This window comes from Streptomyces sp. WMMC500 (assembly GCF_027497195.1).
In the GTDB taxonomy this organism is placed as follows: Bacteria; Actinomycetota; Actinomycetes; order Streptomycetales; family Streptomycetaceae; genus Streptomyces.
Genome location: NZ_CP114905.1, coordinates 7998053 through 8055723 on the forward strand (window position 1 = coordinate 7998053; position 57671 = coordinate 8055723).

Sequence of the window (57671 nt, forward strand, 5' to 3'; positions counted from 1 at the left end):
GGGCGCATCTGCTCCAGCGCCGCCGCCGTGACCATCAGCGGCGGCTTGCGGCCGGGCACCCGCGCGGTGGTGATCACCACGTCGAAGCGGGGGATCGCCGCCTCCAGCGCGGCCAACTGCGCCCGCTGCTCCTCCTCGGTGAGCACGCGGGCGTAGCCGCCCTCGCCCGCGGCCGAGGCCACGCCCGGGAGCTGAAGGAACTTCGCGCCCAGCGACTCGATCTCGCCCTGCGCCGCGGGCCGTACGTCGTAGGCGGTGACGACCGCGCCGAGCCGGCGGGCGGTGGCGATGGCCTGCAGCCCGGCGACGCCCGCGCCGAGGACGAGAACGGCGGCGGGCTTCGAGGTGCCCGCCGCCGTCGTCAGCATCGGAAAGTACCGGTCGTAGTTGTCGGCGGCGAGGAGCACCGCCTTGTATCCCGCGACGTTGGCCTGGGAGGTCAGCGCGTCCATCGTCTGGGCCCGGCTGAGCGTACGGGGCAGCAGGTCGAGGCTGACGACGGTCACCCCCCGGGCGGCCAGCTCGCCGATCAGGGTGGCCTGGCGGAGCGGGTCGAGCATGCCGATGAGCGTCTGGCCGGAGCGCAGCGCGGCGGCGGTCTCGCGGTCGGGCGGGGCGACGCAGAGCACGACGTCGGCGCGGCGGATCAGTTCGTCCACGCCGACGACCTCGGCCTCGGTGGCCGCGTAGTCGGCGTCGGTGAACCAGGCGCTCGCGCCCGCGCCGGTCTCGACGAGGACGTCGACACCCGACCGGCGCACACGGGTGACGACTTCGGGGGTGAGGGCGACGCGGCGTTCGTCGGGCGCGCGCTCCCTCAGGACCCCCGCTGTGACGGCTTGGGCTCCCATGCTTCTCGCTCCCTCTCGGGCGAATGCGGGCGACCTCAGGGTGCTGCCCGCGGTGCGCGGTGGGGACACCTCGGGCGGGCGGCGATGCGGTGCGGTGGTGCCGGGACGGGCACGCTATCGGATAACCGTCCCGCGCGGACCGCCCCGGACGTGCGGACCGCCCCCGACGTGCGGGGCGACCACGCGGCCGCGGGGGGAGCGAGGGCCGTGCGGGAACGCCGTGCGCGAACGCCGTGCGCGGGGCCTACGGGCCGTGCGGGCCCCGGCCGGCGGCCGGGCCGGTGCCGACGGGGAGGTCGTCCAGGCGCTCCCCGTCCGCGAGCCGGCGCACGAGGGTCTGGAAGTTGGGGCAGCGGGTGAAGTCGTGCGCCTCGCACTCCAGCGCGTGGTCGATCATCGCCGCCGACCGCTCGATCTCCCGCATCCGCTCCCGGAGCTCCGCCCGGTGCCGCTCCAGCAGCGTGTGCCGGTCGCCGGGGCCCTGCGCGGCGAACAGCTCGCGCAGTTGCTCCAGGCTGAGCCCGCCGCGCTTGCCGCCGATGATCATGGCGACCCGCGAGACGTGCTCGGAGGTGTAGCGCCGGCGGCCGTTCACGCGCGCGGCCGGGGTGAGCAGCCCCCTGGCCTCCCAGTGCCGCAGCACGTGGGCGGCGAGGCCGAAGCGCCCGGCCAGCTCGCCGATCGTCATGGACTCGCTTGACTTCATGTTGACATTAACTTGCAGAGTGGGCGCGGAGTCAAGGAGAGGACGACCCATGTACGACGTGATCATCGTGGGCGGCGGGCCCGCCGGCCTGGCCGCCGCCCTCACCCTCGGCCGCTCGCGGCGCCGCACGCTCGTGCTCGACGCCGGCGAGGGGCGCAACGCGCCCGCCGCCGCCGTGCACAACTTCCTCACCCGCGACGGCACGCCCCCCGCCGAGCTGCGCCGCGTCGCCCGCGCGCAGCTCGGCGCGTACCCCGACGTGGAGCTGCGGCACGCCGCCGTGGCGGACGCGGTGCGGACTCCCGACGGGGCGTACCGGGTGGCCGAGGCCGGCGGCGGCGCCGTCGACGGGCGCCGGCTGCTGCTGGCCACCGGGGTGGTCGACGAGTTGCCCGACGTCCCCGGAGTCGCCCCGCTGTGGGGCAGGTCGGTGCTGCACTGCCCGTACTGCCACGGCTTCGAGGTCTCCGGCCGCCGCGTCGCCGTCCTCGGCGCCGGGCCCGGGCACGTGCGCCTCGCGCTGCACCTGCTGCACTTCACCGCCGACGTCGTCCTCCTCGCCGGCGCCGCGCCGCTGCCCGACGGGCAGCGCGACCTGCTCGACGCGCACGGCGTCGCGGTGCGCCGCGAGCCCGTCGCGCGGCTGGAGGGCGCCGGGGGGCGGCTGGAGCAGGTCCGCTTCGAGGGCGGCGAGCCGCTGGCGCGGGACGCGGTGTTCGCCGGCGGCGCGCTGCGCGAGCGCTCCGGGCTGCCGGAGAAGCTGGGCTGCCCGCTACTGCCCGACAGGCTCGTCGAGGTCGACGAGTTCGGGCGTACGGGCGTGGCCGGCGTGTACGCGGCCGGGGACATGGCGCACCGCGCGACCGTCCCCGTGCCGGTGGCCGCAGTCGTCGCCGCGGCCGCCGCGGGTACGGTCGCGGGCGCCGCGCTCGACCAGGACCTGCTGAGCGAGGAGTACGGGCTGCCCGACCCGTTCCCGAAGGCCCCCGCGGCTGCGCCGGCCGGGTGAGGGCGTCCGATTCGTTCAAGACCCGCCGCCCGCCCCGTTCCTAGGCTCGGGGGCATGACCGCACGATTCGACGCCATCGGAATGGTGACCGCCGACATGGCCGCCACCCTCGCCTTCTACCGCCTGCTCGGCCTGGACATCCCCGCCGACGCCGACGGGCAGCCGCACGTCGAGGCGGCCCTGCCCGGCGGGGTGCGGCTGATGTGGGATTCGGAGGAGGCCGTCAGGTCCTTCGCGCCCGGGTTCGAACTGCCGACCGGGGAGGGCCGCATCGGGCTCGCCTTCCGCTGCGACGGCCCGGCGGACGTGGACGCGACGTACGCGATGCTCACGAAGGCGGGGTACGAGGGCGCGATGGTGCCCTGGGACGCGACCTGGGGCCAGCGGTACGCGCAGGTCCACGACCCGGACGGCAACGGCGTCGACCTCTTCGCCCCGCTGGGCTGAGCGCCGGGCCCCTCCCGCCGCGGGAGCGCGCCGCCGGGGTGCCGCCGCACCGCCCGCGTGCCGCTAGAGCAGCGCCGTCAGCGGCACCCCGGCCAGCGCCCGCATCTCGCGCGCCAGGTGCGCCTGGTCCGCGTACCCCGCCAGTGCCGCCGCCCCGGCCGGCGGCGTGCCCGCGCGGGCCAGCGCCAGCGCGCGGTTCATCCGCAGCACCCGGGCCAGCGTCTTCGGCCCGTACCCGAACACCGCGAGGCTGCGCCGGTGCAATTGCCGCTCGCCCAGCCCCACCGCCCCCGCCACCTCGGCCACCGGCCGGCCCGCGGCCAGCGCCGCGACGACCGCGGGCACGTACGGCTCCGGCGGCTCCGCGTCCGCCAGCCGCGTCCGCGCCAGCGCCTCCAGCGCCGCCCCCGGATCCGCCGCCACCGCCACCCGCTCCGCCGCCAGCCGGGCCCGCCGCTCGCCCCACAGGTCCGCCAGCGGCACCCGCAGGTTCCGCAGCTCGTGCGCGGGCGCGCCCAGCACCGCCGGGCCCTGCCCGGGGGCGAAGCGCAGCCCGGTGTACGTGTCGCCCACGGCGCCGGCGCCGACGTGCGCCCGGGTGTCGGGGCCGGCGACGAGCAGCCCCGCCGGCGTGAGGATCAGGTCGGTGCCGCCGTCCGGCAGCACCCGGTACGGGCCCGGGCGGACGTCCCTGCGGTGCCAGACGACCGCGCCCGGGAGCAGCGCGGGCCTCTCCTCGTACATCGCTCCAGGATGCCGCAGACTGGAGGACATGCCCGAGCTTCCTGAAGTCGAAGCGCTCAGCGGATTCCTGACCGAGCACCTGGTGGGCCGGCACATCGCCCGGGTGCAGCCGGTCGCCATCAGCGTGCTCAAGACGTACGACCCGCCGCTCACCGCGCTGGAGGGCGCCGAGGTCACCGCCGTCGGACGGCACGGCAAGTTCCTGGACCTCACCGTCGCCGACGAGCTGCACCTGGTGATTCATCTGGCCCGAGCCGGCTGGCTGCAGTGGAAGGACCGGCTGCCGGCCGCGCCGCCGCGGCCGGGCAAGGGGCCGCTGGCGCTGCGGGTGCGGCTGGCCGAGCCGGAGGGCGCGGGCTTCGACCTCACCGAGGCGGGCACGCAGAAGCGCCTCGCGGTGTACTGCGTACGGGATCCGCGGGACGTGCCCGGAGTCGCCCGGCTGGGGCCCGACCCGCTGGACGCAGCGTTCACGGCGGAGGCGTTCGGCGCGCTGCTGGCCGGGGAGCGGCGGCAGATCAAGGGCGTGCTGCGCGACCAGTCGACGATCGCGGGCATCGGCAACGCCTACTCGGACGAGATCCTGCACGTCGCCCGGCTCTCCCCGTACAAGCTCGCCGCGAACCTCACCGGCGAGGAGACCGCCGTGCTCTACGCGGCGATCGGCGAGACGCTGCGCTCCGCCGTCGAGCGCTCCCGCGGCGTGGCCGCCGGGCGGCTGAAGGCGGAGAAGAAGAGCGGGCTGCGCGTGCACGGGCGGGCCGGGGAGAAGTGCCCGGTCTGCGGCGACACGATCCGCGAGGTGTCGTATCGGGACTCGGCGCTGCAGTACTGCCCCACCTGCCAGACCGGCGGCAAGCCGCTGGCCGACCGGCGGATGTCGCGGCTGCTGAAGTGACGGTGCCCGGGGCCGGGCTCCCTCCGTCAGGACCCGCCGGCGTCCTCCAGCCGGAAGCCCAGCTTCAGGCATACCTGCCAGTGCGCGACGGCGCCGTCCTCCAGTTGTCCGCGTACCTGCGTGACCTCGAACCAGTCGAGGTTGCGCAGCGTCTGCGAGGCGCGGGCGACGGCGTTGCGCACGGCGTCGTCGACGCCGTGGGGGGAGGAGCCGGCGATCTCGGTGATGCGGTACGTGTGATCGGTCATGAACCCACCGTGCCGCAGACCCGCCGCCCGCGCGACACGGGCGGACCGGCAACCGCCGGCCGGGCTACGGGACCACCGTCACCGGCCAGCGGCCCGCCTTGACCAGCCGTACCGCCACCGAGCCGACGAACCGGTGCCCCGCCTGCTCCGACGCGCCGACGATCACCGCGTCCGCCTTCAGGTCCTGCGCCGCCTGCACCAGCCCCGCGTACGCGTCGCCGTGCAGGGTGTGGAACTCCCAGCGCACCTCGAACATCCCGCGCAACTGCTCCACCGCCCGCCGGATCTCCGCCACCAGTTCCTGCGCCACCTCCGCCGTGGTCTCCGCGACCGGCGCGCCGAGGGCCGCCGCGCCGCCCAGCGTCGGCTGCACGTACACCAGCGCGAGCAGCGAGCCCTGCCGCCGGGCCAGCCCGGCGGCGTAGGCGGCGGCGCGCCAGGAGGTGTCGGAGCCGTCGACGCCCGCGAGGATCACCTTGGGGCCGTCCGTGCCCCGCTCGAACCCGGACGTGCCCGCGGGGCGGGCGTCCGGGCGCTCCCCGGCCGCGTCCTGCGAACCGCCTTCCGACCCGCCTTCTGACCCGTCTTCGAGGTTGTCCCCGGCACTGGCTTCGCTCACCACCCGGACGCTACCCGACCGCGCGGGCCGGCGGGCGGGCTCAGGGGTGGAGTGCGCGCCGCCCTGCGGTGCGATTGACTGCGGGCATGACGCAATCCAACCCGGCCGCCGGGGCACCCGCGGGCCTGCGGCTCGCGGAGCCGGCGGGGCGATGGCTGCTGACCGCGGTAGTGATCGGCTCCGGCATCACCTTCCTCGACGCCACGGTCGTCAACGTCGCGCTGCCCGCCATCGGCGACGACCTGGACGCCTCCCTCGGCGGGCTGCAGTGGACCGTCAACGGCTACACCCTCACCCTCGCCGCGCTCATCCTCCTCGGCGGCGCCCTCGGCGACCGCTACGGCCGCCGCCGGCTGTTCGTCTTCGGCACCGTGTGGTTCGCGGTCGCGTCCCTGCTCTGTGCGCTGGCGCCGAACGTCGGCATCCTCATCGCCGCCCGCACGCTCCAGGGCATCGGCGGCGCCCTGCTGACCCCCGGCTCCCTCGCTCTCATCCAGGCCTCCTTCGCCACCGAGGACCGGGCCCGCGCGATCGGCGTCTGGTCGGGGCTGGCCGGCATCGCCAGCGCCCTCGGCCCGCTGCTCGGCGGCTGGCTGGTGGAGGCGGCGAGCTGGCGGTGGGTGTTCGCCATCAACGTCCCGCTGGCCGCCGTCGTCGTGGCCGTCGCCGCCCGGCACGTGCCCGAGAGCCGCGACGAGACCGCCACCGGCCGCTTCGACTGGACCGGCGCCGTGCTCGGCGCGCTGGGCCTGGCGGGCGTGACGTACGCCCTGATCGCCGCGCCGGAGAAGGACGTCTCGGCGCTCATGCTGGCCGCGAGCAGTGCCGCGGGGGTCGCGGCGCTGGCGGCGTTCGTGGTCGTCCAGCGGCGCGGCTCACACCCGATGCTGCCCACGGGGATCTTCGGCTCCCGCCAGTTCACCGCCGCGAACGTGGTGACGTTCGTCGTCTACGCGGCCCTCGGCGGGGTGACCTTCTTCCTCGTGCTCGACCTGCAGATCTCCGCCGGCTACTCGCCGCTGGCGGCGGGCTCCGCGCTGCTGCCGGTGACGCTCATCATGCTGGTGCTCTCGGAGCGGTCGGGAAAGCTGGCGGAGCGCATCGGGCCGCGCATCCCGATGACGGTCGGCCCGGCGATCTGCGCTGTCGGGCTGCTGCTGATGCTGCGCATCGGCGGCCCGGGCGACGACGTGTCGTACGTACGGGAGGTGCTGCCCGGCGTCGTGCTCTTCGGCTTCGGCCTGGCGACGACGGTCGCCCCGCTCACCGCCACCGTCCTCGGCGCGGTGGCCGACCGGCACTCCGGCGTCGCCTCCGGCGTCAACAACGCGGTGGCCCGCGCCGCGGGCCTGCTGGCCGTCGCGGCCCTGCCCCTGGCCGCGGGGCTCTCCGGCGACGACTACCGCGACCCCGGGGCGTTCGGCGACGGCTTCCGCGTGGCCCTGTACATCTGCACCGTGCTGCTCGCCGCCGGGGCGCTGCTGTCCTGGCTGACGATCCGCAAGGCCGAGGAGCCCGCGGCGAGGCCGCCGGAGCCGCCGTGCCAGGTGCACTGCACGGTGGCGGGCCCGCCGCTGCAGTCGCTGGTCGAAGAGCCCGCCGCCGAAGAACCCGAGGAGCCGGAACGGCCCTAGCCCTCGTCCGCGGTCAGTCCGCCGGCCCGTAGACCAGGTGCAGCACGCCGGAGCCGAACGCCGTGGAGGCCAGCAGCTTCAGCGGGATCCGGGTGTCGCCCTCGTCGAAGAGCCGCTCGCCCTTGCGCACCGCGACGGGGTGGACCAGCAGGTGCAGCTCGTCCAGCAGCCCGTGCCGCAGCAGTTCGCGGATCACGGAGATGGAGCCGCCGATGGAGACGTCGCCGCCGGACTCCTCCTTGAGCGCGGTCACGCCGGTGACCAGGTCGCCCTGGAGCTTCTCGGAGTTCCGCCAGGACAGGTCGACCTCGCCGCGGGTGACGACGATCTTGCGGGCGTCACCGAGGATCTTCGCGAAGCCGGCGTCCTCGTCGTCGGTGCCCTCCCGCTGCGGCCACGCCTCCGCGAAGCCCTCGTAGGTCTTGCGGCCGTAGAGCATGGTGTCGGACATCAGCCCGCCGACCGCCTCGCCCATCTCGTCGTCGAAGTAGGAGATGTGCCACTCGTCCGGCGCCTCCACGACGCCGTCGAGGGAGATGAACAGGCTGGCGACGATCTTTCTCACGGTGTGCTCCAGAAGGCGAGGCGTGGGCGGACGTGCAGTCCGTCGGGACGTTAGCGGGCGCCGGGCGTCAGGTCTTGTACAGAAGCGACAGCGGCTGCGCGGGTCGCGGGTCGTCCCGCAACTGCCCGGCGGTGCGGCCGACGAAGCGGCCGAGCGCGCGGGCCAGATGCGGCTCGTCGTAGTAGCCGAGGCGGTGCACGACGTCGCCGGCCGCCGCGCCCCCGCGGAGCAGGACCGCGGCGTGCCGCGCCCGTTCGATCTGCCGGGCGGCGCCGTGGGTGAACCCGGTCGCGGCCCGGAAGCGCCGCTGCGCGGTGCGCGGGGAGGCATCCGGGGTGCCGCCGCGCATCACCTCGGTGACGAGCGGGTCGCGGACGAGCACGCCCGCGCGCACCAGCCGCTGCGCGAACGCCTCGGCGTCGTCGGGGCCGGGCACCGGCCAGTGGGCGTCCTTCAGCCAGAACGACCTGCGCGTCGCGTCGGGTATGTCCAGCCCGCCGTCGACCAGCCGGGGCGCGGGCAGGTGCGTCAGCGTGGTGCCCAGCGCGAAGGTGATGCCGAAGAACGCGGCCTCCTCGGGCACCGGCGCCGTGCTCACCCGGGACTCGGGGCCCGCGACCGCGGCGTGGAACCCGCCGCGGGACTGCCAGAACACCAGGTCCCAGCGGGCCGACGCGACCGCCGTCATCCGGTCCACGCCCTCGCTGCGGCTGCGCCAGACGTACGACACGTACGGCGAGTCCGACGGCCGTCCCTCGATCTCCAGACCCATCGCGCCCCCTCGCGCAACGGACGCCCCGCGGGCGCCGCTCACGGGGTGCAGTCTGGCACGGGCCGCCGACAACGGGCCCGCGCCGGCGGCCCGGTGGCGACGGCCCGGTGGTGGATCGCCGGCGCCGGCCCGGGACCCGGGACGGCGCAGCGGCCGTTTATCCCCGCTTTCGGGGCCCGGTGGTTCGATGCAGGCCGCGAACGACCCACCGAGATCCCTGAGGGGGACCCTTGAGACGTCTCGCCACGACCCTGGCCGCCGTCGTCGCCTGCGCGGCGGCGCTGCCGCCGCTCGCCCAGGCCGCCCCGGCCGCGGCCCTGCCCGATCCCGCGCCCGGCGGGCCGCAGCGCCCGTACGAACCGGATGTGGAGGGCACCGACAACGTCGACACCCTGGACGTCACCGCGACCCGCGGGCCCGGCCGGAGCGTGACCGTCGCCTTCGACCGGCGCAGCCGCGCCGCCGAGGGGACGACGCCCGCCGGCGCCCGCCGCTTCGTCTTCCTCTTCGACCGCTCCGTCTCCTTCCGCCCCGAGTCCTTCCCGACCTGCGCCCGCGCCGTCGTCGAGGCGGACGGCGTGGCCGCCTGCCCGCCCGGCTCGCTCGTCGGCGAGGGCCTCGGCAACTGGCCGGACGGCTCGGAGCACGACGTGGCCGTCGTCAACACGCGCGTCGACGGCGGGCCCGGGGTGCTGGTGGTCATCCCCGGCATCGACGCGATCCTGGAGCAGACCTTCGAGCGCGTGCGGGACCCGTACCGCGGCGACTACCGGTGGGCGGCCGACGAGATCGTGCCGCCCAGCCCGGTGCCGCCCGGTGAGCGCGCGGGCACCACGCGCTTCCAGTTGTCGTTCGGCGCGACCCGCGAACACCGCGGCCGCACCGTCGGCTTCGTCGAGACCACCGCGCGGCCCGGCGACGAACTCCGGTTCGGGCTGTGGAGCGAGTTCGTCACCGGCCAGGTCGTGCTGCCCACCGCGACCGCGCGCCTGGGGCCCTGACCCGGTCCCGTAGGAGCAGGGCGAGGGCCCCGGCGGGCGGCGGCGTCAGAAGCCCCGCAGCGTCACCGCCTCGCCGGGCGCCAGGCTCACCCGCCGCGCCCGCCCGCCCGCGCTCACCGTCGTCGTACGGCCGCCGGTGCTGCGGATCGTGGCCTCCGCCACCCGGCCGCGCCGCCAGCGCACGTCGACGGTGAAGCCGCCGCGCGCCCCCGCCCCGGTGAGCGAGCCGGAGGCGGCCCAGGCGTCCGGGAGGGCGGGCAGCAGCTCGATGCGGCCCGGCCGGGAGTACACCAGCATCTCCAGCATCGCCGCCGGGGTGCCGAAGTTGGCGTCGATCTGGAAGATGGCGCGGTTGTCGGAGACCCGGTACATGTCGAAGAAGTTCATCGCCGTGCCGGTCTGGCCGCCGCTCCACGGGCGGAGGTTGGTGAGCACCAGTCGGTACGCCCGGTCCGCGTCCTTCAGCCGGGCCCAGCACAGCGCCCGCCACGCGCAGGCCCACCCGTAGCTCTCCATGCCGCGCGACTCCAGCAGCGCGGTCGCGCCCCGAAGCGTCACCGGGTCGCCGGCGTCGGGGCGGATGCGGTCGCCGGGGAAGAGGCCCATGAGCGGGGAGAGGTGGCGGTGCGTGGTCTCGCCGAGGTCGTCCGGGCTCATCCACTCCTGCAGCCGGCCGGAGACGGGGCTGACCTCGGGGAGGTAGAGCCGCTCGCGCAGCCCGGCCACGGCGGCGGCGTGCTCCGCGTCGCGGCCGAGGAGGCGGCACGCCTCGGCGTAGTGGCCGAAGAGCGCCCAGAGGAGTTCCTGCGTGTACGTGATGCCGCGGGCGTCCTGCGGGCCGTGTTCCGGCGACCAGTCGTGGTCGTCGACGAGTACCTCGCGCTCGGCGCCGCTGTCCGGGTCGGTGACGGTGGTGGTGATCAGGCGCGCCTCCCAGAACTCGCAGGCGCCCTTCAGCAGCGGGTGGATGCGGGCGAGGTAGCCGGTGTCCTGGGTGAACTCGTAGTGCTCGTAGAGCGACTCGCACAGCCAGGCGTTGCCCGCCGGGTGCCACCACCAGCCCAGCGCGCCGTGGATGCTGGTGGAGAACGCGACCGTCCAGCCGGCGACGCGGCCCGAGGTGTTGCGGAAGCGGTTGCGGGGGTCGTTGAACTGCTGCTGCGTCACCTCCTCCCAGGAGGGGAGCTGCGCCAGGCAGTAGTCGGCCAGCGCGGTGAAGCTGTCGGGGAGTCCCGCGCGGTCGGGCAGCCAGTAGTTCATCTGGACGTTGACGTCGCTGTGGTAGTCGCCCATCCAGTCCGGGGTGTTGCCCTCCAGCCACAGGCCCTGCAGTCCGGTCGGGAGGCCGGTCCGGGAGCCGCAGATGGTGAGGTAGCGGCCGAACTGCAGATAGGAGGCTTCCAGCTCCGGGTCCGGCGCGGCGCCTTCCGCGGCCCGCGCCTGCAGCCGCGTCCAGGTGTCCATGCGCCGCTGGCGCGGGGTGGAGCGGCCGAGGTCGAGGGTGAGCCGGTCGTAGCGCTCGCGGTAGTCGGCGACGTGCGTGTCGCGCAGCCGCAGGGCGGGGACCGCGGCGGCGGCCAGCGCCTTGTCGACGGCGAGCCGGTGCGGGTCCGCGCCGGGATCGCGGTACCCGGTGGCGGCGTCGGGGGCGTAGTCGGTGCCGCCGCTGATCACGACGGTCAGCTCCGCGCAGTCCTCGAAGGCGATACGGGGCCACGCGACGCTCACCGTGCCGCCGCCGGCGCCCGCGGCGGCGGTGACGCCGGCGGCGTAGCGCAGCCCGTTGCCGAACTCCGCGGAGAAGGAGGCGACGTTGCGTGTCCGGTCGGCGGAGGTGGTCTCGCCGTGGGTGCCGGAGAGGATGACGCTGCCGGTGAACGTCCCGCCGCCGCTCTGGCTGAGCCGGATCACGACGACGTCGTCGGGGGCGCTGGCGAACGTCTCGCGTGCGTAGCGCACACCGTCCTTCTCGTACGAGGTGGTCGTCAGGCCGTTGGTCAGGTCCACCGTGCGGCGGTAGCCGCGGACGGCGGCGCGGTCGTGGCCCGGCAGGTCGAGGGTGACCCTGGCCAGGAGGGTGAAGCTGCCGAAGTCGGTGCGTCCGTACGGGAACTGCCCATCGCCGTCGAGCACCGTGTTGGCGTGCCCGGTCCACATCGAGGCGTCCGTGACGTGCAGGACCTCGCGGGCCGGATCTCCGCCGGCGAGGGCGCCGAGGCGGCCGTTGCCGACGGGCAGGCCCTCCTCGATCAGCTTGTCCTCGTCCGCGGGCTCCGGGTACCACAGGGTGGTGGTCCCGGAGGCGGGCACGAGCGGCGAGGCGGCGGGGCGCCCCGGGGCGGCGTGGGCGGTGAAGACGGGCAGCGAGCTCAGCGCGGCGGAGGCGCCGAGGCCCAGGAAGAGGCGGCGGGTAGGTCTTTTGCTCATGTGCGCGTCCTTGGCTCGGCGGGTCAGGAGAGTTTGATCAGGCGGGAGCCGTGCGGCGGTACGTCCGCGGCCGTCCAGCCCTTCTTGAAGGTGCCGAGGTCGTCCCTCGCCACGACGTCGCGCAGCGACTGCCGGCCCTTCAGGCCGAGTTCGTCGAAGGTCACGGAGATGTCGGCGGCGGTGGAGCCGAGGTTGTACACGGCGAGGTAGGCGTCGTCGCCGATCTCCTTCTTCCACACCTGCCGCTCGCCCGCCCGGAGCTGCTCCGGCAGCACGGCCGCCTGGTCGACGGCGATGACCTCGGGATTGGTGAGGATGGCCTTGGCCTTGTCGTCCAGGAACCAGATGTCGCCGCCGACGTAGAGCGGCGAGGACGCCATGGACCAGAACGTCATCACGCTCTGCCGCTCCACGTCGTTGATCCCGTCCTGCAGCCCGCTGCCGGTGTTGTTGTTGATCGGCATCGCGTCGAGGTCGGCCAGGTAGCCGGGGGCGTCGAGCTTGTCGAGCCACTTCGGCAGGTCGGCCCAGCGGTCGTCGATGGAACTGGTCCAGGTCGAGGTGGTCTCGCAGTAGCACTCGATGTCGGTGTCGATGCGCACGCCGTTCGCCGCGGGCCGCAGACCCTCGGCGGCGGCGATGTCGACGGGCCAGCCGCTGGCGCTGAGCCACATGCGGCGGCCGCTGCGGTCGATGGCGGTGGACCAGGCCCGGATGTCCTCGACGTTGTCCTTCGTGACCCCGTCGATCTTGATGAAGTCGATGTTCCAGGAGGCGAACCGGGCGGCGATCGAGTCGATGTACGCCTGGGCGCACGGGTTCGAGTAGTCGATCTTCCAGTTGCCGCCCCACATGTTGGTCGGGGTCAGCGGCTGGACCGCTATGTCCTGGGCATGACAGTCCGTACCGAGGATGGGGGCGTTCTTGTCGTAGACCTCCTTCTCCAGCCCGGCCGCCGCGTAGAGCCCCATCTTCAGGCTCTTGCCGTGGACGTAGTCGGAGAGGGCGGACATCCCGCTGGGGAAGCGGCCCCGGTCGGCGTCCGGGATGCCGTTGGCGTCGGTGTGGAACTTCCAGTCGAAGTCCGCGTTCCAGCCGGCGTCGATGTTGAGGTGGTTGTAGCCCGCCGTGGCCAGCTTGCCGGCCAGGGAGTCGGCCGCGTTCCTGACGTTGCCCTCGTTGAGCCAGTCCGTGCCGTAGCCCTCCCGGGTGGCCGACTCCACGCTCCAACTGCTCCAGCCCATGAAGGGCTTGACGTACGGGGTCTTGGCCTCGGCCGCGCCGGGCGGCAGGGCGAGGACCAGCGGCACCGCGGCGGCCGCGGCGAGGGTGAGGCGCTTCGACTTGCTGATCACGGGTGAGACCTCCTGTGACTCAGGACTTGAGGCCGGACATCGTGATGCCCTGGACGATGTGGCGCTGGGCGACCAGGAACATGACGACGAGGGGGAGGACCGCCACGACGGTGCCCGCGAAGAGCTGCGGCAGGTCGACCGTCTGGGAGGTCAGGAAGCTGGACAGGGCGATCTGCACGGTCCAACTGCCCGGGTCCTGGCCGATCATCAGCGGCCAGAGGAAGGAGTTCCACGCCTCGATGAAGGACAGCGCGCCCAGCGCGGCGATCATCGAGACAGAGTTCGGCAGGATGATGCGGCCGTAGACGCCGAGGTAGCTCAGGCCGTCGAGGCGGCCGGCCTCCTCGATCTCGGCGGGGAAGGACAGGTAGAAGCTGCGGAAGAGGACCACGGCGAAGGCGTTGAACAGGCCCGGGGCGATCAGCCCCCACATGGTGTTCACCCCGCCCATGGAGCCGACCACGACGAACGTGGGCAGGAAGGTGACCGCCTGCGGGATCATCAGGGTGCCGACGATCAGGGAGAGCACGACCGTCCGGCCGGGCACGTCGATGCGGGCCAGCGCGTAGCCGGCCATGGACGCCAGCAGCGTCGCCACCGGCGCCGTGATCACCGCGATCAGCAGCGAGTTGAGTATCGAGCGGCCGAAGGGACGCTCCGGGTTGTCGAACAGGGAGGTGAAGTTCTCCAGGCCGAGCGAGCCCGGCAGCCAGTGCCAGTCGGGGCTGGTGACCTCGGGGGTGGTCATGAAGGCGTTGCGCAGCAGCACGTAGAACGGGATCAGGAAGACCACGGCCAGCAGGCACAGCACCAGGTACGTGACGGCAGGACCGAGCCAGGTCCCTCGCAGGCGGTTCATGGATCAGTCCTTGTCGCGGGCGAAGCCGAGGAGCCGGCCCTGCAGCAGGGTGACGACGACGATCAGCAGGGTCAGCAGGAACGCACCGGCGGAGCCGACGCCGTAGTTCTGGTCCTGCAGGGCGACGCCGTAGAGGTGGACCAGGGGCGTGCGCACCGGCTCGCTGCCCAGCGAGGCGCCGGTGGCGAAGATCGCGTAGAACTCGTCGAACGCCTGCAGGGCGGCGATGAGCATCAGCAGCAGAACGGCGACCGAGGTGTTGCGCAGCATGGGCAGGGTGATGCTGCGGAACGTGCGCCAGGCGCCCGCGCCGTCGAGCGCGGCGGCCTCGTACAGGTGCCGCGGGATGGCCTGGAGGCCCGCGATGAAGAGGATCATGTACAGGCCGACCTGGAGCCACAGCCGCAGGGTGACGAGCACGATCCAGTACAGCGGCGGGCTCTGGGTCTGGATCCACGGCGTCGGATCCGCGCCGAAGAGCGCGCCGACGGTGTTGGCGAGCCCCGCCGGCACGCCGCTGAACAGCGCCATCTTCCACACCAGCGCGGCGGCGACGTAGGAGACGGCGGCGGGCAGCAGGAAGGCGGTGCGGAAGAACGCCCGGCCCCGGCGGACGCGGTTGACCAGCACGGCCAGGCCCAGGGAGGCGGCGAAGGTCAGCGGCACGATGAACGCCGTGAACACCACGATCATCGTCAGCGACTCGCGGAAGCGCTCGTCCTCCAGCAGCAGGCGGTAGTTGTCCAGGCCCACCCAGTTGCCCAGCGCGATGCTCCGGCGGGCCTCGCTGAAGCTCAGCAGGAAGCTCCAGCCGATCGCGATGTAGCGGAAGAGGCCGAGGCCCAGGAGCATCGGCGCGGTGAGCACGACGAAGGCCACGGCCTTCGACTGCCGCTCGGTGAGCCGCCGGCGGCGGCGCGCCCGGGCCGTACGCGACCGGGGCGCGGCCGGCGCACCGCGATCGCGTACGGAGGCGGTGTCGGTGGCGGTCACGACCGTCAGCCCAACTGCTTGTCGAGGTCGTTCTGGGCGTCGTTCTGGGCGTCCCGCAGGGCCTTGGCGGGATCGGCGCCCTTGGCTATGTCGGCCGCGGCGCCGATGAACCCGGCCTGCATGGCCTGCGTCCAGACGGTGGGGAAGGACTTGCCGTACTCGGTGGAGATCTCCGCGGCCTCCTTGGCGGCACCCTTCGACAGCTCGGGGGTCCGGGCGGCGACCTTCGTCTGCGGGGGCACGTGGAAGCCGTACTTCACCGCCCAGTCGATCTGGATGTCGGTCTGCTTGATCCACAGCCAGCGCAGGTACGTCTTGGCCTCCTCGACGTGCTTGCTCTTGGCGTTGACCGCCTGCGTCCAGCCGCCGAGCCGGGCCACGGGCGTGCCCGAGCCGTCGTACGCGGGCCACGGGACGACGCCGAAGTCGTCGCCCAGCGCCTCCTGCACGGCCGGCATCGCCCACAGGCCGCACCACTGCATGGCGGCGGCGCCCTGGTTGAAGGCGCCCGGGTCGTACCAGTCGGTGGTGAAGCCGAGGAGCAGCGAGCCGTCGGCGTGCAGGTCGCGCAGGCCGCCGACCGCGCGGGCGGCGTCCGCGTAGACGACCCGGTCGCCCGTGATCAGCTCGCCGCCGCCGGACCAGGCGAGCAGGTACGGGGCGTCGCCGATGCCGTCGTTGCCGACGAACAGGCCCTTGACGTCGTCGGAGGTGAGATCGCGGGCGGCGTCGACCAGCTCGGCGAACGTGGTGGGCGGGCGGACGCCGGCGTCGTCGAGCATCGACCGGCGGTAGTAGAGGACCATGACGTCGTCGATGGTCTTGATCCCGTAGAGCTTGCCGTCGACGGTCAGGTAGTCGATGTCGGCGGGGTTGAAGTCCGCCTTGGCGTCGCCGTAGACGTCGTCGAGCGGTGCGAGCTGGCCGCCCCGCGCCATCTCCGCGCGGAAGTCGCCGAGTTCGAAGACGTCGGGGGCGTCGTCGCCGAGGAGCGCGGCGTTGAGCTTGGTCTCGTACTGGGAGGTGTCGGGACCCCAGACGACGTTGACGGCGATGTCCGGGTGCGCCGCGGTGAACTCCTCCGCGTACCGCTCGACCGCGGCCTGGGTGCCCTCCTCGCCGTACTGGTGGTACCACTGCGTGAGCGTGACCTTCGCGCCGTTCGCGGCGGCGCCGCCCTGGGGGTCGCTGGAGCAGGCGACGGCCGTGCCCGCGACGAACAGCGTCGACATGCCGAGGAATCCCCGGCGGGTGTGGGTGATGGCGTTCATCGAGGTGGTCCTTCCCGAGGTGTTCAGGCGGCGAAGAGTGTCTGGATGCCGACCGCGGCGGCGCCGCGGGCCCACTCCTCCCAGGGCAGCGGGCGCACGACGAGGGGGCAGCGGGCGGCGGCGCCGAAGGCGTGGTCGGCGAAGGCGGCGCGGATCTGTTCCTCGAACAGGTCGTAGGCGGCGAGGCCCTCGCCGGAGACCACGACCCGCTCCGGGCCGACGACGTTGACCACGGCGGCGAGGCCCAGGCCGATGGCCCGGCCGGCCTCGGCGAAGACGGCGCGCACCGCCTCGTCCCCGGCGTGGGCGCGGTCGACGACGGCCGCCATGTCCGCCTCGTCACCGGGCTCGCCCGACCCGTCCGCGGCGGCCGCCATGGCGGTACGGGCCCGGGCGACGATGGCCCGCTCGGAGGCGATGGCCTCCACGCAGCCGCGGCTGCCGCAGTGGCACTCGGGTCCGTCGGCGGCGGCCACCGGCACGTGGCCGATCTCGCCGGCGACCCCGAAGCCGCCCGCGACCAGGGTGCCGTGGACCACGAGGCCGCAGCCGATGCCGGCGCCGACGGTCACCAGCGCGAAGGAGTCGGCGCCCACGCCCTCGCCGAACCACTGCTCGGCGACGGTGAGCGCCTTGACGTCGTTCTCGACCGTCGTCTCCAGCCCGGTGGCCGTGCGCAGCAGCCCGGCGAGTGCGATGTCGTGCCAGCCGAGGAAGGGGGAGTAGCGCACCACGCCGCCGGCCCGGTCGACGTCGCCGGAGACCGACACCCCGAGGGAGCGGGTGCGCTCGCGGTAGTCCGGCACCAACTCCGCCACCAGCGCGGCGATGTCCGCGACCACCGCATCGGCGTCCTGGCCCGAGACGGGCATCCGGCGGGCGGCCCTGACCTGGGCGCGCAGGTCGGTGACCACGCCGATCAGCTCGTCCGCGGTCACCTTGACGCCGACGAAGAACTCCCGGTCGGCGCGGACGGCCACGGGGTGGGCCGGCCGGCCCGCGCCCTCGCCGGTGCGCTCCTCCTGCGGCAGCTCCTCCAGGTACCCGGCCGCCAGCATCGGCTTGACCGCCTTGGTCACGGCCGCGGACGACAGCCCGGTGATCCGGGCGATCTCGGGCCGCGGTACCGGGCCCCGCGTCAGCACGGTGGTGAACACCGCGTTGGCGGCGGGGGAGGTGAGCACCTGCGCTCGGCTCAGCAACATGAGGGCAACGTAGAGGTAATAATTTCCTTCGTCAATATTTGAATTCGAGGAGTTCTCTGCCTACGCTCCCGCCATGTCTCAGGTGTCCACCGACGCGGCAGGCCGCACCTTCCTGCTCACCACGCCCGCAACCTCGTACGCCCTCCACATCGACGCGGACGACACGCCGCGCCACCTGCACTGGGGTCCAAGACTGACGCTCCGTCAGGCCGCCGGACTCACCGCGCACGACGGCAGGACGAGCAGCTTCGCCTCCACCGCCGGCGACGAGCTCGCGGTCGAGGGCGGCGCGCGCTTCGGCGTCCCCTCGCTCCTCGTGCGGTACGCCGACGGCACGCGGGGCGTGGAGTGGGCGTACGAGGGCCACCGCATCGACGGCGGCCGGCTCGACCTGCGGCTGCGCGACCGCCACTACCCCCTGGAGATCACCCTCGGCTACGCCGTCCACGACGACGCCGACGTCATCGAACGCACCGTCACCCTGCGGCACTCGGGCGCCGCGGGCGACGCGCCGGTGGAGGTGCTGCGCTGCGACGCGGCCTGCTGGTCGGTGCCCGCCCCGGCGGCCCGGCGGCTCAGCCACACCGTGGGCGAGTGGTCCGGCGAGACCCAACTGCGGCGCACCCCGGCCCCGTACGCCGAGACCGTGTTCACCAGCCGCCGCGGCGTGTCCAGCCACCACGCCAACCCGTGGCTGATGGTCGACGCGGGCGACGCGGACGAGACGCACGGCGAGGTCTGGAGCACCGTGCTCGCCTGGTCCGGAAGCTGGCGGATCACCGCCGCCCGCGACCACGCCGGCGGCCCCTGCACCGTCACCGGCGGCCCCGGCCACGAGGGCCTGTCCTGGCGGCTCCAGCCCGGCGAGACCTGGCGGACGCCGGTCTTCGCGGGGCTGTTCAGCGCCGCGGGCTTCGGCGGCACGAGCCGCGCGTGGCACGCGTACACGGCCGCGCACGTCCTCCCGCATCCCGGGGAGGAGCGGCCCGTCGTCTACAACGGCTGGGAGGTCGCCGGCTGGAACGTCACCGAGGCCGGCCAGCGGGCGCTGGCCGCCCGCGCGGCCGACCTGGGCGCGGAGTTGTTCGTCATGGACGACGGCTGGTTCGGCCGCCGCACCAGCGACGCCGCCGGCCTGGGCGACTGGCACCCCAACCCCGAGCGTTTCCCGGCCGGGCTCGGCCCGCTGGCCGACGAGGTCCGGCGGCTCGGCATGCGCTTCGGGCTCTGGGTGGAGCCCGAGATGACCAACCCGGACAGCGACCTGTACCGCGCCCACCCCGACTGGGTGCTGCACATGCCGCACCGCAGGCGCACCGAGCTGCGCAACCAGCTCGTGCTGAACTTCGCCCGGCCGGACGTCGCGGAGTGGGCGTACGAGTGGCTCGACCGGCTGGTCGCCGGGCACCGCGTCGACTTCCTCAAGTGGGACATGAACCGCGCCTTCACCGAGGCCGGCTGGCCGGGCCACCCGGACGCGGAGCGGCTGTGGGACGGCCACACCCGCGGCGTCTACGCGGTCGTCGACCGGCTGCGCCGGGCCCACCCCGGGCTGCGCATCGAGGGCTGCGCGGGCGGCGGCGGGCGCGCCGACCTCGGCATGCTGGCGCGTACGGACCAGACGTGGATATCCGACAACACCGACGCCGTCGACCGGCTGGCCATCCAGCACGGCTACAGCCAGGTCTACCCGGCCCGCACCATGTCCGCCTGGGTCACCGACAGCCCCAACCCGCAGACCGGGCGTACCGTCCCGCTGCGCTTCCGCTTCCACGTCGCGATGGCCGGCGCACTGGGCATCGGCGGCGATCTCACCCGCTGGAGCGCCGCCGAACTCGCCGAGGCCCGGGAACTGGTGGCGCTCTACAAGACGGTCCGCCCCGTGGTCCAGTTCGGCGCGCAGCACCGGCTCCCGGACGCGGTGCAGTACACGGCCGGCGACCGGGTGGTGGTCATCGCCTGGGGTGCCGAGCGCGAACTCCGGCTGGCGGGGCTGGATCCCGCGGCGCGCTACGCGGACGAGGACACGGGCAGCGTCCACGACGGCGCCCGCCTCACGTCCCACGGGCTGCCCCTCGGGCTGCCGAAGGGCGACCTGCCGAGCACGCTGGTACGGCTGGTGCGCCGCTGACCCGGCGCGGGGTACGGCCGCAGGCGCGCAACGCAAGAAGTAGCCAAGAGATGCAAGCAGTTTGCGTTCCTCGGCCCGCCCCGCGCCCGTCGGGCAGGGCGGAGCGGATGTGGCCAGCTCCGCACGCTGCCGAATCGTGCGTACGCTGCCTCAGGCGAGCGTTGTCATGGGCACGCAAGTGGGTGCGGCGTGGCCGTTCGCGGGAAAAGGGCCGATGTCCTGACCGTGGACTTACCATGATCGGTCTGTAATTCTTCGATATCTCAGCGCAATTAGCTAACTCACAGGTTGGACGACCCCATGAGAAAGCACCGCTCGAGACATCGGCCCACCGTCGCCGCCGTCGCCACCGGACTGCTGCTGTTCGGCCTGCCGGCGCTCCCCGCCGTCGCGGCGGCCGGCTCCGACGCCGCCGCCGGACGGCCCGCGGCGGCGAGCAGCGCCGCGCCGCGGCACGCCGCGGGGGAGGTCACGGACGGCGATCAGGACACGTACTGGCAGAGCCGCGGCACCGGCCCGCAGTGGGTGCAGACCGACCTCGGCAGGCAGGCGCGCGTCGACGAGGTCGTGCTCAAGCTGCCCGCGGACGCCGCCGCACGCAAGCAGACCCTCGCCGTGCAGGGCAGCGCCGACGGCACCACCTTCCACACCCTGTCCGCCGCGGACACCCGCGCGTTCCGCCCCGCCGCGGACAACACCGTCACCGTCGGCTTCCCCGCCTCCCTGACCCGCTACGTGCGCGTCCAGTTCGCCGGCGCCGAGCGCCCCGCCCGGCTCGCCGAACTGGTCGTGCACACCGCCGCGGACGCCGGCCGCAACCTCGCCGAGGGCCGCCCCCTCAAGGCCAGCAGCCACGCCGGGGAGGACACCGCCGCCCGGGCCGGCGACGGCGACCGCGAGAGCTTCTGGCAGAGCGGGAAGAGCAAGCGCGAGCACTGGATACGGGCCGACCTCGGCGCCTCCGTCGGCATCGACCGCGCGGTGCTCAAGCTGCCCGAGGGCGGTGCCGCGCGCGTGCAGAACCTGAAGCTCCAGGGCAGCACGGACGGCCGGGAGTTCACCGACCTGACCGCCGCCCGCGACGTCGCCTTCGGCGCCGCCGGCGACCACGGCGCGACCCTGTCCTTCGACACCGCCGTCACCCGCCACGTACGCGTCCTGTTCACCGCCGGCACCGGCACCGCCCGCCTGGCCGAACTGGAGGTGTACGGCCCCGCCGAGGGCGACACCCGGCCGCCCGGCACGCCCCGCGACCTGACCCGCACCGCGCTGCCCGACGGCCGCGTCCAGCTCGACTGGCGGCCTCCGGCCGACGGCGCGGGCTCCGGCTCCGGCGATATAGCCGGCTACGACGTCTACGCCGACGGCCGGCTGCGCACCGGCCTCGCCGCCGACGTGACGACGTACGTCGACACCCCGGCGCCCGGCGAGTCGGTCACGTACCGCGTACGCGCCCGGGACGGCGCGGACAACCAGTCGCCGGACAGCAACGAGGTGACCGCCAGGGCGCGCCCGGCCGCCGCCACCACCGGCAACGCGGGCACCTCCGCCGCGCCCGGCCCCGGCACCGCCGCCGCGTCCGCGGCCGCCGCCGACCCCGACCTGGCCGGGGGCAAGCCGATCACCGCCTCCTCCCACGTGCACAACTTCGTCGCCGCCAACGCCAACGACGGCGACCGCGCCACCTACTGGGAAGGCGCCGGAGGCGCCTACCCCCACACCCTCACCGTCGCGCTCGGCGCCAACGCGGACGTCAGCGCCGTCGTCGTCCAGCTCAACCCCGACCCGATCTGGGGCCCGCGCACCCAGAGCTTCTCGGTCCTCGGCCGTGAGCAGGACGCCGACACCTTCACCACCCTCAAGGCAGGCGCGCAGTACGCCTTCGACCCGGCCACCGGCAACAGCGTCACCGTCCCGGTGACCGGCCGCGTCGCCGACCTGCGGCTGTCGTTCACCGCCAACACCGGCGCCCCGGCCGGCCAGGTGGGCGAACTCCAGGTACTCGGCACCGCCGCGCCCAACCCCGACCTGGAGGTCACCGGCCTTACCCACACCCCCGCCGATCCCGACGAGACCGAGTCCGTCACCCTCTCCGCGACCGTGCACAACGCCGGCGAGGAGCCCGCTGCGGCCACCGACGTCGACTTCCGCCTCGGCGGCGAGCCGGCCGGCACCGCCGACGTCGGCACGCTCGCCCCGGGCGCCACGCAGACCGTGACCGCGGACACCGGCCCGCACGACGCCGGCGAGTACGAGGTCTCCGCCGCCGTCGACCCCGACGACACCGTCGTCGAACAGGACGAGGACAACAACGAGTACACCAGCCCCACCCCGCTCACCGTCGCGCCCGTGCAGAGCAGCGACCTCGTCGCCGCCGCGGTGAACCGCTCGCCCAGCTCCCCGACCGGCGGGGAGACCGTCGACTTCTCCGTGACGCTGAAGAACCAGGGCACCCGGGCCTCGGCCGCCGGCAGCCACCCCGTCACGCTCACCCTCCGCAACTCCTCCGGCGGCACCGTCACCACGCTGAACGGCGCGCACAACGGCGCCATCGCCGCCGGCGCCACCACCGCGCCCGTGGACCTCGGCAGTTGGACGGCCGCCAACGGCTCGTACACCGTCGAGGTCGAGATCGCCGCCGACGCCAACGAGGTTCCGGTCAAGCGCGAGAACAACACCAGCACCGAGTCGCTGTTCGTCGGCCGCGGCGCCGACATGCCGTACGACATGTACGAGGCCGAGGACGGCGTCGTCGGCGGCGGCGCGCAGGTCGTCGGCCCGAACCGCACCATCGGCGACGTCGCGGGCGAGGCGTCCGGGCGGCGCGCGGTGACCCTCGACCAGACCGGCGAGTCCGTCGAGTTCACCACCAGGGCCAGCACGAACACCCTGGTCACCCGGTTCTCCATCCCCGACGCGCCGGGAGGCGGCGGCACCAGCGCCACCCTGAACGTCTACGTCGACGGCACCTTCCACAAGGCCATCGGGCTCACCTCCAGGTACGCCTGGCTGTACGGGGCCGAGGCCAGCCCCGGCAACGACCCCGGCGCGGGCCCGGCGCGGCACATCTACGACGAGGCGAACCTGATGCTGGACGGGACCGTGCCGGCCGGCAGCAGGATCCGGCTCCAGAAGGACGCGGCCAACACCTCCAGCTACGCGATCGACTTCGTCAGCCTGGAGCAGGTCGCGCCGAAGGCCAACCCGGACCCGGCCTCGTACACCGTGCCCGCCGGTGTCACGCACCAGGACGTGCAGAACGCCCTGGACCGCGTACGGATGGACACCACCGGGCAGCTCAAGGGCGTCTACCTGCCGCCCGGCGAGTACCAGACGTCGAGCAAGTTCCAGGTGTACGGCAAGCCCGTGCAGGTCGTCGGCGCCGGACCCTGGTACACCCGCTTCCACGCGCCCGCGGGCCAGCAGAACACCGACGTCGGCTTCCGGGCGGAACAGGCGGCGGCGGGATCCGCCTTCCGCGGCTTCGCGTACTTCGGCAACTACACCAGCCGCATCGACGGCCCCGGCAAGGTCTTCGACTTCCAGAACGTCGCGAACATCACGATCGACGACATCTGGAACGAGCACATGGTGTGCCTCTACTGGGGCGCGAACACCGACGACATCACGATCGAGAACTCCCGTATCCGCAACTCCTTCGCGGACGCCGTCAACATGACCAACGGCAGCACCGGCGCCCACGTCGTCAACAACGAGTCGCGCGCCACCGGCGACGACAGCTTCGCGCTCTTCTCCGCGATCGACGCGGGCGGCGCCGACATGCACAGCAACCTCTACGAGAACCTGACCTCGCTGCTCACCTGGCGGGCCGCGGGCATCGCCGTCTACGGCGGCTACAACAACACCTTCCGCAACATCCGCATCGCCGACACCCTCGTCTACTCCGGAGTCACCGTCAGCTCGCTGGACTTCGGCTATCCGATGAACGGCTTCGGCACCGAGCCGACGACCCTGGAGAACATCACCATCGAACGCTGCGGCGGACACTTCTGGGGCGCGCAGACCTTCCCCGGCATCTGGCTCTTCTCCGCCTCGAAGGTCTTCCAGGGCATCCGGATCAACAACGTCGACATCATCGACCCGACGTACTCCGGGATCATGTTCCAGACCAACTACGTGGGAGGCCAGCCGCAGTTCCCGATCAAGGACACGATCCTCACCGACATCTCCATCTCCGGCGCCCGCAAGAGCGGTGACGCCTTCGACGCCAAGTCCGGCTTCGGCCTGTGGGCCAACGAGATGCCCGAGGCCGGCCAGGGCCCGGCCGTCGGCCAGGTCACGTTCCACAACCTGACCCTGAGGAACAACGCGCAGGACATCAAGAACACCACGTCCACCTTCACCATCGACATCCAGCCCTGACCCGGGGCCCTGGTGGCAGGCGCCCCGGCCGGCGTACGACGCCGGCCGGGGCGCGGCCGTACGGACGGCCGGGCGCGCCTCCCGCCCTTACGGCGGGAGCGCGCCTAGCCGTCCGCGGGGGCGATGGTGACCACGACGTGCTTCATGATCGGCTGGCCGCTCTGGGTGCTGTGGTCGCCGATCGCGCACAGCACGTTCATCTCCGGCATGTAGCCGGCGGCGCAGCCTCGGGGGATGTCGTACGGCACCGCCAGGTAGCGGCGCAGGTGCCGCTTGCTGCCGTCGCGCGCGGTGCTGGTGATGTCCACGGGGCCGAGGTCCCCGATGCCGCGCTCGCGCATGTCGGCACGGTTCATGAAGACGAGGGTGCGCAGGTTCTCGATGCCGCGGTAGCGGTCGTCGGCCGAGTAGACGGTGGTGTTCCACTGGTCGTGCGAGCGCAGCGTGGCCAGCGACAGCGTCCCGGCCGCCGGCACCACGTCCGGCAGCGGCGTCACGCTGTCCGGCAGCGCCGCGCGCGCCATGCCCGCGATCATGCACGGTCAGCTCGCAGGCGCGCAGCGCGTCGAACGTGTACGCCGTGTCCGGCGCCGCGCGGGCGAAGTTGCCGCCCATCCCGACGAACACCCGTACGTCCCCGCGGTGCATCGCCTCGACGGTGCCGACGGTGTCCAGGCCCGGGGCGCGCGGTGGGTCGATGCCGCAGACCTCGGCGAGCCGGTCCAGGAACGCGGCGCCCGGGCGGTGGTCGACGCCGCAGGTGCGGTTGCCCTGGACGTTGCTGTGCCCGCGGACGGGTGACGGGCCGGCGCCCTCCCGGCCCAGGTTGCCGCGCAGGAGCAGCAGGTTGACGATCTCGCGTACGGTGTCGACGCCGTGCTCGTGCTGCGTGAGGCCCAGACACCAGCAGACGATGCTGCGGTCCGCCTCGCTGTAGATCCGGGCCGCCCCCCGGATGTCCGCGCGGCCGACGCTCGACTGGCGCTCGATCTCCTCCCAGGGCGTGGCCTCGCACACCGCGCGGTACGCCTCGAAGCCCGCGGTGTACCGCTCGATGAACTCCCCGTCCAGCGCCCGCGGATCGTCCGCCGAGCGCTCCAGGACCGCCTTGGCCATGCCGCGCAGCAGCGCCATGTCGCCGCCGATGCGCACCCGCAGGTTCAGGTCGCCGGTGCGGGTGGTCTGGTACCGGGCCATGTTCCGGAACTCGTGCGGCACGATGGTGCGGGTGGCGGCGGCCTCGACGAGCGGGTTGACGTGGACGATCCGCGCCCCGCGGCGGTGCGCCGCGGCGAGCGAGGTGAGCATCCGGGGCGCGTTGGAGGCGGCGTTCACGCCGATGACGAAGAGCGCGTCGGTGGCGTCCCAGTCCTTGAGGTCGACGGTCCCCTTGGCGGTGCCCAGCGACGCCGTCAGCGCGCGTCCGCTCGCCTCGTGGCACATGTGGGAGCAGTCGGGCAGGTTGTTGGTGCCCAGTTCGCGGGCCATGAGCTGGTAGAGGAACGTGGCCTCGTTGCCGAGCCGTCCCGAGGTGTGGAAGGCGGCCCGGTCCGGGTCGTCCAGTTCCCGCAGGGCGCGGCCGACCGTCTCGAACGCGTCGTTCCAGCCGACCGGCACGTAGTGGTCGCTGTCCGGGTCGTACGCCATGGGTTCCGTGAGCCGCCCCCGGTCCTCCAGGGCGTGGTCGGTCCACTCGGCCAGCTCCGCCACCGCGTGCGCGGCGAAGAAGTCCCGGTCCACCCGCTTGGGGGTCATCTCCCAGGTGACGTGCTTGATGCCGCTCTCGCAGATGTCGAGGTGCAGGCCCTTGAGGTCGTCGGGCCAGGCGCACCCGGGGCAGTCGAAGCCGCCGTCCTCGTGGTTCATCCGCTTGACGGCCCGCACGCCCTCCACCACGGACCGCTGCCGCAGCAGCACCTCGGCCGCGCTGCGCGCGGCGCCCCAGCCCGCGGACGGATGGCGGTACGGCCGGGAGCGCGGCTCGCCGTCGGGCACGGGGCCGACGGGTGCCTGCGCGGTCTTCTCCGCGTCGTCGTGGGCGCTCACGGGCGGTCGGTCCTCCGCGGTGCGGGCAGAATGCTCCTGTATGGGTGTCTTGTGCAGATTAGACGCCTTGGTTGCTGTTCGCCATGTGCTCCGCTGCCCGTGTCGGGGCACGCGGCGGCCTCCGACTGCCTGATCGGGCATTGCCGCAGGTGGCCGGATTGTGACCCGGGGGTGGCCGGCTTGCTTCGCAAGAGCGCTACTGACGCGTAGTCTTGTGTTCGGGCCCCGTTGTTCCCCCGGCAGCGGGGCCCCCGGCATGACACGGCCCGCCGCCGGCGCCGGAGGCGCGGCGGCGGGTGAACGGCCCGGATCTCAGCGCGGCTTGAGCGGCGTCGGCGGCAGCGGCGGCGCCTCCAGACGAGGCCCGGCGTAGCCGTGGACCTCGCCGAAGCCGGTGCCGTCCGCCCACTCCCGGCGGGCCCGCTCGATCTCGTCGTGGTGGCGGCCCACGAAGTTCCACCACATCACGATCCGCTCCGCGAACGGCTCCCCGCCCAGCAGCATCAGCGAGCTGTCCACGTCGGCGCGCAGCGGCAGCTCGGTGCGGCCGCAGCCCAGGTACACCATGGACTCCGGCGCCAGCCGGAGCCCGTCGACCTCCGCCTCGCCGGACATCGTCAGCACCGCGTACTCGAAGTCCGGCTCCACCGGCAGCCGCGCCTCGGCCCCCGCCGCCAGGGTGACGTCGGCGCCGACGATCGGCGTGTACGTCGTCCCCGGGGACGCCGCTCCGGCCAGCTCGCCGAGCACCACCGTCGCCGACAGGCCCCCGCCGCCGGCCACGTGGGGCAGCTCGGCGTGGTGCTCGAAGGCGGGCGCGGTGGCGCGGTGGGCGTCGGGGAGCGCGACCCACAACTGCGCGCCGTGCAGCAGCCGCGGGTGGTCGCGCGGCGACTCCTCCGAGTGGGCGATGGCCCGCCCCGCCGTCATCAGCCCCAGCTCCCGCGGCCGCACCGTCTGCAGGCTGCCCAGGCTGTCGCGGTGCAGGACCTCCCCGTCGTGCAGCCAGCTCACGGTCTGCAGTCCGATGTGCGGGTGCGGCGGCACCTGCATCCCCGGCTCGCCGGCGATGTCGTCGGGGCCGTAGTGGTCCACGAAGCACCAGGCGCCGACCATCCGCCGGCCCAGGTTCGGCAGCAGCCGCCGTACGACCGTGCTCTCGCCCAGCGGCATGCGGCGGGCCTCCAGCACCTCGCGCACCGGCTCCGCCGTCACATCCGCCCGCCCGCCGCACACGGCGACCGGGGGCCTCACGTCGAGATTGCTCATGCGCGTAACGCTACGCGGCCGGCCGGCTCCGGTCGTGTGCCCGGCCGGCCGGCCGGCCGCGCCGCGGGCCCGCGCCCGTCAGCCCGGCGCCGCGACGAGCCGCCACAGGTGGTCGGCCGTGCCGTTGTCGTCGTACTGCACCACCTGCGCGCCGTTCGCCGTCGACATGCCGTCCACGCCGAGCACCTTGCCGCTGTGCTCGTTGCGGATACGGAACCAGCCGTCCGCGTCCGGGACGATCCGCCACAGGTGGTCCCGGGTGCCGTTGTCCTCGTACTGCACGACGGGCGCGCTGTTCGCCGTCGACATGCCGTCGACGCCCAGCACCTTCCCGCTGTGCCCGTTGCGGATCACCAGCAGCCCGTCGCCCCGCTCCAGCAACTGCCACGCGTGGTCGGAGGTGCCCGAGTTGTCGAACTGGTGGACCCGGGCACTGTTCTCCAGCGACATCCGGTCCACCGCCAGCACCTTGCCGCTGTGCCTGTTCTGCACCCGGTGGTAGGGCGGCTCCGGCGCCCACGGCGTGCCGTCCGGGGCCGCGGTCGGGAAGGCCGTGATCCGCAGCCGGGCCGCGCCCATCGGGATCAGCGTCACCGCCTCCGGCGCCGCCGTACTGCGGGCGGGGCTCTGCTGCAGCGGCGCGACGACGTGCTGCCGGTCGGCGACCCACTCCGGCAGCCGGCGCGCCGGGGCGGTGAGGCGCACCGGGGTGTGCTCCGGGGTGAACGGATCCCCGGTCAGCGGGCCGTCGTCGCGGTGGAACTCCAGGCCCGCCGGGGCGTCGGGGGACAGCGCGTAGTTCCACGGGGTGGTGGCGTGCACGGCGAGGTGCGGGAAGTCGTCGGTGCCGCCGACGCGTTCGTACGACTCGCCGATGCGCAGCGAGTACGTCAGCGGCCCCCGGTCGACGCTCACCGCGCCCCCGTTGGCGTCCCACACCCGCACCGACGTGCGCTGCGGCAGCCGCAGCACGACGGTGTCGCCGTCGGCCCAGCTCCGCTCCACCCGGGCGAAGCCCGGGCCCGGAGCCGCCGTCACCGGCTGCCCGTTGACCGTCACCTCCGGCGCGTCGCACCAGCCCGGCACACGCAGCCGGAGCGTGAAGGGCACCCGGCGGGCGGCGCCGATCCGCAGGGTCACGGTCTCGGTGAACGGGTAGTCCGTCTCCTCGGTGATCGTCACCTCGGTGCCGCGCACCCGCGTCCGTACCTCGCACGGCGCGTACATCGCCGCCGCGAGCCCGCCGTCCGGCGTGCTCAGCCACAGCTCCTCGGTGAAGTACGGCCAGCCCATGCCGTAGTTGTGCGGGCAGCAGCGGTACTGGTCGACGCCCGGCTGGAACGACTGCATCGCGAAGCCGTTCTGGAACTGGCCGTCGTTCTTCCGCACGTCGTCCAGGTCGACCGAGTTGGCGCTCGTCACGTAGTGCACCCCGCGGCCCGCCGGGTCGGTGGCCGCGGGCAGCAGGTTGAACGCCAGCTCCTCGCACCGGTCGGCCCACAGCGCGTCCCCGGTGATCCGGGTCAGCAGCTCGTGGCTCGCCATGAACTCGACGATGCCGCAGGTCTCGAAGCCCTGGCGGGGGTCGCCGAAGCCGGGCCTGGCGTTCTCGTCGCCGGCGAAGCCGCCGCCGGGGAACTGCCCGTACTCCGCGAGGATCCGCTCGTAGCCGCGGTACGTCGCCCCGGTCAGCGCGGCGTCGCCGGCGCGCAGCGCGTACTGGGCGGGCTCCCGGAAGCCCTGCGCGACGTTCACGTTGTGCAGGTCCGGGAAGTCGTCGACCCAGTTCCCGCCCCACTCGTGCATCTTGTCCGTCAGCTCCAGCAGGAAGTCCTCGCCGGTGCGGGCGTGCATCCAGTACGCGATGTCCATGCCGTCGCCCCACCGCTTGGACACCCAACTGGAGTCGAAGGCGCCCTTGCCCTGCGCGTTCATGAAGCGCAGGAACGGCAGCACGAACGGCACGATCCGCTCGTCGCCGGTGAACTCCTCGTGGCTGCGCAGCGCCTGGAGCAGCGGCAGGTACGGCCAGAAGTCGGGGCCGCCGTTCAGCGCCGTGCGCAGCCGGGCGGGGCCGAAGAAGCCGTCGGGCTGCGCGGTGGCCAGGATGGCGTCGATCCAGCGGCGGGCGGTCGCCTGTGCGCCGGCGTCGCCGGTGAGCGCGGCGAGCGAGACGTAGCCGCGCAGCCAGTACGTGACCTCCTCCCAGCCGGCGCGGTCGGGGTGCACCCAGCCGGAGGCGTCGTAGTCGAGGAAGTGGGAGATCCGGTCGTAGCGGCCGAAGAGCCCGCCGAGGAGCGTGCCGAGCTGCCCCGCGAGCCAGCCGCGCGGGGTGACGCTGCCGAGCGGCAGCTTGCCGAACGCGGCGGCGGCGTACGGGGTGCGCGGCGGCCGGCCGGCGGCCGGCCCGCGGGCGTGGGCCGGGAGGGCCGTGGCGCCGAGGGCGAGCGCGGCGGTCCCGGCCGCGGAGGCGTTGAGGAAGTGGCGGCGGTTCAGCGGAGGAGGCATGTCGGGTCCCTGGGTGCCTGGAAGGGGAGGGTGCCTGGTGCCTGGTGCTCGGAGATGCCCCGGCGGGGCCGCCGGGCGGGGCCCGCCCCCGGTCCCGGCCGCGGCGGTGCTGCGGCCGGGGGTGCGGGGGCGGGCGGTGCGTCAGGAGGCGTCGCAGGTGAGGGTGTCGTCCGCGACCCCCTCGATCAGCGCCTCGTGGGCGGCCCGGATGCGTTCCACATCGGGCTTGACGACCTCGCGGTCGTAGGTGAGCAGTCCGTTCAGCTCGCCCTCCACATCCGTGATCTGGGTGTAGACGGCGCCGCTGCTGCCGTTGCAGGCGGCGAACCGCTCGATCTCGGCCAACTTGATCAGGTACTCCTCGGTGTACGCCTCGCGGTCCACGCCCACGTAGGTGTGCCGCACCGGCCACGCGTTGCCCGGGATGGCCAGCCCGAGGCCGCCGTACTCGCCGCTGACCAGCGCGCGCGTGCCGTCGGGCGCGGGCAGTTGGGCGCTCGGATAGCCGTGCGCGTCGGAGATGTCGCCGTTGCCGCCGTCGACCGCGCCGCAGCAGTTGTGGCCGCTCATGTTGTTGACCAGCCGGGTCGGGTCCAGCTCCTTGGCGTAGTCGGCGATACGGGCCTGGTCGTACTGGCCCCAGCCCTCGTTGAACGTCACCCACATGATCACCGACGGGTGGCTGTCGTGCTGCTCGATCATCTCCTTCAGCTCGCGCTCGAACTGCGCGCGGGAGCTGTCCGAGGGCGTCTTGGTGTACATCGACGGCATGTCCTGCCACACCAGCAGGCCCAGCTTGTCGGCGTGGTAGAACCACCGGTCGGGCTCGACCTTGATGTGCTTGCGCACCGAGTTGAAGCCCATCTCCTTGTGCGCTTCGAGGTCGAACTTCAGCGCCTCGTCGGTGGGCGCGGTGTGGATGCCCTCGGGCCAGAAGCCCTGGTCGAGGGTGGCCATCGAGAACACCGGCTCGCCGTTGAGCGTCATGCGCCGCTGCCCGTCGACCGTCTCGACGGCCACGGTGCGCATGCCGAAGTAGCCGCGCACCCGGTCGGCGGAGCCGCCGCGCCCGACCGTCACCTTCAGGTCGTACAGGTGCGGGTCGTCCGGGGACCACAGCCGCGGGTCCGGCACCGGCACGGTCAGCGGCTCGCCGGTCCTGCCGGTGGCGGTGCCGACCGGGCGGCGGCCGTCGTACGCGGTGGCGGTGACCGGCACCCCGTCACGTACGCCCTCGACCTCGACCGCGGTCTGCTCGCCGGCGACGTCGGGGGTGATCTTCAGGTCCTCGGCGCGGTCGGTGGGCACCGGCTCCATCCACACGGACTGCCAGATGCCGGAGGAGGAGGTGTACCAGATGCCGCTGGGCGACAGCCGCTGCTTGCCCATCGGCGGGTTCTCGCCGTCGGCCGAGTCGGTCGGGTCGTACACCCCGACGATCAGCTCCTGCCTGCCGTGGCGCTTGAGCGCGGAGGTGACGTCGGCGCTGAACCGGTCGTAGCCGCCCTTGTGGGACGCGACCTGCTTGCCGTTGAGCCAGACGTCGGCCTTCCAGTCGACCGCGTCGAAGTTGAGCTGCAGCCGCTCGCCGCGCTGGCCGACGCGCCAGTCCCGCGGCACGGTGAAGGTGCGCTTATACCACATGCGCTCCTCGTGCCGCTGGACGCGGGACAGCTCGGACTCGACCGGGTACGGCACGACGATCTTCTCGTCCAGCGTGCGGCCGAACGGCGGGCGCTCGCCCTCCGTGGCGCCGGCGAACTGCCAGGTGCCGTTGAGGCTCTGCCAGTCCTCGCGGGTGAGCTGCGGGCGCGGGTACTCGGGGAGCGGGGCGTCGGGGTCGACGTCGTCGGCCCACTTCGAGTGCAACTGGTACTCGGAGTCGTTGGCCCCCGAGGTCCAGAACTCGCCGACGTCCGCGCCGTCGGCGCCGGTCAGGCCGCCCTCGCCGTCGTAGCGTACGTCGGCGGAGCCGCCCTGGCCGACGACCGGCTCGTCGAGCGGGACGATCAGCCGGGAGGGGTCGCCGGGGTCCAGCTCCGCCGCGCCGCGCGGCCAGTCGGCGCCGCCGATGACGGCCTCCAGGTGCTCGTCGAACGTGGCCGGGGGAGCGGCGAGCGGCTGGGCGAAGTCCATGGTCAGCGTGCGGCCGTCGGGCTGCACCGCGACATCGGTGGGGCCGGTGTAGTCGAAGTCCGCGGGGAGCGAGAACGCGGACTGCGGCACGGCCTCCTTTTCGGCGTCCGGCGGGCTCCAGCGCAGGTGGAAGTTCGAGCCGCCGTGGTGCTCGAAGTACTCCACCTTGATGTCGTACGTGCGGCCCGCCTCCAGGGTCACGGGCTGCGAGGTCTGTTCGTTGTCCCAGTCGTCGACCCAGTGGTCGATGACGACCTCGCCGTCCACCCACAGGCGGAAGCCGTTGTCCGCGCTGACGTGGAAGGTGTGCGCGCCGGAGACCTCGGGGGTGATCCCGCCGGTCCAGCGGACGCTGGCGTGGTCGGCCTGGCCGGCGCGGGCGGCGAGCCGCGGCTCCAGGTTGTCGAAGTCGAGCGACGGGTCGAAGGCGGTGGCCTTCAACTGGTCGAAGTCGAACGCGCCGGGGGCGCTGTGCGTGTAGTACTCGCCCTTGAGGCCATGGACCTCCGCGGCCGCGCGGGAGTCGGCGGCCTCGGCGTCCGGGCGGTCGGCGCCCGCGGCCGGGAAGCCCGGACCGGCGGGGACCAGGGTCAGGGCGAGGGCCGCGAGAATGGGCGTCGGCCAGCGGAGAAGCCGCCGGCGTACGCGTCTGAGGGAGGGGTGCACGGGTACCTCCGGAAGTCGGAGAATGCGGGTGCTGGGTCTGCCCTTTGCCCCCGGGCGTCTTGTATAACGTTGGAAACAAGGGCAGTTGGCATGACAGCACGCCTCCTGCGTTGTGTCCAGTGCATGACCAAACGGCGTAGGAGGAACGCGGTGAGAGTCAGCCTGAAGGATGTGGCCGAGCGGGCGGGCGTGTCGGTGAAGACCGTCTCGAACGTGGTCAACAACTATCCGCACGTCACGCCGGCGATGCGGGCGCGGGTGCAGCAGGCCATCGACGAGCTCGGCTACCGCCCCAACCTCACCGCCCGCCACCTGCGCAAAGGCCGTACGGGCATCATCGCGCTCGCCGTGCCCGAGCTGGGCAACCCGTACTTCGCCGAGCTCGCGGGACACGTCATCGACGAGGCCGCCCGGCACGACTTCACCGTCCTGCTCGACCACACCCAGGGCCGCCGCGAGCTGGAGCTGCTGGTCTGCCAGGGCTTCCGCGCCCGCGTGATGGACGGGCTGATCCTGAGCCCCCTGGAGCTGGAGACCGAGGACCTGCGCGGCCGGGCCGAGGAGACCCCGCTCGTGCTGCTCGGCGAGCGGCGCTACGACCTGCCGTACGACCACATCGCCATCGACAACATCGCCGCCTCCCGGCAGGCGGTCGGCCATCTGCTCGACCTCGGCCGGCGCCGCATCGCGTTCCTCGGCGCCCGCGAGGACCGCGCCCACCAACCCGCCCACCTGCGGCTTCTCGGCTGGCGGGCGGAGCTGGCGGACCGCGGCGTGCCGGTCCACGAGGCGCTCGTGGCGTACACCGAGGGCTGGGAGCGGGCGGACGGCGCGGTGGCCATGGCGGGTCTGCTGGACTCCGGGCAGCGGCCCGACGCGGTCTTCGCGTACAACGACCTCATCGCCATCGGCGCGATGCGGGTGATGTCCGAGCGGGGGCTGCGGGTGCCCGAGGACGTGGCGGTCGTCGGCTTCGACGACATCACCGAGAGCCGCTACGGGGCCGTCACGCTGACCACCATCGCGCCGGACAAGCAGGCCATCGCCAGGCTCGCGGTGGAGTCGGTCGTCAAGCGCCTGGAGGCCGCCCACGGCGACGGCAGCGCGCCGGAGTCGCAGGAGATGCACCCCGCGTTCGCGCTGGTGGAGCGGGAGAGCACGCGCGGCCGCACGAGCGGCTGACCCCCTCGGAGCACCCCGCCCGGCACCGCCCCCGGGCGGGGGTCCGGCGTGCCCGCCGCCGCCGTGACGCGCCGTCAACTCCCGTACGGCGCAAGGCCCGTGGCGATCTTCGCCGGAACGAATCCGTCCTGCGGGGGGTGTTTACAGCGCCCTTCCAACGATGTAAAACATCCCCTGAATTCGTCCGGTCCCGCGCACGACCCGGCCCTCGTACTCCACCGCCCGAATCGGGGTATCACCATGAAGCCGCACGCACGTACCGCCAGAGCACTCCTCGCCGTCGCGCTCAGCGCGAGCCTCGCGCTCGCGGCCGGCTGCGCCAAGTCCGAGGACGACGAAGAGGGGAGCACCGGCGCCGCCGGCTCCGAGGAGGCCAAGGGCAGCGAGCAGAAGGTCTCCGGGGACTCGGGCCCGACCTGCGCGATCGGCGACTACGGCGCCGAGAAGATCGACCTGGCCGGCGCCACCGTCGGCTTCTCGCAGTCCGAGAAGGAAGCCAACCCGTTCCGCATCGCCGAGACCGCCTCCATCAAGGCAGAGGCCGAGGAGCGCGGTGTCGAACTGCTCGCGGCCAACGCCCAGTCGCAGTTCTCCAAGCAGATCAGCGATGTCCAGGACCTCATCGCCAAGGGCGCCGACCTGCTGGTCATCGCCCCGCTGAACTCCGACGGCTGGGACCCCGTGCTCAAGTCGGCGGCGGACAAGAAGATCCCGATCGTCACCATCGACCGGAAGATCAACGCCGAGCCCTGCAAGGACTACGTGAGCTTCATCGGCTCCGACTTCACCGAGCAGGGCAAGCGCGCCGCCGACAAGATGATCGAGGCCACCGGCGGCAAGGGTGAGATCGCCATCCTGCTGGGCACGCCCGGCAACAACGTCACCACCGAGCGCACCAAGGGCTTCAAGGACCGTATCGCCGAGAAGGCCCCGGACCTGAAGGTCGTCTTCGAGCAGACCGGCGAGTTCGCCCGCGAGAAGGGCCAGCAGGTCACCGAGCAGCTCATCCAGTCCAACCCGGAGATCACCGGGATCTACGCCGAGAACGACGAGATGGGCCTCGGCGCCGTCAACGCGCTCAAGGGCGCGGGCAAGGAGCCCGGCGCGATCAAGATCGTCACCATCGACGGCACGCGCAACGCCGTCCAGGGGATCGTCGACGGCTGGATCGACGCCGTCATCGAGTCCAACCCGCGCTTCGGCCCGCTGGCCTTCGAGACCCTCGACGCCTTCACCAAGGGCGAGGAGGTCGGCCAGGACATCGTGATCGAGGACAGCGAGTACACCGCCGACAACGCCGAGGCCGACCTCGGCAAGGCGTTCTGACGCCGATGGCCGCAGCGAACGAGCCGCCCGAGCGGCACGGGCCGGACGGGTCCGGCGGGCCCGCCCGGCCCGCGGGACCGGGCCCGGCCGACGGCCGGGCCGGCGGGGCGGAGCGCCCCGCCGGCCCCGTCGGCCCCGGAGGCCCCGCAGTTCTGGCAGTACGCGACCTGACCAAGCGCTTCCCCGGCGTCCTCGCCCTCGACGGCGTCGACTTCGCCGCCCGGGCCGGCGAGGTGCACGCGCTCGTCGGCGAGAACGGCGCCGGGAAGTCCACCCTCATCAAGGTCCTCACCGGCGTCTACCGGCCAGACGAGGGCGAGCTGACCTACCGCGGCGCGCCGGCGTCCTTCGCCACCCCGCTCGCCGCCCAGCAGGCCGGCATCTCGACCATCTACCAGGAGGTCAACCTCATCCCGCTGATGAGCGTGGCCCGCAACCTCCTCCTCGGCCGGGAGCCGCGCCGCCGCGGCGGCCTCATCGACTTCGGCCGGATGCACCGCGAGTCCGAGCGCATGCTGCTCGACTACGGCGTACGCGTCGACGTCCGCCGTCCGCTCGCCGAACTCGGCGTCGGCGCCCAGCAGATGGTCGCCCTCGCCCGCGCCGTCTCCGCGGCCGGCCGCACCGACGTCGTCGTCATGGACGAGCCCACCTCCTCCCTCGAACCGCGCGAGGTCGACACCCTCTTCGGCGTCATCGAGCGGCTGCGCGCCGACGGCGTCGCCGTCGTCTACGTCAGCCACCGCCTCGACGAGCTGTACGCCGTCTGCGACACCGTCACCGTGCTCCGCGACGGCCGCGTGGTGCACACCGGCCCGCTCGCCGGCCTCGACCGGCTCCGGCTGGTCTCCCTCATGCTCGGCCGGGAGATGGGCGAGGTGCGCGCCGAGGGCCTGACCAAGTTCTCCGGCGACCACCACGAAGGCGCCGCCGAGCCGGTGCTGCGCGCCGAGGGCCTGACGCGCCGGCACGAACTGCACGACGTCTCCCTCGACGTACGCCCCGGGGAGGTCGTCGGCCTCGGCGGGCTCCTGGGCTCCGGCCGTACCGAGACCGCCAAGGCCATCGCCGGCGCCCTCCCGCTCGGCGCCGGCCGCGTCACCGTCGCGGGCGCGCCCGTACGCACCGGCTCCACGCCCGCCGCCATCCGCGCCGGCATCAGCCTGCTGCCGGAGGACCGCAAGTCGGAGGGCATCGTGCCGGGGCTCTCGGTCCGCGAGAACATCGCGCTGGCCGCGCTGCCGCGCATGTCCCGCTACGGACTGGTCTCCGAGGCCCGGATCGACGCCGTCGTCAAGACGTTCGTCGACCGGCTGCGCATCAAGGCCGCCAGCCCGCACCAGAAGGTCGCCGAGCTCTCCGGCGGCAACCAGCAGAAGGTGCTGCTGGCCCGCTGGCTCGCCATGCAGCCCAAGGTGCTGCTGCTGGACGAGCCGACGCGCGGCATCGACGTCGGCGCCAAGGCCGAGGTGCAGAAGCTCGTGGACGAACTCGCCGAGGACGGCCTCGGCGTGCTGCTGATCTCCTCCGACGTGGAGGAGCTGATCGAGGGGTCCGACCGCGTGGTGGTGCTCAGGGACGGCGCCGTCGTCGGCGAGCTGACCGGCGACGACGTCACCGAGGACAGACTCATGGAGGCCATCGCGGCCGCCGCGGAGCCGGGCACCGCCCCGGACCCGGCGCCGCGCGGGGCCCGCGGGGAGGCGGCAGGCCATGGCTGACCTCACGCTGCGCCGCGCGCTGCCCGCCGACCGCGAGCGGTTGCTGCGCTGGCTGCAGGAGTACGGCGTCTACGTCGGCGTCGCCCTCCTGCTGCTCGTCAACATCGCCTTCACCCCCCACTTCCTGTCCGCCGAGAACTTCCGCACCCAGGCCGTCCAGGTCGCCCCCGTCGTCATAGTCGCCCTCGGCATGGCACTGGCCATCGGCAGCGAGGGCGTCGACCTGTCCGTCGGCTCCGTCATGGCCCTGTCCACCTCGCTGGTCGCGCTCTACATGGGGTACGGGCCGTGGATCGCGCTGATCGTCGCCGTCGTCGGCGGCGCCGCGGTCGGCCTGGTGAACGGCTCGCTCATCGCGTTCATCGGGGTCCAGCCCATCGTCGCCACGCTCGCGCTGATGGTCGGCGCCCGGGGCCTGGCGCTGGTGCTGCTGCCGCAGTTGGAGGACATCCGCGACCCCGGCATGGCCTCCCTCGGCTCCGGCGAGTTCGCCGGCGTGCCGTACGTGGTGCTGATCGCGACGGCGCTGGCGCTCGTCGTCGGCTTCGTCGTCCGCCGCACCACCTTCGGCCGCCAGTTGCTCGCCATCGGCGACAGCCGCCCCGCCGCCCAGCTCGCCGGGCTGCCGGTGCGCCGGGTGCTGATCGTGGTGTACGTCGTCTGCGGCGTGCTCGCCGCCGTCGCCGGCTTCCTGGCCACCGCCCGGCTGTCGGCCAGCGACCCCACCTCGCTGGGCAACCTGATGGAGCTGTCCGCCATCACCGCCGTCGTCGTCGGCGGCACCCCGCTGACCGGCGGCCGGGTCCGCATCGGCGGCACGGTCGCGGGCGCGGTGCTCATCCAGTTGCTGACGGCCACCCTGATCAAACACGACCTGGAGCCGTCGTGGACGCAGATCGCCCAGGCCGTGGTGATCATCCTCGCCGTCTACGCGGCGCGGGAGAGGGGGAAGCGGTGACCGTCGTGAAAGACGAGACCGCCGCCGACCGGGTGGCCACGTACGACTCCGGCGAGCCGGCCGGATCCGGCCGCGGCGAGCGGCTGAGCGCCCTCGCGCAGCAGCACGGCGCGCTGGTCGCGCTGATCGCCCTCGCCGCCGTCGCCTCGCTGTCCTTCGACTCCTTCGCCACCACCGGCAACATCGAGAACATGGCGGTCTCCTCCGCCTTCCTCGCCATCGTCGCCCTCGGCATGACCTTCGTCATCGTCACCGGCGGCATCGACCTGTCCGTCGGCTCCGTGTTCGTGCTCGGCGGCGTGCTCGCCGCCTGGGGCTCGCGCCACGGCACGCTGGTGGCGCTGCTCCTGCCACTGGCCGTCTGCGGACTCTTCGGCCTGGTCAACGGGCTGCTCATCGCCCGGCTCAGGCTCGCGCCGTTCATCGTCACGCTCGCCGCCATGCTCGGCGCCCGCGGCGTGATGCTGGCGATCACCGACGAGGGCGCCGACACCTACCTCGTCGCCGAGGGCTCGTTCTTCGCCGACCTCGGCCAGGGCAAGCTGCTCGGGATCGGCGTCCCGGTGTGGATCACCGCCGCCCTCTTCGTCGCGGGCGGCATCGTGCTGCGCCGCACCCGCTTCGGCCAGCACGTCTACGCCGTCGGCGGCAACGAGGACGCCGCCGCGCTGATGGGCGCGCCCGTGGCCCGTACCAAGACACTGGTCTACACCCTCAGCGGGCTGCTCGCCGGCTTCGCCGGCGCGCTGAACGCCGCGTGGCTCGACTCCGGTGTGACCATCCTCGGCTACGGGATGGAGCTGGAGGCCATCGCCGCCGTCGTCATCGGCGGCACGCTGCTCTCCGGCGGCATGGGCTTCGTCGGCGGCTCGCTGGTCGGCGTGCTGCTGCTGAAGGTGATCCAGAACGTCATCAACCAGATCGGCTCGCTCGACTCCGCCTACCAGCAGGTCGTCAGCGGCGGCTTCCTGGTGGTCGTCGTCATCGCGCAGACCTGGCTCGCCCGGCGCCGCCGGGTGCCCTGACCGGTCGCCGGGCAACCGGGCGGGTCGGCCCGGCGGCCGTACCGCGGCCGGTCGCGGCGACATGCCGCGGCCGGCCGTCGGCACCGGTCTGGACCAGTGCCGCCGCGCAGTTGGGTGGCAGCCGGGCTGACGTGCAACTTTCGTGCCCCGGGGAGGTATTGACGGGTACGTGACGGAGTCGGTACCCCTGATACGCACCGCACGCGCACGTCCTCGTCCCGAACCCCCTGAGGAGTCCCGTTGCCTCCCACTGCGACCACCCGCCCGCGGACGGACCCGCGAAGACGACCCTGGGCGACGGCCGCCGTCGGCGCCGGCCTGCTGCTGGCGCTGACCTCGGCGTCCCTCCCGGCCGTAGCCGGCGACACCCGCGCGGGCGACGGCGCCGTGGCGCCCGCTACCCGGCAGGCGGCGTACGCCGCGGCGGCCGACGAGTACGGCGTGCCGGAGAGCGTGCTGCTCGGCGTGTCGTACCTGGAGTCCCGCTGGGACACCCACGCGGGCGAGCCGAGCACCGACGCCGGCTTCGGCCCCATGCACCTGACCGACGGGCCCACCGTGCTCGCCGAGGACCACCACAGCGGCACCGCGGAGGACCCCCGCGGTGACACCGAACGGCCCGTCGGCGAGGAGACGTTCGGCCCCGCGCTCACCACGGTGTACGCCGCCGCCGAGCTGACCGGCACCGACGTGGCGACGCTGCGCGCGCGGCCCGCCGAGAACATCGCCGGCGGCGCCGCGCTGCTGGCCGCCTACCAGGAGGACCTGGGCGCGCCGGCCTCCGCCGACCCCGCCGACTGGTACGGCGCGGTCGCGAAGTACGCGGGCGCCGCGTACGAGCAGGACGCGGCGACGTTCGCCGACGAGGTGTACGCGACCATCCGCGACGGAGCCGCCCGCACCACCGACGACGGCCACGCCGTCCGGCTCGCCGCCCACCCGTCCGTGGCGCCGGAGCAGCGCTGGCTCGGCGAACTCGGCCTCCCGCAACTGGAGAACGAGGACGTGGAGTGCCCGGACCGGCTCGGCTGCGAGTGGATCCCGGCGACGTACCGCCAGACGAACCCGGACGACATCGAGGCGTACGTCAACCACGACAAGGCGAACCGGCCGCGCGACCAGAAGATCGAGTACATCGTCGTCCACGACACCGAGGGCCGCTACGACGGCGTCATCAACATGGTCCAGGACCCGACCCGCGCGGCGAGCTGGCAGTACACGCTGCGCTCGTCCGACGGCCACATCGCGCAGCACATCAAGCACAAGGACGTCGCCTGGCAGGCCGGCAACTGGAACATCAACGCCAAGTCCATCGGCCTGGAGCACGAGGGGTTCGCCAAGTCCCAGGGCACCTGGTACACCGAGGCGATGATGCGCAGCTCGGCCACCCTGGTGCGCTACCTGGCGGCCAGGTACGACATCCCGCTGGACCGCACGCACATCATCGGCCACGACAACGTGCCCGGCACGACCACGCCGAACATCCCCGGCATGCACTGGGACCCGGGCCCGTACTGGGACTGGGAGCGCTACTTCGAGCTGCTGAAGGCCCCGCTGCGCGCCCCGGGCGGGTTCTCGAAGTCCATGGTGCTCATCAAGCCGGACTTCGAGGAGAACCAGCCGCAGTTCACCGGGTGCAGCTACGAGACCGGCTCCGACCCGAAGGAGCCGTGCCCGCTCGCGCCCTCGTCGTCCGTGATCCTGCACACGCAGCCGGACGCGGACTCCCCGCTGCTGGTGGACATCGGTCTGCACCCCGACGGCCGGGCGTCCGACATGCACGTCTCGGACATCGGCAGCCGGGCCTCGGCCGGACAGCGGTACGCGGTCGCCGAGCGCAGGGGCGACTGGACGGCGATCTGGTACCACGGCCTGAAGGGCTGGTTCCACAACCCCGCGGACGCGCCGGTCGCCGAGTTCACCGCCGGGAAGATCGTCACGCCGAAGCGGGGCAAGGAGTCGGTGCCGGTCTACGGGCGGGCGTACCCGGAACAGGCGGCGTACCCGCCGGAGATCCCGTACCAGCCGATCTCGGCGCACCCGTACGAGTTCAAGGCCGGGCAGGCGTACTCCTACGGCGGCACCGTCCCCGGCGAGTACTACCGTGCCGTGTCCTTCGACGGCTCCGCGCCGGGCGACCGCACGGTGGTCCGCGGCAAGACCAAGTACCACATCATCCAGATCGGCCACCGCATCGGCTTCGTCAACGCCGACGACGTGGACGTGCGCCGGGTCCTCTGACCCGCCGCGCGCCGCGGCGCCGCCGGTCGAGCACCGGCGGCGCCGCTCACGCGTGCGCGGCGTGTTCCGCCCGGGGCCACGGCCGCCGCACGGCGCGGACGTCGCGTCCGGCCGGAACCGCCCGCCGGCCTGGGCGGACGCGTGCGCCCGCCGAGTGGGCCCCTCATTGCGCGGCGCCCCGATCATGGGTTCTAATTGCGAACGGTTCGCAAGAGAGATCAGCCTTCAACAGGGGAGTGGGCATGTCAGTCCGCGGCACACGCGCAGCGGTCTCGGTCACGGCGGCAGCGGCGGTGCTCGCGGGAGCCGCCGCCTGCTCGAACCCGGACGCCGACGACGACTCCGGCGCCTCCGGGGGTAACGGCACCACGCTGGTCGTCGGCGTCGGCAGCGAGCCCGACACCCTCAGCCCGCTCCTCGGTTACGGCAAGGACGGCAACTCCAAGGTCTTCGACGGCCTCCTCGCCCGCAACGCCGACCTGGAGCTGCAGCCCGCCCTCGCCCGCGCGCTGCCCGAGATCACCGACGGCGGCACCACGTACACGTACAAGCTGCGCGACGACGTGACGTTCAGCGACGGCGAGCCCCTCACCGCCGCCGACGTCGTCTTCACCTACGAGACCATCCTCGACCCCGGCACCAACAACCCCTCCAAGGGCGACCTGGAAGCCGTGGAAAGCGTCGAGGCCAAGGGCGACGACACCGTCGTCTTCCGCCTGAAGTACCCCTACGCGCCCTTCGCCGAGCGCACCGTGCTGCCCATCGCGCCCGAGCACGTCGCCGGCAAGGGCGACGTCAACACCGGAGCGTTCAACACCGAGCCGGTCGGCACCGGCCCGTACGTCCTGGACAACTGGCGCAAGGGCGAGAAGCTCACCTTCTCCGCCAACCCGGACTACTGGGGCGGCGAGCCGAAGGTGAAGAAGCTGACGATGGCCATCATCGCCGACGACGACGTCCGCGCCACCCGGCTGCGCTCCGGCGACCTCGACGGCGCCATCCTGCCGCCGAACCTCGCCAGGACCTTCGCCGAGGACGACGACAAGCAGACGCTCGCCGCCACCAGCGCCGACCACCGCGCCGTCACCCTGCCCACCGACAATCCCGTCACCGGGGACGTCGCCATCCGCCGCGCCCTCGACGTGGCCGTCGACCGCGACACCCTCGTCGACAAGCTCCTGGAAGGCCGGGGCAAGGCCGCCCACGGGCCCGTGCCCACCGACAGCGAGTGGTTCGCCAAGGGCACCGAGCGCCCGTACGACCCGGAGCAGGCCGAGGAGATCCTCGACGACGCCGGCTGGCGCCCCGGCGACGGCGGCATCCGCGAGAAGGACGGGCAGCGCGCCTCGTTCACCCTCTACTACCCCTCCGGCGACAAGCTCCGCCAGGAGCACGCCCTCGCCTTCGCCGGCGACGCCAAGAAGGTCGGCATCGAGGCCAGGGTGGAGAGCGCCACGTGGGAGGTCATCGAGCCGCGCATGGGCGAGGACGCCGTGCTCGCCGGCGGCGGCAGCCCCGCCGACCCCGACTTCGACCTCTATCCGATGCTCTACTCCGAGCTGGCCGGCCAGGGCTTCAACAACATGGCCTCGTACGAGAACCCGGACGTCGACACCGCCCTCGTCGAGGGCCGGAAGGCCGGCGACGAGGCCGACCGCAAGCGGGCGTACGACACGGTGCAGCAGGAACTCAGGGAGAATCCCGGCTACGTCTTCCTCACCCACATCGACCACATCTACGTCATCGCCGACACCTGGCGCGGCCTGACCACCCAGATCGAGCCGCACGAGCACGGCTTCGGCAGCGGTCCCTGGTGGAACGTCGAGAGCTGGCAGCCCGCGCCGTGAGCGCGCTCCCGCTGGCCCCGATGGCGCGGATGGCCGGGCGGCGGCTGCTGTACGCCGTCCCCGTCCTGCTGGCCGTCACCTTCGGGGTGTTCGCCATCGCCGCCGCCTCGCCGTTCGACCCGGTGAAGGCGTACGCGGGCACCGCCGGGTTCAGCGCCTCGCAGGAGGCGCTGGACCAGTTGCGGGAGAACCTCGGCGCCGACGATCCGTTCGTCACCCGCTGGTGGGACTGGCTCTCCGCCGTCGTCACCGGCGACCTCGGCGAGTCGACCAGCATGCGCCAGCCCGTCGCCGACGTCATCGGCGAGCGCATCGGCTGGACCGTGCTGCTGTGCGCGGTCGCCTTCGCGGTCGCCATCGTCGCCGGCACGCTCCTCGGCGTGCTGGCCGCCCGCCGCCGCGGCGGGATGCTCGACCGGGCCGTCACCTCCGTCGCGTACGCACTGGAGGCGGCGCCGCCGTTCTGGCTCGGGCTGCTCGCCGTCTGGCTGTTCGCGCTCCAGCTCGACGCGCTGCCGGCCGGCGGGCTCACCGACACCGGCACGGACGTCGTCACCTTCGGGCAGGTCGCCGAGCACGTGGTGCTCCCGGCGTCGGTGCTCGCCGTCTCGCAGATGCCGTGGTTCGTGCTCTACGTCCGCCAGGGCGTCGGCGACGCGCTGGACGAGGACCCCGTGCGCGGCGCCCGCTCCCGCGGACTCGCCGAGCGCACCGTCCTGCTGGGGCACGCGCTGCGCTCCGGGCTGCTGCCCGTGCTCACACTGATCGGCACCCGCGTGCCGGAGCTGATCACCGGCGCGCTGCTCATCGAGACCGTGTTCAGTTGGCCCGGCATCGCCGCGGCCACCGTCGAGGCCGCCACGTCCGTCGACTTCCCGCTGCTGGCCGCGCTCACCGTGCTGGCGACGGCGGCGGTGCTGCTCGGCAACCTGCTGTCCGACCTGTTGTACGGGCTCGCCGACCCGAGAGTGGGCTTCGATGGCTGAGACAGCACGGGCGGCACGGCAGCCGGCCGCACCCGGCGGGCCGCCGGACGCGGCCCGCTGGCGCACCCGCGGCGCCGGCCGCAAGTCGGTGCGCACGCTGCGCGTCCGCACCTCGGCCGCGGTCGTCGCGCTCGCCGTTCTCACGGTGCTCGTCGTCCCGCCGCTGGTCCAACTCGACCAGCAGGCCGTCGACATCGCCAACAAGCTCGCCGCGCCGTCCCTCTCCCACCTCTTCGGCACCGACGACCTCGGCCGGGACGTACTGCTGCGCTGCGTCTACGGGCTGCGCGTCTCGCTGCTCGTCGGCGTGGTCGCCGCGCTCGTCGCCACCGTCGTCGGCACCGCCGTCGGGGCGCTGGCCGGGGCGCTCGGCGGGCACGTCGACCGGGCCGTGATGCGGCTCGTGGACGTCTTCGCTTCCGTACCGCATCTGCTGCTCGGCATCTTCATCGTCGCCCTCTTCCAGCCCGGGGTGTGGCCGGTCGTCGCCTCCGTCGGCCTGACCCACTGGGTGTCGACCTGCCGCATCGTGCGCGCCGAGGTGCTGTCGCTGCGCGGCCGGCCGTTCGTGGACGCGGCCGTCTCCGGCGGCGCCTCGCGGACCCGGGTCGCGATCCGCCACCTCGTGCCCGGGGTGCTGCCGCAGGCGGGTCTCGCGGCGGTGCTGATGGTGCCGCACGCGATCTGGCACGAGTCGGCGCTGTCGTTCCTCGGCCTCGGGCTGCCGCCGCACCAGGCGAGCCTGGGCGCGATGGTGCAGGGCGCGCGCGGCGCGCTGCTGGCGGGGGACTGGTGGCCCACCCTCTTCCCGGGCCTGTTCATCATCATCCCGACCCTCGCCGTCGCCGGTCTCGCCGGCGCGTGGCGGGAGCGGCTGAACCCGCGCCGCCGATCGGAGCTGACGCTGTGACGGACCGCACGGACGCCACGGACCGTACGGAATCCGCGGCCGGCACAGACCGTACGGGCTCCGCGGCCGGCACAGGCCCCGCAGACGGCGGCGCCGGGGCCGCCGCGCCGCTGCTCGTCCTCGACCGCATGTCGGTCCGCTTCCGGATGCCCCGCGGCCGGTACGTCGCGGCCGTCACCGACGTCTCCCTCGCCCTCGCCCCCGGCGAGTGCGTCGCCCTCGTCGGCGAGAGCGGCTGCGGCAAGTCCGTGCTCGCCTCGGCGCTCCTCGGGCTGCTCCCGGAGAACGCCGAGACCGCGGGCGCCGCGCACCTCGGCGACCTGGAACTGCTCGGCGCCGGCGAGGCGGAGCTGGCCCGCCGGGTACGGGGCCGCCGCGTCGGCCTCATCCCGCAGTCCCCGGCCGCGCACCTGACGCCCGTACGGACCGTGCGCGCCCAGCTCCAGGAGGTCGTCCGCGAGCTGACCGACACCCGCAAGCCCGGGCTGCGGGCAGCCGCGGAAGAGGCCGCGGCGCGGGCCGCGTTCCCCGCCGACCACCTCGACCGCTACCCGCACGAACTCTCCGGCGGCCTCGCCCAGCGCGCCGCCACCGCGCTGGCCCTCGTCGGCGGACCGCCGCTGCTGCTGGCAGACGAGCCGACCACGGGCCTCGACCGCGACCTCGTCGAGCGCACGGTCGACGAGCTGCGCCGCCGGGTGGACGACGGGCACGGGCTGCTGATGATCACCCACGACCTGGCCGCCGCGGAGCGGATCGCGGACCGGGTGGCGGTGATGTACGCCGGCCGGATCGTCGAACTCGCGGACGCCGCCGCCTTCTTCGGCGCCCCCGGGCCCCGGCACCCGTACGCGCGCGGCCTCCTCGACGCCCTCCCGGAGCGCGGCTTCACGCCCATCCCGGGTCTGCCGCCGGAGCTGGGGGCGCTGCCGCCCGGCTGCGCGTTCGCGCCGCGGTGCACGTACGCCACCGCCGCCTGCGAGGCGGTGCCGGCGCTGACGGCGGGCGTGGCGTGCCACCACCCGGTGCCCGCGGACACCGCTCCGCCGGAGCCCGGCAGTGCCGGGGCGAAGCAGATGCCGACGCAGCGGACCGACGAGGCGGGACCGCCCCAGCAGCCGGAGGCCGTCGATGCCCGCTGAAGCCCCGCCCCCGCTGCAACTGCGCGCCGTCACCGCCGGATACGACCGCCGCGCCCCCGTCGTACGCGGCGTCTCCCTGACCCTCGCCCCCGGCGAGGCCGCGGGGCTCCTCGGCCCCAGCGGCTGCGGCAAGTCCACCCTCGCGCGCGTCGCCGCGCTACTGCACCGCCCGGACGCCGGCGAGGTGCTGCTGGACGGCGAGCCCGTGCGCGGCTGGCGCCACCGCGCCCCCCGCGAACAGCGCACGGCCTTCGGCGTGGTCTTCCAGCAGCCGCGCCTCGCCGCCGACCCGCGGCTGACCCTCGCCGCCCTGATCGGCGAGCCGCTGCGCGCCACCGGCCGCCGCGCCGAGGCCCCGGCCCGTACCGGGGAACTGGCCGCACTCGTCGGCCTCACCCCCGACCTGCTGGCCCGCCGCCCCCACGAGGTCAGCGACGGCCAGCTCCAACGGGCCTGCCTCGCCCGCGCGCTGGCGCTCGGCCCCCGGATCCTGGTGTGCGACGAGATGACGGCGATGCTCGACGCCTCCACCACCGCGGCGCTCGTCGCGGCCGTCGAGGACTACCGCCGCACCTCGGGCGCCGCGCTGCTGGCCGTCGGCCACGACCGCACGCTGCTGGAGCGCTGGTGCGACCGCACCGTCTCCTGGGACGAGGTGGCCGGGGAGGCGAAGCCCGCGCCGAGTGGCTGAGGGCGAAGGTTCAGTCAGGGACAGCCCAGCCGGTCGGCCAGTTCCGTGAAGTCCGCCGCCGCCAGATCGCTCGGCACGTCCGCCGCGCGGTCCGCCGCCCCCGCCGGGCCCTTCTCCAGCGGGCGGCCGACGAACGCGGTCCTGAGCCCGGCGCCGCGCGCACCCCCCAGGTCCCAGCCGTGGCAGGCCACCATCAGCAGCTCACCGGGCGCGACGTCCAGCAGCCGGGCGGCCGTCAGGTACGGCGCCGGATCCGGCTTGTAGCGCTGCGCCAGCTCGGCGGAGAGGATGCAGTCGAACGGCAGGCCGGCAGCCTTCACCAGATGGGTGAGCAGCGCGAAGCCGCCGTTGGACAGCGCCGCCACCACGTACCGGCCGCGCAGCCGCGCCAGGCCCGCGGCCGCGTCGCCCCAGGCGGGCAGCCGGTGCCAGGCGCGCACCAGCTCACCGCGCGCGTCCTCGTCGAAGGCGGCGGCGACGCCGTGGCGTTCGAGCAGCTCGTCCAGCGACTCGCGGTGCAGCACGTCGAGATACGCCCACGCCCGCGCGCCGCTGTTGACCCGGCCCATCGACGGCAGGTACATCTCCCGCCACTCGTCGGCGAAGGCGGCGCCGTCCAGCTCCACGCCGCGCCGCCGCGCCAGGTGCGCCACCTGCTCCGCGACGCCCGTGCGCCAGTCCACGGTGGTGCCGAAGACGTCGAACGCCACGGCCCGTACCGCCCCCGGATCGAACCCGTCCCCCATCACGCGCCGCCCGCCTTCCGCCCCACGCCGCCGAACTGATCGACCAGCTCCGGCGTGCCGCCGCCCTCCGGCCGCCACCGCGGGCAGGACACGACACCGGGTTCCACCAGCTCCAGCCCCGCGAAGAAGCCCTCGATCTCCTGCGGTGTACGCAGCACGTAGGGCACCGCGCCGCTCCTGTTGTACGCGTCCTGCGCCCGCCGCGTCTGCGGGTTCACCACGCCCGTCCCGTCGCTGAGGACCAGATGACTGCCGGCCGGCAGGGCGCCGACCAGGCGGGCGACGATCCGGCGCGCCTCGTCGTAGTCCGAGACGTGCCCCACGATCCCGCTGAGGATCAGGCCCACCGGCTCGTCGAAGTCCAGCGTCTTCGCCGCGCCGTCCAGCACCGCGCCCGGGTCGTGGAGATCGGCGTTCACGTAGTCGCAGGCACCGTCGGGGCGGGGGACGAGCAGGGCGCGGGCGTGCGCGAGGACCATCGGGTCGTTGTCGACGTAGACGACCCGCGCCGACGGGTGGACCGCCTGCGCCACCTCGTGCGTGTTCTGGGCCGTCGGAAGCCCGGTGCCGACGTCGAGGAACTGGCGTATCCCGGCCTCGGCCGCGAGGTAGCGCAGGGAGCGGGTGAGGAAGGCGCGGGAGGCGCGGGCGATGTCGACGATGGCGGGCGAGAGCCGCACGTACGCCTCGCCCGCGAGCCGGTCCACGCGGTAGTTGTCGCTGCCGCCGAGCCAGAAGTTCCAGATGCGTGCCGACTGCGGCACGGTGGTGTCGATCAGCGGCGCTCTGCCGCCGCCGTCGGTGTCGCCCATCAGAAACTCTCCCGCCGGTCGCGCTGAAGGCACAAAAGGTAGTCCAACGAGCCGCACCCCGTAAGCGATCCGCCGCCCCGGCGACTCATGTGCGGGTCGCGGGGAAGCAGACCCGGGAGTGAAGGCGAAGGGGGCGGCCCGGGGGGAGAGGCGGATCCAGCGGCTCGTCCAGCGGTATACCGGTCCAGTCGACGGTCGTGGCCTCGGCGGTCTCAGGGAGACGGGCGTTCAGGTCGTACGTGGCGACCGGGCGCCCGGGACGGTGGAGGTGCAGGGTCAGCTCCGCGCCCTCGTCGTCGAGGTCCTCACCGGTCAGGAGGCCGGGGCGGGAGTCGCCCGGGCCGGGGTCGAGGACGGTCGCCAGGTGCGTGCGGACGTCGGCGACGGAGGGGAACAGGACGAGGGCGTCCTCCCATTCGTTGTTGTTGATCCAGTGGGCGCTGCGCAGGAGCGCGAAGGCGTGGCCGGGGTGGCTCCGCTCGTTCCCCTCGCTCCGCGGCTTGCGGCCGGCCGGCGCCTGCAGGTAGGTCAGGGCGGAACGGGCGCAACCGTCGCCGGGGGCGCGGCGCAGGGCCTCCCGGTAGGCGGCGGTGGCGGCGTCCCGGTCGCCCGTCCAGGTGCGGGCATGGCCCAGGTAGAGCGGCATGAGGGCGTCGTGGGGGTCCGCGTCCACGGCCGCCTCCGTGGTGCGGACGGCTTCCTCCGCGAGCGGCCGGCTCACGCCGTCGCCGTCGTACTTTCCCAGCCCGTCCAGGAGGGTCCCGTCCTCGTCATCGAAATCGCAGCGCACGGCGGACACCGCCACGTGCCGGAGATCGAACGTCGCAGCCGTCGCACGCAGGATCGCCAGCGTGGCGGCGGTCTCGGCATCGCCGTGCGGTCGCTGCTCCGCCCGGTCACAGCGGCGGCGCGCCTCGGCTGTCAGCTCGGGTATCGCGGGTGCGTCGCTGAACTGCCGCAGCAGGAACTCGCATTCGGCGAGCGACTGTGCGGCCTGGAGCAGATGCATGCGCGGATCTTCTGCGGACATGGGCCGCAAGTCTGCCATCGGCGCTGCCGCCGGTTCTCGCCGGGCGGTCGGCGGTCGGCGATCGGCAGGCACCGCCGCCCGTCACGCAACGGCGGGCTTCCTCGGGTCGGTCACCGGCCGGATGACCGCCCGTCAGGCACGAGCCGGCGGTCACACCACCCGCAGCCGCACCGGCGCCTTCGCCGCCGGCTCGGGCAGCCGCAGTGGCCGCGCCCCCGGGGTGATCGACCCCAGCGGCGCCGCCTCGCGCGCCCCGGTCGCCGACGGGACGGACGCCGGCAGCCCGCACACCGTCAGAAAGCCCAGCAGCGCGAAGAGATACCCCTCCTTGCCCTGCGACGACAGCCCGTGGTCCTCGATCAGCGACACCCGCGCCGGCGCGCACAGCTCCGCGAGCCGCGCCATCAGCGCCGGGTTGCGCACCCCGCCGCCGGAGACGACCAGTTCCTCCAGCCCGTACTCCCGGCAGGCCGCCGCGACCAGCTCCGCGGTCAGCTCCGTGACGGTGGCCACCAGGTCGTCCAGTGCGGGCCGCCCGGCGGCGCCCCCGCCCGTGCTCGCCGCGTGCGCCGCGACCTGCTCGCGCAGGTACGCCCCGTGGAACAGCTCCTTGCCCGTGGACTTGGGCGCCGCCAGCGCGTAGTACGGCTCGGCCAGCAGCCGCCGCAGCAGCTCCCGGTCCACCGTGCCGCGGCGCGCCCGCGCGCCGTCGGTGTCCATCGTCTCCGCGCCGTCCGTGCCGTCGGTCACCGCCGCGTCGATGAGCGCGTTGGCGGGGCCCAGGTCGTACGCGACGACCTCGCCGGAGCCGCCGCGGACCGTGACGTTGGCGATGCCGCCCAGGTTCAGCGCCCCGCGCCGCGGTCCGGGGCCGTCGCCGAGCAGCAGCAGCGCGTCGAGGGTGGAGGCGAGCGGGGCGCCCTGGCCGCCGCGGGCGATGTCGCGGACGCGCACGTCGGAGACGACCGGCAGCCCCGTGGCCTCGGCGATCCACGCGGCGTTGCCGAGCTGGAGGGTGCCGCGGGCCTGCCGGCCCTCGACCCAGTGGTAGACGGTCTGCCCGTGCGAGACGACGAGGTCGGCGTGCCCGCCCGCGGCCGTCTCGACCGCCTCGGCGGCCACCCGGCCGAAGAACCGGCCCAGTTCGGTGTCGAGCCGGCAGACCTCGGCCACCGTCGTCCGCGCCGGCGGCAGGCAGGCGGCGACGCCGCGGCGCAGCTCGTCGGGGAACGGGACGCTGTGCAGGCCGCGGGGGTGCAGGTGGAGTTCGTCGCCGGCCAGGCGCAGGTCGCAGACGGCGGCGTCCACGGCGTCGTACGAGGTGCCGCTGAGCAGGCCGAGGACGGTGAGCGCGGGGGCGGGGTGCGGGTCGGTCATCGGGCCATTGTCGTCGGCGCGTTCGGCGGGGGTGCCGGCTGCCTCTGCCGGTGGCGGGCACCGGTGGCGTGGAGGTCGCAGGCCCGGCGGCCGGGTGCCGTCCTTGCGCAGAGGCGCCGCGAAGGGCCTGCGACCCCGCTGGGCCAGAACTATACATTTCGGGCATTCCGCCGCAAGGCGAAGCGCGGCCCGCATTGTCAGGCCGTCTGTTGAAATTTCAGTGCACGCCCATTGACGTCGGCCGCCGTCGGCCGTCAAGCTCCCTCCAGTGCGTGTTAACGATAACACGAGCGAAGTGACCCAGGGAGCCGCCCGATGTCAGGTCGTCATCCGCCGATCCCCCCACCACCCGCCGACCCCCGCACGACCACCCCCCACCCCACCCGCTTCGACCGCCGCACCCTGCTCCGCGCCTCCGCGGCCGGCGCGTTCGCCACCGCCACCGGCGGGCTGGCCGCCGCCTGCGGCAGCGCCGCGGGGCAGGGGCCCGGCAAGGTCGCCATCCACGGCGACAACCCCGCCTGGGAGGCGCCGCTGCAGGCCGCCGGCGAGGCGCTCCGGTCCACCGCCGGCGTGCAGCTCGTACCCGAGGTGATTCCCTCCCTCGAATCCTTCGAGCAGGTCGTCAAGTCCTCGCTCCGCACGCGGAAGACCCCCGACCTGCTCAAGTACTGGTCCGGCTACCGGCTGCGCGACCTCGCGCGCACCGGCGGCATCGAGGACCTGTCGAAGGAGTGGGAGGCCGCCGAGTCCCGCGGCTGGGTCGAGCCCTCCCTGCGCGAGGCGTTCACCCAGGACGGCCGCGTCTACGGGCTGCCGATGAACCTCGCGTACTGGGTGATCTTCTACAACCCCGAGGTCTTCGCGGAGCACCGCCTCACCAAGCCGGAGACCTGGGACGACTTCCTCACCGCCTGCACCCGGCTGAAGGACAACGGCATCACCCCGCTGCACGGCACCACGGCCGGCCGCTGGCCCGCGTTCATCTGGTTCCAGGAGATCCTGAGCCGTCAGGACCCGCAGTTCTACGACGACCTGATGAACGGGCGGGAGCGCTACACCGACGCGCGCGCCGAGCGCGCGCTGCGCACGATCGCCGGCTTCTTCGACAAGGACTGGTTCACCAGCATGGACGTGGACCACAACAACGCCGCCGCGGCCGTCATCCACGGCGACATCGGCATGGTCGCCTGCGGCACCTGGCTGGGCGCCGTCTTCGCGGGCGCCGGCGCCAAGCCCGGCAAGACCCTCGACGCCTTCGTGCTGCCCATGGCCGACCCGGCCGCCCGGCCCTGCGTGATCTTCGAGTCCAGCGCCTTCGCCGTCACCGTCAAGGGACCCGACCGGGACGAGGCGCTCAAGGCCGCCGGCGGCTGGCTGCACCCCGAGGTCGCCACGGCCTTCGCCCACGGCCTCTCCGACGGCAGCCCCAACCCCATGGTCAAGCCCGTCAACGCGGTCATCGACGGCGTGACGCGCCAGTCGAAGGACCTGTGGCTGCTCAACCGCTTCTGGGAGCAGGGCCCGCCCGAACTCGTCGAGTCCACCGTGGACGATCTCGCGGGCATGCTCATCGACCCGCACTCGTACCGCGACGGGCTGCGGACCATGCAGGAGCGCGCCGACGAGGCGTGGAAGGTGTGGCGGGAGGCGGAGAAGTCATGACCGACACCGTGAGCACCGCCGGCGCGGCCAAGCCCGTACGCCTGCGCCGCCGCATCCCCGTCCGCAGCCCGCACCAGGCCGCGCGGAACACCCCCACGCGCCGCATGGGCGGCCCGTTCGCCGGCGTCCCCTGGGCGCTGCCCGCCCTCCTGCTCGTCGGCGTGCTGCTCGTCTACCCCTTCCTCCGCAGCATCTACGGCAGCTTCTTCGAGGACAACGGCTTCACCAGCAGCTTCACCGGCATCGACAACTACACGCGGCTCGCCGAGGACCCGATCTTCGGCCGCTCGCTGCTCAACACCTTCCTGTGGGTCGCCGGCACCCTGCTGCTGCCCGTCGTCGCCGGCCTCGCCATCGCCGTCGCCACCCACCGCATGCGCCTGGGCGGCCTCGCCCAGCTCGTCATCGTGCTGCCGTTCGCGATCTCCGGCGCCGCCACCGCCGCGCTGTGGCGCTTCATGCTCACCACCGACGGCGCGGTCAACCAGATCCTGCGCGGCGTCGGCCTCGACTCCTGGGCGCAGAGCTGGCTGCTGGAGTGGCCGCAGAACACGATCTCGATGATCGTGGCCAGCACCTGGCAGGCCACCGGCCTGAACGTCGTCCTCTTCGCCATCGGTCTGCGCGCCATCCCCCGCGAGACGACCGAGGCGGCCGAGCTGGACGGCGCCACCGGCTGGCGGATGTTCCGCCACATCACCCTGCCGCAGCTCCGGGCCGTCACGGTCGTGGTCGTCGGCATGGCCATCGTCAACAGCCTCAAGGCGTTCGACATGATCTGGGTCCTCACCCAGGGCGGTCCCTCGCGCAGCTCCGAGACGCTGGCGCTGACCATGTACCGCGAGGCGTTCCGCCTCTTCCACGTCGGGTACGGGTCGGCCGTCGCGCTCGTGCTCTCCGTGATCGTCGTCGCTTCCTCGTGGCTCTATCTGCGCCGCCAGATGCCCGGCGCCAAGGACTGAGAGGAGACACCGACATGGGACGCCACATGCGCAACCTCTTCGTCGTCGGCTGCGTGCTGCTCTGGCTGCTGCCGCTGTACCTCCTGATCGTCAACGCCCTCACCCCCGCCGAGGAGTACACCGGCGCCGTCGACTGGACCCCGCAGGGCTTCGCCATCTTCGACAACCTCAAGACGGCCTGGGTCGACGCCGGCATCGGCGACGGCTTCGCCAGCTCCATGCTGTACGCCCTCGTCTGCGGCGGCGTGGCCGTGGTGGTCGCGGCGATGGCCGCGTTCGCCGTCATCGTGCTGCCGATACCCCGGCCCGCCCTGTGGTTCTGGGTGATCTTCTCCGGGACGCTGTTCCCGCTGCAGATGTTCCTCGCCCCGCTGTTCGGCATGTACGCCGACGCCAACCTCTACGACACGCGCCTGGGCCTGATGCTCGTCTACGCCGCCTGGGCCATCCCCTTCGCGTTCTTCCTCATCCGCAACCAGATGACGACGATGCCGCCGGAGATCACCGAGGCCGCGATGCTCGACGGCGCGTCCATGCGGCGCATCTTCTGGCGCATCCACGTGCCGCTGATGCGCTCCGGGCTCGGCGCCGCGTTCATCTTCCAGTTCACCGCGGTCTGGAACGACCTGCTGTTCGGCATCACGCTCAGCCGCAGCCCCGAGATCCAGCCGGTGATGGCCGCCCTCAACTCCCTCAACCAGGCGTACAGCTCCGCCGGGCCGCCGGTGATCCTCGCCGGCGCGTTCATCGTCTCGCTGCCCACGCTGCTGGTCTTCCTGGTGTTCCGCGGCCTGTTCCTGCGCGGCATCACCGCCTCCGCCCGCTGACCCGACCACCCCACCCGCCCCCGCGACACCCGCCCGCCCCACCGCCCGCACCGACCGGGAGAGTACGGAGACCACCGCATGACCACTCGGGCCCTCGTCAAGACCACCGACTGGGACAACGACCGCATCCGCGACAGCCTGCGCAGCAGCGTCGTCACCGCCGAGGGCAGCCTCGCCGGCACGGCCCTGCGCCTGACCCAGGAGCCGCTCCTCAAGCACGCGGACGGCGGCGGGCTGCTGCAGAGCCTGCGCGTCGAGGCCGTGAACGGCTCCGCCCTGCCCGCCGAGTTCACCGTACGCACCGAGTCCGGCTCCGCGCTGCCGAGCACCGCGGAGCCGGGCCCGCGCGGCTCGGTGCGCCTGCTGGTGCCCGCCGTCGACGCCGCGCAGCGGATCACCGTCGGGCTCCCCGACGGCGCCGGCGCCGAGGCCGGCGCGGGCATCGCGCTGACGCTGACCCCGCAGCGGCAGTGGACCCTCCACCTCGTCCACCACTCCCACCTCGACATCGGCTACACCGATCCCCAGGGCCGCGTCCTCGCCGAGCACCTGTCGTTCCTCGACTCCTGCCTGGAGCTGACCCGGGCCACCGACGACTGGCCCGCCGAGTCCCGGTTCCGCTGGTGCGTGGAGTCCCTGTGGTCCTTCCGGCAGTGGGCCGACGCCCGCCCCGCCGAGCAGGTCGAGGAGTTCGTACGGCGCGTACGCGAGGGCCGCATCGAGCTGACCGCGATGCCGTTCAACCTGCACACCGAGACCTGCTCCACCGACGAGCTGCACGAACTGCTGCGTCTGGCCCACGAGGTGCGCGACGAGCACGGCGTGGAGTTCACCTCCGCGATGCAGACCGACGTGCCCGGCGCCGTCGTCGGCCTCGTCGACGCCCTCGCCGCCGCGGGCGTGAAGTACCTGTCCGTGGCGCACAACTGGGCCGGCCGGTCCGTGCCCCACCTCGTCGGCGGCGAGAAGCTGCCCCGGCTCTTCCGGTGGCGCGCCCCCAGCGGCAACAGCATCCTCGTCTGGGTCACCGACACCCCGCACGGCCTGGCCTACATGGAGGGCCCGCTGCTCGGCTTCGACACCGACTACGGCAGCGTCGACGACCTGCTGCCCGCGTACCTGACGTCGCTGGCCAGCAACCCGTACCCGTACCGCGGCGGCATCTTCGGCTGGGCCATGGACCAGGCCGACGTCAAGCGCGAGCCGTACCCGTGGGACATCCTGCACCTGCGCGTGCAGGGCAAGTTCGGCGACAACGCGCCGCCCCGGCGGATCATCGCCGACACCGTCCGCCGCTGGAACGAGACCTGGGCCTACCCGCAGCTCAGGCTCTCCCGCAACGAGGACTTCTTCACCGACGCCGAGGCCCGCCTCGGCGACGAGATCCGCACCTTCGAGGGCGACTGGACCGACTGGTGGGTCGACGGCGTCGGCTCCGGCGCCCGCCCGCTGTCCCTGGCCCGCACCGCGCAGGCCACCGTCGCCGACGCGCAGACCCTCGGCACCTTCGCCGGCATCCTCGGCGCCTCCGGCGCCGCCGACGACAGCCGGGACGCCGCGCCCGTCTACGAGGCCGTGTCCCTCTTCGACGAGCACACCTGGGGCGCCGGCGACCCGTGGACCCACGGCGACCACGGCGGCCACAGCGGCGAGGAGCAGTGGCACTGGAAGTACGGGCAGGCGCTGCGCGCGTACGACGACGGCAACTCCCTGCTCGACCGGGCCCGCGCCCGCCTCGGCCAGCGGCTCGCGAGCGCGCCCGACGCCGTGTCGTACCACGTCGTCAACACCTGCTCGTGGGCCCGCACCGACGTCGTCCGGATCTTCCTCCCGGAGAGCAGCGTGCCGCTGGAGCAGCGCGTCGCCGTCCGCGACGCCCGCACCGGCGAACAACTGGCGCACGAGGAGCAGCCGCAGGTCAACGACGACCACCGGGACGCGGGCCGGTTCCTGCTGGTGTGCGTCGCCGACGTACCGCCCGCCGGATCCGTACGCCTCGACGTCGTCACCGAAGGCGCCGGCGACGGCGCGGCGGACGGCGAGGGCACCGTCCTGAAGGCCGCCACCGGCTGGAACCCCACCGGCGGCACCGAGAAGGAGGACCCCGCCGAGACCGCCGCCGCCGCGCACGCCCAGGCCGACCCCACCCTGCTGGAGAACGAGCACCTCGCGGTGCGCGTCGACCTCGCCCGCGCCTGCATCGCCTCCGTCGTCGACAAGGCCACCGGCCGCGAACTCGTCCGCGGAGACGATGCGGGCGCGGCCGCCGGCTTCAACGCCTACATCCACGACAGCTACACCACCGCCGGCGGCTTCAACCACAACTCCAGCCGCACCACCGCCTCCGACCGCCTGGAGCACCTCGGCAACCGCTCCGTCGCCCCGCCCGCCGCGCTCATCGCCCGCACGTCCACCGCCACCGGCGAGACCCTCACCTACGAGACCCGCCCCGCCGGCGCCAACCGCGTGCGCACGACGCTGACGCTGCCGCACGGCGCCGCCCGCCTCGACATCGACAACCGCGTCGACAAGGACGCCACCCTCGGCAAGGAGAGCGCCTACTTCGCGTTCCCCTTCGCCTTCGAGGCGCCCACCGTACGCATGGAGGCCACCGGCGGCGCCACCGGCACCGGCCTGTCCGTCATCCCCGGCTCGGCGCAGCACATGCGGGCCGTACGCCGCTGGGTGACGCTCGCAGACGACGGGCTCGCCGTCGCCTGGGCCACGCAGGACGCGCCGCTGGTACAGTTCGGGAACATCGCGCTGCCCTACGCGCCGTTCCCCAAGACGATGGGCCACGACGAGCCCGCCACCGTCTTCTCCTGGATCCACAACAACCTGTGGGACACCAACTTCCCCAGCGAGCAGGGCTTCGAGTTCACCTTCCGCTACAGCGTCGCCTGCGCCCCCGCCGACGCCACGCCCGACGGCCCGCTGGGTGCCCGCACGGCCGCCGGACTCAGCCGGCCGCTGCACGCCGTACGCGCCCGCGCCCCGCACGGCGCGGGCTCAAAGGCCGCCGACGGGCTCGCGTTCGCCGAGGTCGGCGACCCGCGGGTACGCCTCGTCGGCGCCACCACACCCGGCGGCGAAGCCGGCGAAGGCGCCGTGCTGCTGCGGCTGCAGTCCTTCGCCGAGGAGCCCGTCGCCTGCCCCGTACGCGCCCTCTTCCCCGTCACCGGGGCCGGGCTCGCCGACTACCTCGGCCGCCCGGGGGACGACCTGCCGGTACGGGACGGAGAGGTCACCGTCGACCTCCCCGCCCTCGGCACGACCGCGGTGCTCTTCCGGCGCCGCTGAACCACATCCGAAGGAGACTGCGTGTACCGGCTCGACCCGCGCTACGCACCCGCCCCGCCGGCCGTTCTCACCACCGGCTGGCGGGCCGTGGCGGCGGAACTCCCCCACGGCCCGGCGGTAGTGGCCGTCGAGGGACCCCCGTCCGCGGACTGGGACACCCTCGCCGGCCGGCTCCGGCGC

The 57671-nt window shown here is 73.6% G+C and carries 43 protein-coding genes and 1 pseudogene (2 of these 44 running past the window's edge); 23 read left to right on the forward strand and 21 right to left on the reverse strand.

All coding sequences use genetic code 11. The annotated features are described in order from the left end of the window. Positions 1 to 851 carry the 5' portion of an NAD(P) transhydrogenase subunit alpha gene (locus O7599_RS34515; protein WP_281619534.1) on the reverse strand. Its footprint begins 307 nt before the window's first position, so only the first 851 of its 1158 coding nucleotides appear in the window; the start codon lies at positions 849 to 851; its stop codon lies off the left edge, out of view. 244 nt (positions 852 to 1095) lie between these two features. After that, positions 1096 to 1557, reverse strand: coding sequence for a MerR family transcriptional regulator (locus tag O7599_RS34520; RefSeq protein WP_281619535.1), 462 nt, complete (start codon positions 1555 to 1557; stop codon positions 1096 to 1098). A gap of 49 nt (positions 1558 to 1606) precedes the next feature. Here O7599_RS34520 and O7599_RS34525 point away from each other — a divergent pair, with 49 nt between their 5' ends. After that, positions 1607 to 2566 (forward strand): NAD(P)/FAD-dependent oxidoreductase, encoded by a 960-nt coding sequence (locus O7599_RS34525; RefSeq protein WP_281619536.1) that lies wholly within the window; start codon positions 1607 to 1609, stop codon positions 2564 to 2566. Between the two features lie 54 nt (positions 2567 to 2620). Further along, positions 2621 to 3013, forward strand: coding sequence for a VOC family protein (locus O7599_RS34530; protein WP_281619537.1), 393 nt, complete (start codon positions 2621 to 2623; stop codon positions 3011 to 3013). A 63-nt stretch (positions 3014 to 3076) separates the two neighbouring features. Here O7599_RS34530 and O7599_RS34535 read toward each other — a convergent pair whose 3' ends face one another. Next, on the reverse strand, positions 3077 to 3757 hold the full coding sequence (locus O7599_RS34535) for a helix-turn-helix domain-containing protein (RefSeq protein ID WP_281623637.1): 681 nt from the start codon (positions 3755 to 3757) through the stop codon (positions 3077 to 3079). Between the two features lie 28 nt (positions 3758 to 3785). Between O7599_RS34535 and O7599_RS34540 the strand changes: the two genes are divergently transcribed. Then, the gene (locus O7599_RS34540; RefSeq protein WP_281619538.1) at positions 3786 to 4655 is read left to right on the forward strand and encodes a DNA-formamidopyrimidine glycosylase family protein; all 870 of its coding nucleotides are present in this window, start codon (positions 3786 to 3788) and stop codon (positions 4653 to 4655) included. 26 nt (positions 4656 to 4681) lie between these two features. Here O7599_RS34540 and O7599_RS34545 read toward each other — a convergent pair whose 3' ends face one another. Together O7599_RS34545 and O7599_RS34550 are read right to left on the reverse strand one after the other, a co-directional pair. Continuing rightward, positions 4682 to 4903 carry a dodecin gene (locus O7599_RS34545; protein ID WP_281619539.1) on the reverse strand — a complete coding sequence of 74 codons (222 nt, stop codon included), beginning with the start codon at positions 4901 to 4903 and terminating at the stop codon, positions 4682 to 4684. A gap of 64 nt (positions 4904 to 4967) precedes the next feature. After that, on the reverse strand, positions 4968 to 5378 hold the full coding sequence (locus tag O7599_RS34550) for a universal stress protein (protein WP_281623638.1): 411 nt from the start codon (positions 5376 to 5378) through the stop codon (positions 4968 to 4970). Between the two features lie 230 nt (positions 5379 to 5608). Here O7599_RS34550 and O7599_RS34555 point away from each other — a divergent pair, with 230 nt between their 5' ends. Then, positions 5609 to 7156 (forward strand): MFS transporter, encoded by a 1548-nt coding sequence (locus tag O7599_RS34555; protein ID WP_281619540.1) that lies wholly within the window; start codon positions 5609 to 5611, stop codon positions 7154 to 7156. A gap of 13 nt (positions 7157 to 7169) precedes the next feature. On the opposite strand, the gene O7599_RS34560 is transcribed toward O7599_RS34555, so the two are convergent. Both O7599_RS34560 and O7599_RS34565 read right to left on the reverse strand, forming a co-directional pair. Then, positions 7170 to 7721 (reverse strand): dihydrofolate reductase family protein, encoded by a 552-nt coding sequence (locus O7599_RS34560; RefSeq protein WP_281619541.1) that lies wholly within the window; start codon positions 7719 to 7721, stop codon positions 7170 to 7172. Between the two features lie 67 nt (positions 7722 to 7788). Next, the gene (locus tag O7599_RS34565; RefSeq protein ID WP_281619542.1) at positions 7789 to 8493 is read right to left on the reverse strand and encodes a helix-turn-helix domain-containing protein; all 705 of its coding nucleotides are present in this window, start codon (positions 8491 to 8493) and stop codon (positions 7789 to 7791) included. Between the two features lie 230 nt (positions 8494 to 8723). Here O7599_RS34565 and O7599_RS34570 point away from each other — a divergent pair, with 230 nt between their 5' ends. Next, on the forward strand, positions 8724 to 9494 hold the full coding sequence (locus O7599_RS34570; RefSeq protein WP_281619543.1) for a hypothetical protein: 771 nt from the start codon (positions 8724 to 8726) through the stop codon (positions 9492 to 9494). Between the two features lie 45 nt (positions 9495 to 9539). On the opposite strand, the gene O7599_RS34575 is transcribed toward O7599_RS34570, so the two are convergent. The 6 genes from O7599_RS34575 to O7599_RS34600 are packed head-to-tail and all read right to left on the reverse strand — an operon-like array spanning position 9540 to position 17604. Then, entirely contained in the window at positions 9540 to 11921 is a 2382-nt protein-coding gene (locus O7599_RS34575; RefSeq protein ID WP_281619544.1) for a glycoside hydrolase N-terminal domain-containing protein, read from the reverse strand. A 23-nt stretch (positions 11922 to 11944) separates the two neighbouring features. Beyond that, positions 11945 to 13276 (reverse strand): glycoside hydrolase family 27 protein, encoded by a 1332-nt coding sequence (locus tag O7599_RS34580; protein WP_281619545.1) that lies wholly within the window; start codon positions 13274 to 13276, stop codon positions 11945 to 11947. 19 nt (positions 13277 to 13295) lie between these two features. Then, positions 13296 to 14135: a carbohydrate ABC transporter permease gene (locus tag O7599_RS34585; protein WP_281619546.1), complete on the reverse strand. Its 840-nt coding sequence runs from the start codon at positions 14133 to 14135 to the stop codon at positions 13296 to 13298. Between the two features lie 3 nt (positions 14136 to 14138). Further along, positions 14139 to 15128, reverse strand: a complete 990-nt coding sequence (locus O7599_RS34590) for a sugar ABC transporter permease (RefSeq protein ID WP_281619547.1) — start codon at positions 15126 to 15128, stop codon at positions 14139 to 14141. Between the two features lie 5 nt (positions 15129 to 15133). Beyond that, positions 15134 to 16399 carry a sugar ABC transporter substrate-binding protein gene (locus tag O7599_RS34595; protein WP_281619548.1) on the reverse strand — a complete coding sequence of 422 codons (1266 nt, stop codon included), beginning with the start codon at positions 16397 to 16399 and terminating at the stop codon, positions 15134 to 15136. 23 nt (positions 16400 to 16422) lie between these two features. After that, the gene (locus O7599_RS34600) at positions 16423 to 17604 is read right to left on the reverse strand and encodes an ROK family transcriptional regulator (RefSeq protein ID WP_281619549.1); all 1182 of its coding nucleotides are present in this window, start codon (positions 17602 to 17604) and stop codon (positions 16423 to 16425) included. Positions 17605 to 17677: 73 nt separating this feature from the next. Here O7599_RS34600 and O7599_RS34605 point away from each other — a divergent pair, with 73 nt between their 5' ends. Both O7599_RS34605 and O7599_RS34610 read left to right on the forward strand, forming a co-directional pair. Then, complete coding sequence (locus O7599_RS34605) at positions 17678 to 19735, forward strand: alpha-galactosidase (RefSeq protein WP_281619550.1); 2058 nt, start codon at positions 17678 to 17680, stop codon at positions 19733 to 19735. Positions 19736 to 20035: 300 nt separating this feature from the next. Beyond that, positions 20036 to 24118 carry a discoidin domain-containing protein gene (locus tag O7599_RS34610; RefSeq protein WP_281619551.1) on the forward strand — a complete coding sequence of 1361 codons (4083 nt, stop codon included), beginning with the start codon at positions 20036 to 20038 and terminating at the stop codon, positions 24116 to 24118. A 104-nt stretch (positions 24119 to 24222) separates the two neighbouring features. Here the strand turns inward: O7599_RS34610 and O7599_RS34615 are convergent. The 4 genes and pseudogenes from O7599_RS34615 to O7599_RS34630 form a co-directional block, all read right to left on the reverse strand. Beyond that, positions 24223 to 26164: pseudogene (locus O7599_RS34615) on the reverse strand (molybdopterin-dependent oxidoreductase). 312 nt (positions 26165 to 26476) lie between these two features. Next, positions 26477 to 27433, reverse strand: coding sequence for a pirin family protein (locus O7599_RS34620; protein ID WP_281619552.1), 957 nt, complete (start codon positions 27431 to 27433; stop codon positions 26477 to 26479). Between the two features lie 78 nt (positions 27434 to 27511). Further along, complete coding sequence (locus O7599_RS34625; protein WP_281619553.1) at positions 27512 to 29941, reverse strand: RICIN domain-containing protein; 2430 nt, start codon at positions 29939 to 29941, stop codon at positions 27512 to 27514. 141 nt (positions 29942 to 30082) lie between these two features. Then, positions 30083 to 32665, reverse strand: coding sequence for a PA14 domain-containing protein (locus tag O7599_RS34630; protein ID WP_281623639.1), 2583 nt, complete (start codon positions 32663 to 32665; stop codon positions 30083 to 30085). 228 nt (positions 32666 to 32893) lie between these two features. On the opposite strand from O7599_RS34630, the gene O7599_RS34635 reads away from it, so the two are divergent. The 11 genes from O7599_RS34635 (at position 32894) to O7599_RS34685 (ending at position 46772) form a co-directional block, all read left to right on the forward strand. Continuing rightward, on the forward strand, positions 32894 to 33925 hold the full coding sequence (locus O7599_RS34635) for a LacI family DNA-binding transcriptional regulator (RefSeq protein ID WP_281619554.1): 1032 nt from the start codon (positions 32894 to 32896) through the stop codon (positions 33923 to 33925). 240 nt (positions 33926 to 34165) lie between these two features. After that, a complete protein-coding gene (locus tag O7599_RS34640) occupies positions 34166 to 35251 on the forward strand; it encodes an ABC transporter substrate-binding protein (RefSeq protein WP_281619555.1) in 1086 nt (361 codons plus the stop codon). Positions 35252 to 35256: 5 nt separating this feature from the next. Continuing rightward, the gene (locus tag O7599_RS34645) at positions 35257 to 36972 is read left to right on the forward strand and encodes a sugar ABC transporter ATP-binding protein (protein ID WP_281619556.1); all 1716 of its coding nucleotides are present in this window, start codon (positions 35257 to 35259) and stop codon (positions 36970 to 36972) included. Next, positions 36965 to 37930: an ABC transporter permease gene (locus O7599_RS34650; protein ID WP_281619557.1), complete on the forward strand. Its 966-nt coding sequence runs from the start codon at positions 36965 to 36967 to the stop codon at positions 37928 to 37930. The genes O7599_RS34645 and O7599_RS34650 overlap by 8 nt, the downstream gene beginning before the upstream one ends. Next, the gene (locus O7599_RS34655; protein WP_281619558.1) at positions 37927 to 38955 is read left to right on the forward strand and encodes an ABC transporter permease; all 1029 of its coding nucleotides are present in this window, start codon (positions 37927 to 37929) and stop codon (positions 38953 to 38955) included. The genes O7599_RS34650 and O7599_RS34655 overlap by 4 nt, the downstream gene beginning before the upstream one ends. A gap of 240 nt (positions 38956 to 39195) precedes the next feature. Then, positions 39196 to 41196, forward strand: coding sequence for an N-acetylmuramoyl-L-alanine amidase (locus tag O7599_RS34660; RefSeq protein WP_281619559.1), 2001 nt, complete (start codon positions 39196 to 39198; stop codon positions 41194 to 41196). A 242-nt stretch (positions 41197 to 41438) separates the two neighbouring features. Then, complete coding sequence (locus O7599_RS34665; RefSeq protein ID WP_281619560.1) at positions 41439 to 43043, forward strand: ABC transporter substrate-binding protein; 1605 nt, start codon at positions 41439 to 41441, stop codon at positions 43041 to 43043. A 20-nt stretch (positions 43044 to 43063) separates the two neighbouring features. After that, positions 43064 to 44029, forward strand: a complete 966-nt coding sequence (locus O7599_RS34670) for an ABC transporter permease (protein WP_281623640.1) — start codon at positions 43064 to 43066, stop codon at positions 44027 to 44029. Continuing rightward, positions 44022 to 44939 carry an ABC transporter permease gene (locus O7599_RS34675; protein ID WP_281619561.1) on the forward strand — a complete coding sequence of 306 codons (918 nt, stop codon included), beginning with the start codon at positions 44022 to 44024 and terminating at the stop codon, positions 44937 to 44939. The genes O7599_RS34670 and O7599_RS34675 overlap by 8 nt, the downstream gene beginning before the upstream one ends. Next, positions 44936 to 46081 carry an ABC transporter ATP-binding protein gene (locus O7599_RS34680; protein WP_281619562.1) on the forward strand — a complete coding sequence of 382 codons (1146 nt, stop codon included), beginning with the start codon at positions 44936 to 44938 and terminating at the stop codon, positions 46079 to 46081. The genes O7599_RS34675 and O7599_RS34680 overlap by 4 nt, the downstream gene beginning before the upstream one ends. Then, positions 46071 to 46772 (forward strand): ATP-binding cassette domain-containing protein, encoded by a 702-nt coding sequence (locus O7599_RS34685; RefSeq protein ID WP_281619563.1) that lies wholly within the window; start codon positions 46071 to 46073, stop codon positions 46770 to 46772. Before O7599_RS34680 ends, O7599_RS34685 begins: the two co-directional genes overlap by 11 nt. Positions 46773 to 46786: 14 nt before the next feature. Here the strand turns inward: O7599_RS34685 and O7599_RS34690 are convergent, their stop codons facing one another. The 4 genes from O7599_RS34690 to O7599_RS34705 form a co-directional block, all read right to left on the reverse strand. Next, positions 46787 to 47518, reverse strand: coding sequence for a haloacid dehalogenase type II (locus tag O7599_RS34690; RefSeq protein WP_281619564.1), 732 nt, complete (start codon positions 47516 to 47518; stop codon positions 46787 to 46789). Continuing rightward, a complete protein-coding gene (locus tag O7599_RS34695) occupies positions 47518 to 48330 on the reverse strand; it encodes an SAM-dependent methyltransferase (protein WP_281619565.1) in 813 nt (270 codons plus the stop codon). Before O7599_RS34695 ends, O7599_RS34690 begins: the two co-directional genes overlap by 1 nt. 85 nt (positions 48331 to 48415) lie before the next feature. Then, on the reverse strand, positions 48416 to 49360 hold the full coding sequence (locus O7599_RS34700) for a hypothetical protein (RefSeq protein ID WP_281619566.1): 945 nt from the start codon (positions 49358 to 49360) through the stop codon (positions 48416 to 48418). A 150-nt stretch (positions 49361 to 49510) separates the two neighbouring features. Next, a complete protein-coding gene (locus O7599_RS34705; protein ID WP_281619567.1) occupies positions 49511 to 50737 on the reverse strand; it encodes an anhydro-N-acetylmuramic acid kinase in 1227 nt (408 codons plus the stop codon). Between the two features lie 315 nt (positions 50738 to 51052). Between O7599_RS34705 and O7599_RS34710 the strand changes: the two genes are divergently transcribed. From O7599_RS34710 to O7599_RS34730, 5 genes are all read left to right on the forward strand, one after another. After that, positions 51053 to 52402, forward strand: coding sequence for an extracellular solute-binding protein (locus O7599_RS34710; protein ID WP_281619568.1), 1350 nt, complete (start codon positions 51053 to 51055; stop codon positions 52400 to 52402). Further along, the gene (locus tag O7599_RS34715; protein WP_281619569.1) at positions 52399 to 53364 is read left to right on the forward strand and encodes a sugar ABC transporter permease; all 966 of its coding nucleotides are present in this window, start codon (positions 52399 to 52401) and stop codon (positions 53362 to 53364) included. The genes O7599_RS34710 and O7599_RS34715 overlap by 4 nt, the downstream gene beginning before the upstream one ends. Before the next feature lie 14 nt (positions 53365 to 53378). Next, positions 53379 to 54191 (forward strand): carbohydrate ABC transporter permease, encoded by an 813-nt coding sequence (locus O7599_RS34720; RefSeq protein WP_281619570.1) that lies wholly within the window; start codon positions 53379 to 53381, stop codon positions 54189 to 54191. A 78-nt stretch (positions 54192 to 54269) separates the two neighbouring features. Continuing rightward, a complete protein-coding gene (locus O7599_RS34725; protein ID WP_281619571.1) occupies positions 54270 to 57491 on the forward strand; it encodes a glycoside hydrolase family 38 C-terminal domain-containing protein in 3222 nt (1073 codons plus the stop codon). 21 nt (positions 57492 to 57512) lie between these two features. After that, positions 57513 to 57671, forward strand: the start of a protein-coding gene (locus O7599_RS34730) for a hypothetical protein (RefSeq protein ID WP_281619572.1). The gene runs 1554 nt beyond the window's last position; only the first 159 of its 1713 coding nucleotides appear in the window; the start codon lies at positions 57513 to 57515; its stop codon lies beyond the right edge, outside the window.

What these genes read in the sequence shown, in the direction of transcription:
- O7599_RS34725 (WP_281619571.1), top strand. Translation starts at nt 54,270, where the DNA reads ATGACCACTCGGGCCCTCGTCAAGACCACCGACTGGGACAACGACCGC.
- O7599_RS34700 (WP_281619566.1), bottom strand. Translation starts at nt 49,360, where the DNA reads ATGTCCGCAGAAGATCCGCGCATGCATCTGCTCCAGGCCGCACAGTCG.
- O7599_RS34665 (WP_281619560.1), top strand. Translation starts at nt 41,439, where the DNA reads ATGTCAGTCCGCGGCACACGCGCAGCGGTCTCGGTCACGGCGGCAGCG.
- O7599_RS34620 (WP_281619552.1), bottom strand. Translation starts at nt 27,433, where the DNA reads ATGAGCAATCTCGACGTGAGGCCCCCGGTCGCCGTGTGCGGCGGGCGG.
- O7599_RS34610 (WP_281619551.1), top strand. Translation starts at nt 20,036, where the DNA reads ATGAGAAAGCACCGCTCGAGACATCGGCCCACCGTCGCCGCCGTCGCC.
- O7599_RS34685 (WP_281619563.1), top strand. Translation starts at nt 46,071, where the DNA reads ATGCCCGCTGAAGCCCCGCCCCCGCTGCAACTGCGCGCCGTCACCGCC.
- O7599_RS34705 (WP_281619567.1), bottom strand. Translation starts at nt 50,737, where the DNA reads ATGACCGACCCGCACCCCGCCCCCGCGCTCACCGTCCTCGGCCTGCTC.
- O7599_RS34530 (WP_281619537.1), top strand. Translation starts at nt 2,621, where the DNA reads ATGACCGCACGATTCGACGCCATCGGAATGGTGACCGCCGACATGGCC.
- O7599_RS34555 (WP_281619540.1), top strand. Translation starts at nt 5,609, where the DNA reads ATGACGCAATCCAACCCGGCCGCCGGGGCACCCGCGGGCCTGCGGCTC.
- O7599_RS34525 (WP_281619536.1), top strand. Translation starts at nt 1,607, where the DNA reads ATGTACGACGTGATCATCGTGGGCGGCGGGCCCGCCGGCCTGGCCGCC.
- O7599_RS34625 (WP_281619553.1), bottom strand. Translation starts at nt 29,941, where the DNA reads ATGCCTCCTCCGCTGAACCGCCGCCACTTCCTCAACGCCTCCGCGGCC.
- O7599_RS34695 (WP_281619565.1), bottom strand. Translation starts at nt 48,330, where the DNA reads ATGGGCGACACCGACGGCGGCGGCAGAGCGCCGCTGATCGACACCACC.
- O7599_RS34540 (WP_281619538.1), top strand. Translation starts at nt 3,786, where the DNA reads ATGCCCGAGCTTCCTGAAGTCGAAGCGCTCAGCGGATTCCTGACCGAG.
- O7599_RS34605 (WP_281619550.1), top strand. Translation starts at nt 17,678, where the DNA reads ATGTCTCAGGTGTCCACCGACGCGGCAGGCCGCACCTTCCTGCTCACC.
- O7599_RS34600 (WP_281619549.1), bottom strand. Translation starts at nt 17,604, where the DNA reads ATGTTGCTGAGCCGAGCGCAGGTGCTCACCTCCCCCGCCGCCAACGCG.
- O7599_RS34675 (WP_281619561.1), top strand. Translation starts at nt 44,022, where the DNA reads ATGGCTGAGACAGCACGGGCGGCACGGCAGCCGGCCGCACCCGGCGGG.
- O7599_RS34710 (WP_281619568.1), top strand. Translation starts at nt 51,053, where the DNA reads ATGTCAGGTCGTCATCCGCCGATCCCCCCACCACCCGCCGACCCCCGC.
- O7599_RS34535 (WP_281623637.1), bottom strand. Translation starts at nt 3,757, where the DNA reads ATGTACGAGGAGAGGCCCGCGCTGCTCCCGGGCGCGGTCGTCTGGCAC.
- O7599_RS34575 (WP_281619544.1), bottom strand. Translation starts at nt 11,921, where the DNA reads ATGAGCAAAAGACCTACCCGCCGCCTCTTCCTGGGCCTCGGCGCCTCC.
- O7599_RS34670 (WP_281623640.1), top strand. Translation starts at nt 43,064, where the DNA reads ATGGCGCGGATGGCCGGGCGGCGGCTGCTGTACGCCGTCCCCGTCCTG.
- O7599_RS34645 (WP_281619556.1), top strand. Translation starts at nt 35,257, where the DNA reads ATGGCCGCAGCGAACGAGCCGCCCGAGCGGCACGGGCCGGACGGGTCC.
- O7599_RS34650 (WP_281619557.1), top strand. Translation starts at nt 36,965, where the DNA reads ATGGCTGACCTCACGCTGCGCCGCGCGCTGCCCGCCGACCGCGAGCGG.
- O7599_RS34715 (WP_281619569.1), top strand. Translation starts at nt 52,399, where the DNA reads ATGACCGACACCGTGAGCACCGCCGGCGCGGCCAAGCCCGTACGCCTG.
- O7599_RS34690 (WP_281619564.1), bottom strand. Translation starts at nt 47,518, where the DNA reads ATGGGGGACGGGTTCGATCCGGGGGCGGTACGGGCCGTGGCGTTCGAC.
- O7599_RS34520 (WP_281619535.1), bottom strand. Translation starts at nt 1,557, where the DNA reads ATGAAGTCAAGCGAGTCCATGACGATCGGCGAGCTGGCCGGGCGCTTC.
- O7599_RS34640 (WP_281619555.1), top strand. Translation starts at nt 34,166, where the DNA reads ATGAAGCCGCACGCACGTACCGCCAGAGCACTCCTCGCCGTCGCGCTC.
- O7599_RS34595 (WP_281619548.1), bottom strand. Translation starts at nt 16,399, where the DNA reads ATGAACGCCATCACCCACACCCGCCGGGGATTCCTCGGCATGTCGACG.
- O7599_RS34545 (WP_281619539.1), bottom strand. Translation starts at nt 4,903, where the DNA reads ATGACCGATCACACGTACCGCATCACCGAGATCGCCGGCTCCTCCCCC.
- O7599_RS34565 (WP_281619542.1), bottom strand. Translation starts at nt 8,493, where the DNA reads ATGGGTCTGGAGATCGAGGGACGGCCGTCGGACTCGCCGTACGTGTCG.
- O7599_RS34585 (WP_281619546.1), bottom strand. Translation starts at nt 14,135, where the DNA reads ATGAACCGCCTGCGAGGGACCTGGCTCGGTCCTGCCGTCACGTACCTG.
- O7599_RS34720 (WP_281619570.1), top strand. Translation starts at nt 53,379, where the DNA reads ATGGGACGCCACATGCGCAACCTCTTCGTCGTCGGCTGCGTGCTGCTC.